We start from the raw sequence: 56,576 nt of genomic DNA on the forward strand, positions 1-56,576 counted from the left end.
ACGACGTCCGCAAGAACGGCGCGTCCGTGCCGAAGCTGGTGCACTACTGGTCCGCCCCGGTCGACGGCAAGTCGCGCGAGTTCACCCCGAACGACGAGGTCGACGAGCTCGACTGGCTCGGCGCCGACGAGGCCCGGGACCGACTCAGCTATCCCCGTGACGTCGACATCCTCGACCTGCTCGACTGCACCGCCGAGGTCACCTCCTCGCTGGTGGTGGTCCGCCATGCGGAGGCCGTGAAGCGCAAGGACTGGGACGGCAAGGACACCGACCGGCCGCTCACCGGGGACGGACAGGCGACGGCCGAGCGGCTGGTCGCAGTACTGGCTGCTCTTGGTGTCGACCGGGTGCTCAGTAGCGACGCGGAGCGGTGTGCGGCCACGGTCGCGCCGTACGCCGAGGCGATCGGTAAGAAGGTCAACCTGCATCCGGAGATCTCCGAGCGCGGCTACGAAGCCCATCCGAAGGCGATGCGCGGGCTGGGCGACAAGGCGTGGCGCAAGGGCAAGGTCACGGCGATCTGCTCGCATCGGCCGGTGCTGCCCGCGCTGGCCCGGGAGTTGGGACTTCCGGTCGGCAAGTACGCGCCGGGCGCTTTCGTGGTCGCCCACCGGCTGGCCGGCGGCGGGATCGTCCACGAACGGTTCGGCGCGCCCTGATCGGCTGCCGCCGGCAACAGCTGGTGACACCATGTTTACGTCAAGAGACTGTCTCCACGGGGCGGTGGCCGGAGTTACCCGAGAACCAGCGGGTATCTTCCTATCGAGGCTGCATTAGGGGCGCCCGACCGGCGCCGGCTCACGGAGAGGTTCGGGCGCACCATGACCAAGATGCGAGAACTCACCCTGATCGGGATCCGGATGGAATCGCCCAACCGGGCGCCTGTGATGATGCTGCGTGAGACCGAGGGCTACCGCTATCTACCGATCTCGATCGGTTCGGTCGAGGCGACCGCGATCGCGTACGAGGAGCAGGGCCTGCGCCCGTCCCGGCCGTTGACCCACGACCTGATGCGCGACCTGATCGAGGCCTTCGGCGTCCATATCGAGGCCGTCGAGATCGTCGAACTGCGCGACGCCGTCTTCTACGCCGAACTCGTGCTCGGCAACGGTGCCCGCGTCTCCGCTCGCCCCAGCGACTCCGTCGCCCTCGCCGTCAGACTCGGTACGCCGATCCGCTGCACCGAGCAGGTCCTGCTCGAAGCCGGCGTGGCCACCCCGGAAGAAGAGCAGGCCGAGCTGGAACGCTTCCGCCAGTTCCTCGACGGCGTCGCCCCGGAAGACTTCTCCAGCTGACCGCCGTACGCCGATCCGCCCCGCTCCCGTACGCCGGTACGCCGTACGCCGATGCGCGCGGGCCGGCCTCGGACCGTGACAAACGAGCGCTCGAAATCACTCAGAGTCACCGCTCTTAACTCAGTTCACCTGATGGCTGCCTGGTGGCATGCCGGACGTCGCGAAAGTTAGCTGAACCGTTCACCACTCGTTCATCCGCGACCGCCCGCCCGGTCACTTGGTCTCCCTACCTTTTGTGGAAGTTCACCAAGTCTGATTCCCGCAGAAGGGCAACACTCTCGTGTCCGTCAACCGCCTGCTCCGCGTCGGCACCGTCGCCGTGGCATCCCTCGGCGTCCTCGCTCTGAGCGCCTGTGGCAGTGACCCGGAGCCGTCCGGCTCCTCGAACCCGTCGAGCTCCGGCTCGACCTCCGCTTCCGGTGGCGACTGCCCCAAGGGCACGCTGAACGCCGAGGGCTCCACGGCGCAGAAGAACGCCATCGAGGAAGTCATCGCCAAGTACAACGAGAAGTGCGCCGACGTCACGGTGAACTACAACCCGACCGGTTCCGGTGCGGGCATCAAGCAGTTCAACGCGAGCCAGGTCGACTTCGCCGGTTCGGACTCCGCACTGAAGACCGTCGCCACCGACGGCGGTGAGACCGAGGCGGCCGCCGCGGCCAAGCGCTGCCAGGGCAGCCCGGCGCTGGACCTGCCGATGGTGATCGGCCCGATCACGATCGCCTACAACGTCGACGGCCTGGACAAGCTGGTCCTGGACGGCCCGACCGCCGCCAAGATCTTCCAGGGCACCATCAAGACCTGGAACGACCCGGCGATCGCGAAGCTGAACGCCGGCGCGAAGTTGCCGTCGGCACCGATCGCGGTCTTCTTCCGCTCGGACGAGTCCGGCACCACGGAGAACTTCGCCAAGTACCTGTCCGCCGCCGGCGCCGGCGCCTGGACCGGTAAGCCGGCCAAGAAGTGGACCGGCACGGGCGCCGGCAAGGAGAAGTCGGCCGGTGTGGCCGAGGGTGTCAAGAGCACCAAGAACTCCATCACGTACGTCGAGTGGTCCTACGCGATCGACAACAAGCTCGGCGTCGCGCAGATCGACACCGGCGCCGGACCGGTCGAGCTGACCGCCGACTCCGCCGGCAAGGCGCTGGCCGCCGCGAAGCCGGCCGGTACCGGTAGCGACCTCGCGCTGAAGCTGGACTACGCGACCAAGGCCCCGGGTGCCTACCCGATCATCCTGGTCACCTACGAGATCGCCTGCAGCAAGGGCCTGGCCGCCGAGAAGACCGCACTGGTGAAGAGCTTCCTGAGCTACTTCGCCAGCGCCGACGGCCAGGGCGCGCTGACCGACCTGCACTACGCGCCGCTCCCCGAGGAGCTGCGGACCAAGGTCGACGCGGCCATCCAGTCGATCAGCTGACCTGACTACCGCAGTACGTCGTGAGGCGAGCCTCGGCCGGTTTCCGCGGCCGGGGCTTCGCCTCGTAAGCCATCGACTCAGGCGCTTGGAGCAGCACCCATGAGTAGTACAGACGGCACGGCACCGCCCGACCGGCCGGCCGGCGAGCCACCCGCGACGAAACCCGACCTCGGGCCGGTCGGACACCTCGGCGACAGGCTGTTCGCCGGACTCGCCCGCGGATCCGGCGGGCTGGTGGTCCTGATCGTCGCCTTCGTCGGCATCTTCCTGCTGGCGCTGGCGATCCCGGCACTGGCCGACGACAAGAGCAGCTTCCTGTTCTCCCGGATCTGGGAGCCGGGCGGCGCGGACCCGAAGTTCGGTATCGCGGCCCTCTTCTACACGACGCTGATCAGTTCGGTGATCGCGATGGTGATCGCGGTCCCGATCGCGGTCGGCGTCGCCTTGTTCACCACGTACTACGCCCCGAAGCGGCTGGCCGCGCCTGTCGCCCACGCGGTCGACCTGCTGGCCGCTGTCCCCTCGATCATCTACGGCCTGTGGGGCATCCTCTTCTTCGCGCCGATCCTGCGCCCGGTGATCGACGGGCTCGCCGACGTGCTCGGCTGGATCCCGTTGTTCGAGAAGCCGGCCAGCGAGGACCTCGGCGTCGTGTTCACCGCGTCCGTCGTCCTGGCGATCATGATCCTGCCCGTCGTCACCGCGATCAGCCGGGAGATCTTCGCGCAGACCCCGGTCACGCATCGCGAGGGCGCGCTGGCTCTCGGCGCCACCCGCTGGGAGATGATCCGGATGGCGGTCCTGCCGTACGGGCGTTCCGGCGTGGTCAGCGCCTCGATGCTCGGTCTCGGCCGGGCGCTCGGCGAGACCATCGCCGTACTGATCATCCTGTCGGTGCCGAACGGCAACGACCCGTGGAACTCCTCGATCTTCGCCGGTGGAGAGACGTTCGCCTCGAAGATCGCCAACAACGCCGCCGAGTTCGACTCGCCGGAGAAGACCGGCGCGTACATCGCGGCCGGCCTGGTGCTGTTCGTGGTGACCTTCCTGGTCAACTCGGCCGCGCGGATCATCGTTGCCCGCAGTACGCCGGGAGGTAAGCGGCCACGCAAGGCGCGCCCGGCCAAGGCGCTTGAAGGAGCGACCCCGTGACCACGACCCTCGCGGCCAACCGGCCGGCGTACGACGGCAAGGCGCTCGACCTCACCGGGAAGTCCGGCGCGCGGGCGTTCCGGAACACCCTGGCGACGGTGCTGATCATCCTTTGTTTCCTGATCGCGCTGATCCCGCTGCTGTGGATCCTGTGGACCGTGGTGAGCAAGGGCTACCACCTGCTGCTGGACGCGAACTGGTGGAGCCAGTCCCAGCGCGGCATCACCGTACGACGAGTCGGCGGCGGCGCGTACCACGCGATCATGGGCACCCTGATCATGTCGCTGCTGTGCGCCCTGATCGCCGTACCGATCGCCGTGATGGGCGCTGTCTACCTGGTCGAGTACGGCAAGGGCACGAAGGCGGCCAAGGTCGTCAGCTTCATGATCGACATCCTCACCGGTGTGCCGTCGATCGTCGCCGCACTGTTCATCTACGCGGTCTGGATCACCGTGCTCGGCTTCAACCGGGTCGGGTTCGCGGTCTCGCTGGCCCTTGTCCTGCTGATGTTGCCGGTCGTACTGCGCTCCACCGAAGAGATGCTGAAGCTCGTCCCGGACGAGTTGCGCGAGGCGGCGTACGCGCTCGGCGTACCGAAGTGGAAGACGATCCTCAAGATCGTCGTACCGACGGCCTTCGGCGGCATCATCACCGGCGTGATGCTCGGCCTGGCCCGGGTGATGGGTGAGACCGCTCCGCTGCTGATCCTGGTCGGCTACTCCAAGAACATCAACACGAACCCGTTCGACGGCTTCATGGGCGCCCTGCCCACGATGATCAACCAGGACCGGACCGAACTGGCGTTGCAGCCGGCCGCGGACCGGGTCTGGGCGGCGGCACTCACGCTGATCCTGCTGGTCCTCCTGCTCAACATCCTGGCCCGCACCATCGCGCGGTTCAGCACCATCAAGTCCAAATAGTCGAGAGGCACTGAGTCGATATGGCGAAACGCATCGAGGTCAGCGGCCTCAACGTCTACTACGGCGACTTCAAGGCCGTCGAGGACGTGTCGATGACGATCGAACCCCGGTCCGTCACGGCCTTCATCGGCCCGTCCGGCTGCGGCAAGTCCACCTACCTGCGCACCCTGAACCGGATGCACGAAGTCATCCCCGGTGCCCGGGTCGAAGGCAAGGTCGTGCTCGACGACCAGGACCTGTACGCCCCGGGCATCGACCCGGTCGCCGTACGCCGGGTCGTCGGCATGGTCTTCCAGCGGCCGAACCCGTTCCCGACCATGTCGATCTTCGACAACGTCGCGTCCGGACTCCGGCTGAACGGGGTCAAGGACCGCAAGAAACTGGCTGAGGTGGTCGAGGCTTCGCTCAAGGGCGCGAACCTCTGGAACGAGGTCAAGGACCGGCTCGACAAGCCCGGTGCTGGTTTGTCCGGCGGTCAGCAGCAGCGGTTGTGCATCGCGCGAGCGATCGCGGTCGAGCCTGAGGTCATCTTGATGGACGAGCCCTGCTCGGCCCTCGACCCGATCTCCACCCTGGCGATCGAGGACCTGATCGAGAAGCTGAAGGACCGCTTCACCGTCGTCATCGTCACCCACAACATGCAGCAAGCAGCCCGCGTCTCCGACCAGACCGCCTTCTTCAACCTCGCCGCCACCGGCAAACCGGGCCGGCTGATCGAAATGGGCCCCACCAAACAAATCTTCTCCAACCCCAACGAAAAGGCCACCGAGGACTACATCACCGGCCGCTTCGGCTGAGTTCTTCGCTGGTACTACGGAGGAGCAGTCCCCACGCTGCTCCTCCGTCGTAGCTGTAAAACCGTCCGCTAGCCAGCGTCGCGCGTGGTGACCAAGGTGAGCAGTCTCCAGTGCTTCGATGCCTGCTCCCTCGGCTACTACGCGGCTCCGGGACAGCTGCCGCATTCGCCGTCAAACAAAGGATTGCTTGTCGAGTCGTTCAGAAGACGATGCCCACAGCAACACCAGGCTCCTGGCACCACACTGCCTTCGGTCTTCGTTGGCTGGTAACAAATCGTCCGTATGTACAAGTTTCTTTCCGGCGAACGAGACCACCGAGTCGGTGCAATCAGAAGACGTTGCGTAACACGCCGTACAGGGCCATGCCGGCCAGGAACGCCAGTGGTACGACGCGTTGTAGGCGTGCACCGAAGCGCGGGCGAGGGAGGTGGAACCGGGTGAGGCGTTCCAGCGTCCAGGTCAGCAGCATGTATCCGACCAGGGCCGCCACGACAGGGAGAACCACGAACATGGGTGGGTTGAACGACCAGGCTCGCCCGGGATCTCCTTGCAGGAAAGCCGCCGCCATCCGCGTAGTACCGCAGAACGGGCAGTTCAGGCCCGTCACAGCGTGGAAGGGGCACGGGAGGCCGATTCGGCCGCCGGAGAGGCTGTTGACTCCGGCAAGCACTGCGCCGCCGGCCAGGGTGCCTGCCAGTCCGAGGACGCGGCGATCCAGGGGCTCCGGTCCGGTTCGCCGTGCGCCTGGTTCCGGCGGGACGCCCGGACGCATAGGGTGTGCCGGATACATGGATCCCACGGTAACCCGCCTCGGTGCCCGTGATCCGGACTCCCCGGAGCGGTGCGTAGCCGGTGAGCCGCAATATCGCTAGCCTGCAGTGACTCCTCAACCATCAAGAAGGGACCGTCGTGAGCACTCCGACGCCACCACCGGGTTTCGACCCGCAGAACCCGAACCAGCCGGGCGAGCCCGACCAGACGCCCGAGCAGCCGGGTCAGTACGGTCAGCAGCCGGGGCAGTACGGACAGTCTCCCCAAGACGGGCAGCCGGGCCAGTACGGTCAGCCGGGTCAGTACGGTCAGCCGGGTCAGTACGGGCAGCAGCCCGGACAGTACGGCCAGACCCCCGAGCAGCCGGGCCAGTACGGTCAGCCTGGCCAGTACGGCCAGCCGGGCCAGCCGCAGTACGGGCAGCAGCCGGGGCAGTACGGCCAGCCGGGGCAGTACCCGGGCCAGCCGGCTCAGTACGGCCAGGGCGGCGCCGCACCGGGTCAGCCGGGTGGCTACGGGCAGCAGCCCTATGGCCAGCAGCCGGGCGCGTACGGCCAGCAGCCGTACGGCGCACAGCCCTACGGTGCTTACGGCTACGGCGGCCAGGTGGGCGGCAACCTCGCGACCTGGCCGGTCCGGGTCGGTGCGTTCCTGATCGACGCGATCATCTACGGCATCCCGATCGGTATCGGTAACGCCCTGAGCAGCAACGGCTCCTCGGTCATCAGCCTGCTGTTCACGCTGATCGGCGTCGGCGTCTGGATCTACAACCGGATCATCCAGCAGGGCCAGACCGGCCAGAGCTGGGGCAAGAAGGCGGTCGGCCTCAAGCTGATCACCGCCGACACCGGCCAGAACGTCGGCCCGGGCAAGGCGTTCCTGCGCGAGCTCACCCACATCCTGGACGGCCTGCCGTGTTACCTCGGCTACCTGTGGCCGCTGTGGGACGAGAAGAAGCAGACCTTCGCGGACAAGATCAACAACACGTACGTCATCAAGCTCTGACGTCGGTCCACACCCGGAACGCCGTGACCCTCCCGGTCACGGCGTTCCGGCGTTCCCGCCCGGTACGGAATACTCGGCGCGACAGAAAGGAGTCCCGTGAGCACCCCTCCCCTCGGCCCACAGGACAACGACCCGTACTACGGTCCGCCAGGCGACCCCGATCGCTCCGCCGCCCCTGGCCAACCTGGTCGCCCTGCCCAGCCGGAGCAACCCGGCTCCCCGACGCCACCCGGCCAACCGCCGTACGGCCAGCCGCAGCCCGGACAACCGCCCCACCAGCAACCGCAGTACGGGCAACCGCCGTACCAGCAACCGCAGCCCGGGCAACCGCCGTATGGGCAACCGCCGTACGGGCAGCCGCATCCGCAGCAGGTTTTCGGGCAACCGCAGGATCCCTACCTGTACGGCTACGGCTACGGTGCTCCTCGTGCCGAGCTCGCCAGTTGGGGCCCGCGCGTCGGCGCCGCCTTGCTGGACGGTCTGGTCAGCGGCATACCGGTCCTCGTCTGCTACACGATCTTCATCACCAACGTGCTCTCCCGCTCCGACAACCCCTATCCCGACGACCGACCGGAAGCCTGGGCTGTCCTCGTCTTCGCGCTCGGCGGACTCGCCAGCCTCGGTCTGTGGATCTGGAATCGCGTGATCCGGCAGGGCAAGACCGGTCAGAGCGTCGGCAAGAGCGCACTCCACCTGAAACTCGTCGACGCCCGCACCTACCAACCGATCGGGCCGGGCAAGGCGCTCGGACGTGACCTGCTGCGCGGTGTCTTCGACCAGGCGTGCTTCCTCAATTCGCTCTGGCCGTTGTGGGACGACCAGAAACAAACCTGGCACGACAAGGTGCTCAACACGTACGTGGTGAAGGTCTGATGTCATACCCAGGACAGCCAGCACACCCCGGGCAACCAGGCGGATACCCACCAGGGCAGCCGGGCCAGTTCCCGCCCGGGCAGCCCGGCGGCAACCAGGGACTGCAGCCTTACAGTCCGGTCCAGCCGGGCTACAACCCTTACCACCAAGGCGGTTACGGCTTTGCTCCGCTCGGCGGCGGCCAGCTGGCCGGCTGGGGTTCGCGGGTCGGCGCGTCGATCCTCGACAGCCTGATCGCGCTCGTCCCGATCCCGATCGGCGTCGTCACCGCGGTCGCGATCTCCGGCAGCATGGAGCAGATGACCGACTCGGGCCGGACCGCGATGGCCGTCGGCTACCTCGCGTACTTCGTCCTGGTCATCTGGAACCGGATCATCCGCCAGGGCCGGACCGGGCAGAGTCTCGGCAAGAAGATGCTCGGCCTGAAACTCGTTGCCAAGAGCACCGGACGGCCGCTGGGCGTCGGCCGGTGCCTGGGTCGCGAGGTGTGTGGGATCGTCCTGGCCAACCTCTGCTTCCTCGACCTGCTCTGGCCGCTGTGGGACCAGCAGCACCAGACGTGGCACGACAAGATCGTCGCCAGCATCGTCGTCAAGCAGTAGCGCCTGGCCGGTGGCACCCGAAGATGCCACCGGCAGGACAACCTTTCAGACCTTGGTCAGAGTCCAGCTCTGCAACGCCGTACCGGTGTTCGGCTGCTGGACGAGCAGCGCTCCACTGGTTGCCGACGCCGCCGTGATCGCCTGGCCGCTCGCGGCCGAGACGAGCGCGTTGCCGCCGGCAACGGCGGCGAGTTTCCACTTCTGATTGGTGTTTCCGCTACAGCCGTACTGGATGATCGCCGCGCCCGCGGCATTCGAGCTACCGTTGAGATCCACGCAGAGCCCACTGTTGACGTTCTTCAGCGTGAACGTGTTGTCACTGTTGACGGTGGCAACGAATCTCTGATTCGCTCCGGAATGCGGGCTGTACACCGTCAGTTGTGTGCCCGCCGTGGTGGAGGAAGCCGGCACGTCGATGGCCAGTCCACTGTTCTTGATCTGGTACGTCGCCCCCGACTGAATCGCCGGACCGTACACCTCGAACTCGTAGAGCGAGTAGCCGTACGTCGTACCGCGGGCAATCCCCTGCATCCGCACGTATCGGCCCGTGCCGGTCAAGCCGGTCAGGTCGTCGATTCCACCATCACCTGCCGTGGTCGTGTAGCTGGTCGTCCAAGTCGCGTTGTCGTTGGACACCTGGATTTGGTAACCCTTGCCGTAGGCACTTTCCCAGCGCAGCTTGACCCGCTCGATCGGCACCGCGGCGCCGAGGTCGACGGTGATCCACTGGTTGTCGCTGTAACCGCTGGACCAACGCGTGCTCAACTCGCTGTCGACCGCGTTGGCCGCCACCAGGCTCGGTGTCTCGATGCTCGAAGCCGTCACCGGGTTACCGGCGGCGAGGTTCCCTTCCTGCACGGTGGACGGCCACGCCGGGTTGCGCCCGATAGTGGCGATCACGGAGATGAAGTTGGACCACGGCGTGGTGAGCTTGGGCGAACCCCAGGTCTGCTGCGCCACCATGCGCAGTCCGTCGCGGATGTCGGAGGCGATCCGGTCCTGGGTCGCCGCATCCGGGTTGTCGCACCAGACGTGCAGCTTGGTGCCCAGGTTCTTGGCCTTCGACGCCTCGCTGATGGTCTGGCTGCCCTGGAACAGATCGGGAGTCCAGGTGTCGTAGCCCCATTGGCTGCCCGGGCCACCGGGCCCGCCCTGATAGAGCACGTAGTACGTCGGATCCCAGCTCTCGTTGGAGATCAGGTGCCCGCCGTCGATGAGCGCCTGCGGGGACTGGCCGTAGTTGTACCAGAATTCGAGGATGACGTTGGGGTTCACGGTGACGGCCGAGCCGCCGCCGATGCCGTCGTTCCACGCCCGGGTGGTCTTGCCTGCGGCGCGGACGATGTCGTTGGCCCAGTTGATGAAGCCGAGGTAGGCGTCCTTGCCGATCGCGTTGGCGCCGTAGGTGGCCTTGGCGTAGGTCTCGAGCTGCGGGAAGTCGCTGTAGTTGCCGATCTGGTACTCGTCGGCGCCGATGTGGAAGTACGGGCCGGGGAACAGCGCGAGGTACTCCTGGTAGAGATCGCGGAGCAGCGTGTAGGTACCTGGTTTGCTCAGGTCGATGTTGCCGTTCTGCACCGCGCCGGTCTTGCTGACCAGCCTGAGTTCGGGATGCGCGTTGAGCACCTGGGTCAGGTGACCGGGCGCGTCGATCTCCGGCACGACGATGATCTTGTACTTCGCCGCCAGCGCGATCAGGTCGCGTACTTCGGCCTTCGTCAGGTGATCGGCGGAGACGACCTCCGGGTGCGAGGTGCTCTCGATCCGGAAGCCCTGGTGATCGTTCAGGTGCAGGTGGAGGTAGTTCAGCTTGAGATAGGCCAGCTCCTTCACGTGGTCCTTCAGCCACTGTGCCGTGAAGTACTTGCGTCCGGCATCGATCATCAGGCCGCGCTCGGGTTTGAGCGGCCAGTCGCGGGCGGTGCCCTGCGGGATCGAGTTGCTCTGCTTGAGCAGTTGGAGGACGGTGCGAGTGCCGTAGAAGGCGCCCTTGTCGTCTCGGGCGGTGATGCTGATCCGGTCGGTGACCGACAACGCGTACCCCTCGGTGCCGAGAGCGGTGTCGGTCGACCCGAGGGCGAGGTAGATGTCGCCGGCGCGCAGATCGGCCGGCGTACCGGTCGTTTCCGCCGGGGCTCGACCTGTCAGGGCCCGGAGATCATCGGCGAAGACCTGGCTGGTCGTCGCGAGCGTCGTGGCCTGGGCGGTCGAGCGGACGATCCGGGTAGCGCTGGAGTAGCTGAACGAACCGGTACCACCGGTCCACTCCTGCAGCGCGGGAATCGTCTGGGGTCTGGGGTTGGACGTGGTCTGCGCGGTCGCCGGAACGACCGTCACCGAAACGGTGGCGGCCGAAGCGACGACGAGGGCGAGTGCACCGAGCAGCGGTTTCAGGGGCCTCATCGCGATCCTCACATGAGCGGGGCGGAGACAGGATCGTGCGCGGCAGGCGAGGTGAAGTCAAGAGCAAACTGCACATAGCTAGTCAAATACGCAGGTTATGCGCAGAAATTGTCAAAGTGCGCGCCGATAACGCTCAGCGGGAGAGCACCAGGCCGGCGCAGGCGACGGACCACAAGACGCTGGTGAAGGTGCCGATAATGAACCGCTCGGCTACCGCCTGCGGTGTCACCGACGCAGGCTGGTCCGGGCTCCGCAGTTCGGGATACCGGGCCAGCCCTTTGATCGCCAGCACGATCGCGAGCCCTTCCGGGAAGCCGGCCACCATCGAGGCGTAGATGGCGCCGCGCTCGAGCGCGCCGATCAGCGCGCCACCCCGCAGTACCTCACCGGCCTTCTGGGTCGACTGCGCCCGGGTGTTGCCGCGGTCGACCAAGGACAGCACAGAGGTCGTCAACGGGCCGCCGCCGGTCACCGCCAAGCCGCCGGCCAGCAGGAGCAGGACGTTCCACCAGCCCTCGCGCCAGCCCGTGACGCCGTCACCCGCGAGCAGGATGAGGCCGACCGCGGCTAGGCAGGCCAGCATCAGCCCGCTCACGACGATCTCCAGGACAGACCCGGCTTTGAGCACCAGGGCGAGGACAGCGAACACCAACCCGACGGCTGTCACCGACAGCACGACTGCCGTCATGCAGCAGCACCGGCGCCGAGCAGTTCCGCTGCGAGGGCCCGGCCGCGCTGCTCCTCGACGACACCCGCCGCCTGAGCCCGCTGGGTCACCGCCGACTGGCTGATGCCCAGCTTCACGCCAATCTCGCGACGGCTGAGGCCCTCGGCGAGCAGGTCGGCCACTGCCCAGCCACGCTCGCTGCGCCGCCGTAGTACCGAAGCCATCAGCCAGAGCACGCTCTCCACCTGTTCGGCGTGGTGCGCGTCGGTCCCGATCACGTTGATGTGGTGGGGACTCGCCTTGGCCCGGTTCACCGCTTCGCGCGCGTTCACGAACGCTGCCCCGCTGCCGGCCCTGGTACTGCGCGGCAACGGCTCGTCTACTTCGCCGATACCGAGTCCGACGTACCACCGGTCGGCCCGGATCAGCTGGACGATCACGTCGATGGTCGCCCGCGCCTCGGCCATCACGCCTTGCACCTCGTCGCCTGCCGTCCGCTCGAACTTCCGCAGCAGCCCGGTCCGCCGGGGCCGCCGGTTGAGCGTGTTCAGCAGGTCGGGAACCACATCCGATGTCGTCCGGCTGGCTCGCTGATCTACCGTGAGAACGAAGACCACCGCCCTGCACCTCCTTCCCAGCGCATGATTAAGGCTACAGTCTTATTCACGTAGAGTGAAGGAAAAAACCTGAATCGGTTCACCCGATCACTCCCCGTGATCGCCCCGCGGACCCGCCGATCCCCCCATTTTCCGCTCAATCCGGCCCATCCCGCGCCCCGACTCACCGCCCGCCTTCACTCCCAGTCAAGATCCGGTCGGGCCATTTCAACGCCGGACCGGCCGTTCTCGAAAACAAACGACTGACCGATCACCCGTTGATGCCGCTGCTTGCCTAGAAGGCCAACCGGCCGCTCCCGCCCTGGACGGACGGGAGCGGACCAGGGTCAGTCGACGAGGCGCAGGTAGACCTGGGAATCGTTGGACTTGAAGGTCTCGGACATCTCCGCGAAGCCGGCTTCGATGGCTTCGGTGGAGGTGAGGCCCTTCTCCTCGGCGTACTTGCGGATGTCGGCGGTGATCCGCATCGAGCAGAACTTGGGCCCGCACATCGAGCAGAAGTGGGCGGTCTTCGCGGGCTCGGCCGGCAGCGTCTCGTCGTGGTACGAGCGCGCCGTGTCGGGATCCAGCGACAGGTTGAACTGGTCCTCCCAGCGGAACTCGAACCTTGCCCTCGACAACGCGTCGTCCCAGTCCTGCGCACCCGGGTGCCCCTTCGCCAGATCGGCTGCGTGGGCAGCGATCTTGTAGGTGATCACCCCGGTCTTCACGTCATCGCGATCGGGCAGGCCGAGGTGTTCCTTGGGCGTGACGTAGCACAGCATCGCCGTACCGAGCCAGCCGATCTGCGCCGCGCCGATCGCACTGGTGATGTGGTCGTACGCCGGTGCGACATCTGTTGCCAACGGCCCCAATGTGTAGAACGGCGCCTCACCGCAGAGCTCTTCCTCGAGCCGCACGTTCTCCGCGATCTTGTTCATCGGCACGTGTCCCGGCCCCTCGATCATCACCTGGACGTCGTGCTCCCACGCGATCTTGGTCAGCTCGCCGAGGGTCCGCAGTTCGGCGAACTGGGCCGCGTCGTTGGCGTCCGCGATGCATCCCGGCCGAAGCCCGTCGCCGAGCGAGAACGTCACGTCGTACGCGCGCAGGATCTCGCAGAGTTCGGCGAAATGCGTGTACAGGAAGGATTCCTGGTGATGCGCCAGGCACCAGGCTGCCATGATCGAGCCGCCGCGCGAGACGATCCCGGTGATCCGCTGGGCGGTCAGTGGCACATACCGAAGCAGTACTCCGGCATGCACGGTCATGTAGTCGACGCCCTGCTCACACTGCTCGATCACCGTGTCGCGGTAGACCTCCCAGCTCAGCTCGGTCGGGTCGCCCTTCACCTTCTCCAAGGCCTGGTACAGCGGCACGGTCCCGATCGGCACCGGCGAATTCCGCACGATCCACTCGCGCGTCTCGTGGATGTTCTTGCCGGTGGACAGATCCATCACCGTGTCCGCGCCCCAGCGGGTCGCCCAGACCAGCTTCTCGACCTCTTCCTCGATCGAACTCGAAACGGCCGAGTTGCCGATGTTCGCATTGACCTTCACCAGGAACTTCTTCCCGATGATCATCGGCTCGGACTCGGGATGACGGTGGTTCGCCGGGATCACCGCCCGGCCGCGCGCCACCTCGTCCCGCACGAACGACGCCTCGACGCCTTCCCGTACGGCGATGTAGCGCATCTCCTCGGTGATCGTGCCGGCTCGCGCATGCGCCAACTGGGTCAGCGGCTCCCTCTTGCTGATCCAGTCGCTCCGCAGCGGCGGCAGCCCGGCCTGAACATCGATCTGGGCCTTGGCATCGGTGTACGGCCCGGACGTGTCGTACAGGTCGAAGTGCTCCCCGTTGGTGAGGTGCACCCGCCTGGCCGGTACGCCGAGCTCGCCGCGGTGGATCTTCTCGGAGCCCGAGATGGGCCCGGTGGTGACGGTCGGACGAACAGAATTGCCGATCGAGGTCACGTCTGTGCTCCCTACGCCGGAATTACCCGGACAGGTTCGGCGGTCGGCGGCGCCGGTTCGCCCCGCCTGCCCGGTGATCCCGGCGCAGCGGTGCGCAGTCCAGCCGCCCTCTCAGCCCACTACAGCGCGAGCTCCCGCGATATCAACTTGTCACCGGCAACCTTAGCCAACGCGGGCGTACGGCGTACCGGCTCCGTGTGGCGCATCACGCTCGTCCGCGCCGCGAACCGGTGTGGCGTCAGGGTGGAACCGGTAGCGTCAGGACATGCGCGACATCCTGTACCCGCCGGTGATCGGCTTCGCCAAGACTGCCTTCAAGGTGCTCGATCTGAAGTTCCGGATGACCGGCACCGAGAACGTGCCACGCACCGGCGGCGCGGTGCTCGCGCTGAACCACATCAGCTACGTGGACTTCGTGATCGGCGGGTTCGGCGCGCAGCCGAGCAAACGGCTGGTCCGGTTCATGGCCAAGGAAGTGCTGTTCCGGAACCGGTACTCCGGTCCGCTGATGCGCGGGATGCACCACATCCCGGTCGACCGCGACGCCGGCTCCGCGTCGTACCGGGAGGCACTGCGCTACCTCGGCGAGGGTGAGATCGTCGGTGTCTTCCCGGAGGCGACGATCAGCCGGTCGTTCGAGCTGAAGGAGTTCAAGACCGGGACGGTCCGGATGGCCGCCGCGGCCGGCGTACCGATCATCCCGATGGTGCTGTGGGGCACCCAGCGGATGCTCACCAAGGACCACCCGCGCGACTTCTCCCGGCACCAGCGGGTCTCCATCACGGTCGGCGAGCCGATCACGGTGACCCGCGCCGACAACGCGGCCGAGGCGACCGAGCACCTGCACAAGACGATGGCCGGCCTGCTCGACCGGACCATCCGGGAGTACCACGAGCAGCCACCGGGCGCCTGGTGGCTGCCCGCGTCGTACGGCGGTGGCGCGCCGACCCCCGAAGAGGCCGACCGGCTCGATGCCGAGGAACTCCGGCTGCGCGCGGAGCGCCGGAAGAACAAGTAGCGCCTGCCGCCGTACGCAACCACCCCATTGCCGCGAGTAAGCGATTTCCCTGGCTTTGTCATGCCTGCGGGAAGATTTCCGGACAGCACCTTGACCCGGTGGCGAGGCCGGAGTACGAAGGGCCTTTGTTGTCGAAGCAGGTACCTGGGGGGTCCCTCTCGACGCAGGCCGGTCGCTCGTGCGGTTGGCCGGCCGTCACGGGGTGGGGGAAGATTTTGTTCGAGTTTGACGAGGAGCTGCACCTCTTCGAGCCGGGGACGCTGACGATCCCGCCTCACGTCGAAGAGGAGATTCCGGACGTCGGTGGGTTCTTCATCGCCTGGGCGACCCAGGACCTCCGGCCGGACCAGGCGCGCGAGCTCGAGGCAGCCGTGAACGGCCGACGCTGCTCCAACGGCTGGTTCCCACTGGAGAGCCTGGACAACATCGGCAGCCGCGGCTTCTGGCGCGGGCCGTTGACCTACCTGGCCCGGATCACAGCCAAGGACCCGGTGCTGGTCCAGAACTGGGCGTCCAACGGCTTGCACGGCGAAGCCAAGAGCCGCATCGACGCCACCGCCAACCACCTCCTCTTCCAGCAAGGCCACGCCGCCGCGGCGACCTGGGCAATGGCAGTACGCCCGCAGGCCCTCCTCAATCCCACCCTCCTCGGCGAGGCCCTCTACCGCAGCTGGGAAGAGGGCATCAGCACCCTCCGCACCAAAGACATAGCCAAAGCCGTCCGCCGCTGGAACCGCTAGTACTACGAACGCGCAAACCCCGCCCACGCAGTCTCCTGCGTCGTCTGCTCCCCACCCCCCAGCTATGCAGCTCCTCCATCGCCGCTCCGCTGCCTCGCTCAGGGTCTGCTGAGTACCCGCGCAGCAAAGCCCAGCCGCTTCTACGCGCTACCCGAACACAGACAAGTCGCTGCCCCACGCCACGACCGGGCGAGCGGTCGCCAGCCGGCCTGGGCCCGCTCCGCTATCAGCCTCATAGCGTCCACCTCGCATTCTCACTCTCGGAGGGCAATCACCCTGTCCTGAATAGAAGTAACAGTGCTTATATAAGTGCTGTTATGGTTTTGGCATGGACGATCCTACCGAGCAGAGTCAGTGGCGGGCGTTGCATGAGTTGCTGGCTCGGATGGATGGGGAGATCGGGCGGATCTACAGCGACCGCCAGATCCAGGGCCTGAAGCCGACGTACGTACGCGAGCTGTTGCAGTTGCACCTGCGCGGGCCGATGACGATCACCGAGTTGGCCGAGGCGATCGGGCGGACGCATTCGGCGCTCAGTCAGAAGGTGGCCGGGATGCGCAGCGCCGGGCTGGTGCGGACCGTGCCGGGTGCTGACGCGCGGAGTAAGCGGGTCACGCTGACCGCCAAGTCCAAGAAGCTCGTCGAGTTGCTCGCCGCCGAGTGGCGGGCGACGGAGGCCGCGATCACCGAGCTCGAGGCCGAGTTGCCGTACCCGATGACCCAGGTGGTCCGCGACGTCGAGGCCGCTCTGGAGCGGAAGAGCTTCTACCAACGCGTCACCGAGCACCTCGAAGGGGAAGTGGAGTGAGGCGCGCGTTCATCGACCTCGGGCCGTTGCGTGTGCTGACCTACCGGCGGCTTTGGGTCGGGCAGGTGCTGTCCGGATTCGGCGGGCAGCTGACGTTCGTCGCCGTGATGTTCCAGGTCTGGGACCAAACCTCCAGCCCGGCCTGGACCGGCGCGGTCGGGCTGGCGCAGGCGTTGCCGTTGATCCTCCTCGGCCTGTTCGCCGGTACGCTCGTGGACCGGCTCGAACGGCGGAAGATCTATCTCGTCACCACCTGCGGACAGTTGCTCACCGCAACCGTCATGGCGAGCCAGTTGGTGCTCGGCCGGGTCCCGGTCGGGGTGCTGCTGGGCCTCATCGCCGTACAGGCGTCGTTCGGTGCGACCGCGGGCCCCGTGGCCAGGACGGTCCTGCCGCAGTTGCTGACTCGCGATCAACTGGCGGCCGGGATTGCCCTGAACCGGATCGGGTTCCAGGGCGCGATGCTGATCGGCCCGGCGCTCGGCGGTCTGATCATCGGCGCCTGGGGCGTCGGCGTCTGCTACCTGATCGATGCGCTGAGCTTCCTGGCCGCGCTGTACGGCGTACTCGGGCTTCCGCGGATGCGCATCGAGGGAACCGCCAAGCCGGGCCTGCGCGGGGTGTGGGACGGGTTGACCTTCGTCGTGTCGACGCCCGTGATCCGTGGCGCGCTGGTGACCGACCTGGCGGCGACGGTGCTGTCGATGCCGATCAGCCTGTTTCCGGTGATCAACGCGGAGCGGTTCGGCAACAACCCGCGGACGTTGGGATTGTTCCTGACCGCGATCGCCGTCGGCGGGGTGGCCGCGTCACTGTTCTCCGGATCGTTCACGCGGTTGCCGCGGCACGGTGTGGTCATGTTGTGCGGTTCGGCGGCCTGGGGTTTCGCGTTGCTGTTGTTCGCGTTCTCGCCGGTGCCGTGGCTGGCACTGGTCTGTCTCGCGGTCGCCGGCGCCGCGGACACCATCGCCGTGGTCTCCCGGAGCACGATCGTCCAGTTGCACACGCCGACCGAGCTTCTCGGCAGGGTCAGTGCCGCCGAGCAGATCGTCGGTCAGGCCGGCCCCGACCTCGGCAACCTCCGCGGCGGCGTCGTCGCGCAACTCACCTCACCCGTGGCATCCCTCGCCTCCGGCGCCCTCCTCTGCATCGCAGCGGTCGCCGCCGTCGCCGCAAGCACCCCCGGCCTTCGCACACCTGCTACCCCAATCGACAGCAGGTAGCACCGTTTGCGAACTGCTGGCCGGCTCTCACTCCGGCAGGGTGAGTGTCCAGGAAGAGACGACGCTGTCGACGACGATCAGCCCGGGGCCGGGGATCTCGACCTTGCCGCGGAAGGGGGCGTTGGCGAAGGTCAGGTCTGTGAAGTGGTTGCCGACGAACCTGTAGTGCTTCAGGTACGCATACGACTTCGGAACCGTGAGCTGGGCTGTGGTCCGCCGTCCGGTGTAACGGAACACGGCGGTGTGACCGCCGCTGACCGAGCCGTGGAGTTCGGGAAGGCTGCTGGCGGCCCGATAGCCGAGCTGCCACCTGGCGAATCCGGGCGACTTGATCGAGGGAACGATCTGGACGTGGGTGTACTTCCGCGGTACGACGCAACGGATCCGCTGCCGGCTGAACATTCCCATGCCCAGTTCCTCGCCGCCTTCCTGATGGTCAGGCGTGTCGACAAGCCCGAAGACCTTCAGGCTGCCGAGTGGGCAGCGAAGTTCCAGCACGGTCTGGTCGCCCTCGGGCGCGTGCATCACCGGCACGGTCCCCTTGAACCAGCCACGGAACGGCAACTCGATCTCGTCCACCCGGGAAGTATCGTGCATCAAACGGCCACTCTCAGGCCCAGCAATCCGCGCCCGGTAAAGGACCGCACAGAACTCGTGTCAGCTCTTCGTCAGGCGGCGGGAAAGCAAGCCGGCGGTGTCGTCGACCGGGTCGGCGTGGCGGTGAACGATCTTCCACTCGCCGTCCTCGCGCCGGAAGATCGTCGTACTGCGGAGCATGTACGACGTCGGCTCGGATCCGCCGATCGACGCGGTCGTCCGTTCGATCGCGAGCAGGTAGGCGAAGTCGTCGCCGACGTCTGCCGCCACCACTTCCCACTCGCACGAACTGCAGTCGGAGAAGCGGGTTGCGAGGTCGTCGAACATCGGAGCGACCTCAGCCCACCCGATCGGGCTGAAGGCCGCGCCGTAGACGGTGACCGGATCGGTGTGCGACCACATCGCGAACCGCGGGCCCGCGTCGCCGTTGTGCAGCGCCGTCTCGGCCTCGTGGATCCGCGGCATCATCTCGGCGAGGAACTGCTGGGTGTCGTTCATCGGATCTCCTCGGTGTTCGGGTGGCGGCCCAGCTGCTGGAGCAGCCGGTCTTGTGGTGACGCGTTCCGGGGTACGGCGTCCGTCGTCGCGAACGCGTGTTGCTGCGGGCCGAGGTCGAGCTCGGCGGAGTACGCGAGCAGGAAGGCGACGACCTCGTCGGGGAGGGTCTCGTCCGCGCCGATCGCCCGGGCGAGATCCCAGGCGTGAATCGCGGCATCGAGGATCCGCATCGACACCAACTCGCGCCCGGTCCGATCGCCCGTCACGTGATGGGCAACGCGTTCGAGTGCGCCGTCCTCGTGGAAGCACGCGACCATGCGATCCGCGGTCGCCACGTACGCCGCCAGCGCGTCGTCACCGAGGTGATCGACGGACCGCGTGGCCTCGACCTGGTCGGTCGGGGCGCCGTGGAGCAGCAACTGATAGCGCACGTTGGCCCCGACGACATGATCGACGAGGGCACGGACGTCCCACTCGGTGCACGGCGTCGCCCGTCGCCAGTCACCAGGCCCGACAAGCCGAAGTCTGCGCCCGAACTCTTCAACAGCGATCTCAAGCAGTGCAAGAGAATCCGCCCCGTCGCTCATACCTCTCACCCTGAGCCCGCGCCGATCCCGCCGGCAGGGTCCACCATCCCGCCCTCCCAGGAATCAGTCCCGAGCGCACAGGAGAAGCGCCTTCAGTAGCTGATGGAGCGAAGGTGGCGATGGAAACCAAGTGCGCGGTTGTCGACCGGAAGTCTGCGGCTCCGGGGCATCGAGGCTGGCAGCGCAGGCGGTGTCGCCGAGGAGCGGACCTTGGCGGGTGACCGGCATGCGGCTAAGCCCGCACCCGCCCACCGGGCAGTACCACGGACAAGCGAGGGTTGGATGGCGTCAGGTGTTAGTGGAATTGGGGGATGATCAGGTAGAGGCCGTAGAGGACGGCGGCTATGCAAGCGGCGAAGGAGAAGCTTGCCACTGCTGTGTCGACGGGCGACGCGGGCTTTCCGGAATCGGTGGCGGTTGCTCGGCGGGACCAGGCGGTGATGCCTAGGGCGAAGAGGACGACGAGGCCTACTCCGAAGAGGAGGCTGGCGAGGGCTACCTGGGCGAGGGCGGTCCAGTCGATGTGCATGTGCGTCTCCTCAGGCGGCCGTGGTGACCGGGGTCGGCGTACTGGGGTAGTCGTTGACGTTGTTCGACGTGACCGGCTTGCGCCTTGCGGCGGCGTACAGGGTGAGACCTGCTGCTGCGGCGGCGACCGCGATGATCGCGACTCCCGCGTTGCCCGAGTTGGCGACGCGGCCCGCCAGTGCGCCGACAAGGGCCGCGGCGGGCAGTGTGAAGAGCCAGGCCAGTGCCATGCGGCCCGCGACGGTCCAGCGCACCTCTGCGAGCCGTTTGCCGAGTCCTGCGCCGAGGATGCTGCCTGAGCAGACCTGGGTGGTCGACAGCGGGAAGCCGAGGTGTGACGACGCGAGCAGTACGGCGGTGGAACTGCTCTCCGCCGCGAAACCCTGCGGCGACTCGATCTCGGTGAGCCCCTTGCCCATCGTGCGGATGATCCGCCAGCCGCCCAGGTAGGTGCCGGCCGCGATCGCCAGCCCGGCCGCGAAGATCACCCACAGCGGCGGCCGCGAGCCGTGCGCCAGGCTGCCGGAGGTGATCAGCACCAGCGTGATGATGCCCATCGTCTTCTGCGCGTCCCCGGTGCCGTGCGCGAGCGAGACCAGCGACGCCGAGGCGATCTGGCCGACCCGGAACCCGTCGTCGACCGTCTTCTTCCGCGCCCGCGCGGTGATCGTGTAGACGAGGTAGGTTCCGATCGTCGCCACCACACCGGCCACGATCGGCGCGGCCACCGCCGGCACGATGATCTTCTGGACCACGGTGCCGAAGTGCACGGCGCCGCTGCCGGCAGCGATCCAGGTCGCCCCGATCAGCCCGCCGAAGAGCGCGTGCGACGAGGAGCTCGGCAATCCGACGTACCAGGTCAGCAGGTTCCACAGGATCGCGCCGACCAGACCGCCGAAGATGATCGGCACGGTGATCTTCGCGTCGTCGACGAGTCCGCTGGAGATGGTTCTGGCGACCTCGGTGGAGACGAACGCGCCGACCAGGTTCAGTACGGCGGACAGCGCGACGGCGACCTTGGGTCTGAGTGCTCCGGTGGCGATCGACGTCGCCATCGCGTTCGCGGTGTCGTGGAAGCCGTTGGTGAAGTCGAACACGAGCGCGGTGACGATCACCACGACGACGAGGAACGACAGATCCATCACGATCACATCCCGGAACTGGGCGGCGGTCAGGAGAACGCTCTCGACGCTAAGGCCCCGGGGTTAATTCGCCGTGAACTACTCAAAAGCTGAACTGCCCGTACTACGAACCGCCGGTGCCGCGGTACTGCGCGTTGCCCGCGGCAGCCGGCTACTCCAGGATCAGGTGCGCCAGTCCGTAGACGCCGGCCGCGACCAGGCCGGCCGCCGGGATGGTCAGGACCCACGCGGCGACGATGCCCTTCGCGACACCCCAGCGGACCGCGGACAGCCGCTTGGTGGCGCCGGCGCCCATCACAGCGGAGGTGATGGTGTGGGTGGTGGAGACGGGCGCGTGCAGCCCGATCGCCATCACGTACAGCACGGTCGCGGCGACCGCCTCGGACGCGAACCCGCGCGCCGGATCCAGGTGGATGATGCGCCGGCCGAGCGTGCGCATGATCCGCCAGCCGCCCGAGTAGGTGCCGAGCGAGATCGCGGTGGCGGCGGCGAACTTCACCCAGATCGGGATCCCGTCCTCCTTGCTCACGTGACCGGTGGTCAGCAGCGCGAGGAACATCACGCCCATCGTCTTCTGCGCGTCCTGCAGACCGTGTCCGAGCGACATCGCCGCGGCCGACACCGACTGGGCCAGCCGGAAGCCGCGGGTCGTCCGGCCGGGGTTGCTGCGCCGGAAGATCCACAGGATCGCCAGCATCAGCAGGAACGCGCCGAGGAACCCGATCGCGGGTGACAGGACCATCGGGATGACGACCTTGTCCACGATGCCGGCCCACAGCACGACGCTGGTCGAGGCGAGCCCGGCGCCGACCAGGCCGCCGATGAGGGCGTGCGAGGAGGAGGACGGCAGACCGAAGTACCAGGTGATCAGGTTCCAGCTGATGGCGCCGATCAGTGCGGCGATGACGACCACCAGCCCGTGCCGGCCCGACGGCAAGGTGATGACGCCCTTGCCGATCGTCTCGGCCACCTCGGTGCCCAGGAAGGCGCCGGCGAAGTTGAAGACCGCCGCCATCGCCAGCGCGACCCGCGGCGTCAGCGCGCGGGTCGAGACCGAGGTCGCGATCGCGTTGGCGGCGTCGTGGAAACCGTTCGTGTAGTCGAACGCCAGCGCGATGACGATGACGGCGACGACGAGCGCGAACTCCACGCTCAGCTCTCCTTGACGGCGATCTGTTCGACCGTGTTGGCGACGTGCTCGAAGGCGTCGATCGCGGCCTCCAGCAGGTCGACCACGGTCTTGTACTTCATCACCGTGAGCGCGTCGTACTCGCCGCTGAACAGCTTGGCGATGATCCGGCGGTGCACCGCGTCACCGGTGTTCTCCAGCCGGTTGACCTCGATCCAGTACTCCGCGAGGTCCTTCATCGTCCGCAGCCGCGGCATCGTCTCGGCGGTCAGCGCGCCCATTCGCTGCAGCACCTCGATCTGCTCGGCGACCTCGGCCGGCAGTTCACTGAGGTTGAAGAGGTGGACGGCGTCGACCGCCTCCTCCATGTAATCCATCACGTCGTCGAGGTCGGAGGCCAGCCGGTAGATGTCCTCGCGGTCGAACGGCGTGACGAAGGTCGAGTTGACGCGGCGGATGATCGAGTGTGTGGTCTCGTCCGCGGCGTGCTCGGCGTCCTTCATCTGGGCAGCGATCTGGTGGCTCGCGGACAGGCCGGATCCCGCCGTACTGCCGAGCAGTTCGGCAAGGATGCGGGATCCGTCCACCAGGTGGTTGGCGGACTCGGTGAAAAGGTCGTAGAACGTCGGGTCGTTCGGACGCAGACGTAACGGCACTTCAAGCTCCGGGTGAACGAGGGACAAACCGTGAACATGCTAGGGGCAACGGACCGCTGACGGAGCATCGGCGGTGTCAAGGTACCGCGAGATGATGAACACGTAGACTCAACACGACCAATCCGTGACCGATCAGTTTCAGCGAGTGATCACCGCGTAGAGGTCGAACAGGCCCACCAACAGCACCAGGCCGGCCGCGACCCGCAGTACGCGATCTGAGCCCAGGCCGCCTGGTTCGTGACGCAGATGGCGGTAGACGGCACTGACAGTGGCCCAGCAGGACAGGGCCAGCACAGTGACGACGATGCCGAGCCCGAGGCGTACGTCCGACGTACCGATACCGGAGGCCAGCAGCAGGATGCCGTTCGCGACCAGGCCGAGTGACGTTCGTTTCCAGGCGAGCAGGGTGCGTTCGGGCTGCAGCCCGGGCGGCTGGGTCATCGCAGCAGGCTGAACAACAGCCCGATCAGGCCGACCACGGCGATGGTTGCCCCCAGCACCAAAGGGATCCGGGTGACCGGCAGGCGCGCGCCGAGGCGCATCGCGTTCAGGTTGACCTGCCAGCGGCGGAAGGCGCCGACGGTCGTGACGATCCCGGCGGTCACCAGCACGATTCCGATCACCCGGCCCGGCCAGCGGGCACCGCCGAGGTTGAGGAACTGCGCGGCTGACAGTCCGCCCGCGTAGCAGGCCAAAGCGGTGCGCAGGTACGCCAGGTAGGTCCGCTCGTTGGCCAGGGTGAAGCGGTAGTCGGGTTCTTGTTCTTGCTGTTCTTCTTGGCTCAACTGCAGCTCACCAGGCCGTGGTTCTGTTTCAGGGTGAGGACCCGGCGGACGCTGGCCTGCAGCAGCGCCGAGAACGCCTTGTCCTGTTGGGCTTTCTGGACCAGCGCGTTGACCATCACCGAGGTCAGGGACGGCTTGGCGGTGATCACCATGTCGCCGCCCGCCGCCACGAACCGGGTGGCCCGCTCGCCGGCCGGCACCGAGGCAACCTCCGCGGCTGCGCCGACGTCATCGGTGATGACGACACCGGCGTACCGGAGATCGCCGCGGAGCATGCCGCGGATGATCGTGGCGGAGAACACCGCCCGGTTCGCCGGGTCGATCTTGGTGTACGTCGCGGTCGCGACCATCACCAATTCCGAGCCGGCCCGGATTCCGGCCGCGAAGCCGCCCAGGTTCGCGTCGCCGCGAACCGTGACGTCGTCGACCACGCCCGAGGAGAAATCCGTGTTCCCACGCACCCGGCCGAGCCCCGGGAAGTGCTTGACCGAGGTCGCGACGCCGGCAGCACCCATTCCGCGTACGAAAGCAGCGACGTGCGGCCCGACAGTGGCCGGCGTACTGCCGAACTCCCGGTCCAACTTGCCGATCGGCTCGTTCGTACTGCGCTGCGACGCCGGTACTACGTCTGCCACGGGCGCGAGGTCCACGTTGACCCCAGCCTGCTTGAGTTGCTTGCCCCAGTCCGTGGAGCGGCTGGTCAGCTTCGCCGTGGACCAGGTGCCTTGCACGGTGGCCGACGGGAACCTGTCGAAGCCCTCACCCTTGAGACGCTGGATCTGACCGCCTTCCTGGTCGGCTGCGATCAGCGGGCGGATGCCTTTCACTGTGGCGGTCTCCGTCGCTGCGTCAGTCGCGGTACGGGTATGGGAGAGGCTGCCGCCGCTACCCATCAGCAGGAGTCCGCCGGGCTTGCGGGCGTCGGCAACCGATCGCTCTGACGACGTCATACCAGCGGCGCTGATGCCGGTCATGATCAGCTGGGCTGCCTGCTCGTGCAGCGTGAGGGCTTGCAGCTTCTGGTCCAGACAACCCCGGGGTGTGGTCGGAGCTTGAGTCGGCGTCTGGCTGGGCGGCGTCTGGCTTGGCGTCTGGGTCGGTGTCTCAGTGGGCTCGGTCGTCGGCGTGACGGGTGCAGACTCCGACGGCGGCGTACTGGGACCGGCTGTGGGTGAACTGTCGCCGCAGCCACCGAGCAGGAGCGCCGCGACGGCCACTGCTGCCGTGACCTTGACCCGAGTCGCGACGGCCGGCCTGGTCAGCGTGTCTCCCAGGCAGCGCTGTCGTACGACCCGCCGGAGTGCCGGGCCAGGGCCGCGCAGATGTCGTGCAACTGGCCGACCTGCTCCTCGGTGAGCGCGTCGAACACCGCCTGCCGAACGGTCTCGACATGACCGGGTGCGGTCTCCTTGAGCTTCTGCCTGCCCTCCTCGGTGAGGATCGCCACCTGCCCGCGCCGGTCGGACTCGATCCCCTCGCGCCGGACCCAGCCGACCTTCTCCAGCCGGTTCACGGCGTGCGACAGGCGGCTCCGCGAGCCCAGCGTCGCCACCGCGAGCTCACTCATCCGCAGTCGGCCGTCGGCGGCGTCGGAGAGCCGGACCAGGATCTCGAAGTACGTGTGCGGCATGCCGGCGTCGCGCTGCAGCTGCTGCTCGATCCGGCCGTTGACCACGCGCTGGGCAGCGATGAACGCTCGCCAGGCATGCTGCTCTTTTTCGTCCAGCCACCGCGGTTCCGCCATGACCGCAGCGTAGCCAGGTCGACGGACATGCGCCGCCTGGGCAGGCCGTCAGGAGGTGCGGTGTTGGTCTCTCAGCCGAATGAGGACGACTGCTGCCGCACAGACGACCATGCCCAGCGTCGCCAGTACGCCGATGGTCTCGTGGAACAGGAGGAAGGCGAACAGCATGGTGGTCGGCGGTACGAGGTACAGGAGGCTGCTGATCCTGGTTGCGCCGGACAGCCTCAGATTGACCAGATACAGCCCCCAGCCGCCTCCGGTCGCGAGGACGACGAGCCACAGGACGGCACCGTAGAAGCCGGGGTCGCGGGGCACGGTCAGCTGCCATGTTGCTGCGGTCACGGAGACAAAGAGGACTGCCGACACGAGAGTTTGCAGGCAGAGGGCAGTCAGTAGCCCGACAGTGGGCTTGCGACGCCTTTCGAAGATGGTGCCGATGACCAATCCGAATAGGCCGCCCACAGGAATCAGGAACAGCGCTGCGTTGCCCGCGGTGAGGTCGTCCGCGACTACCAGGCCAACACCCGCGACGCCTAGGAACAGGCCGATCCACTGGCGGCCGGTCACCCGCTCGCCGAGGAGTGGGCCGGCCACTGTGGCGATCAGGATGGGCTGCAGGGAGCCGATGAGTGCAGTGACGCCTGCTGTGATGCCGTGGTCGATCCCTACGAAGACCAGGCCGAGGTATACGAACTGGCAAAGGAACGCCATCACCGCCTGAGTGACCAGGTCCTTGCTGCTCACCCGAGGTCTGCGCACCAGCAATACGGCTGCCGCGATGGTTCCCGCGACCAGGTAGCGCCAGGCGAGTAGATCGAAAGCCGAGCTGTACTCCGTTCCCCAGCGCGCACCGATGAAGCCGCTGCTCCAGAACACGACGAACCCGGCGCCGGCGAGGAACGGGAGCGCCCCGAGTCGGGCGGTTCGGCGTACGGCTGCCTTCTCCAGTGTTTGAGCGGTCATGATTCCGAGGTAACCACACCGGTCGGTATACTGTCAGTATGGTTGCTTCGTCCGTTCTGCTCACCGATCGCGGCTCGCGGGCGGCGAAACCGCTCACGCCAGCCGGCGAGCGGATCCTGAGCGCCGCGTCGTCGCTGTTCTACGAGCGGGGCATCCGTACTGTCGGTGTCGACGCGATCGCGGACGCGGCAGAGGTGACCAAGAAGACGCTCTACGACCGGTTCGGCTCCAAGGACAACTTGATCGCCGCCTATCTGGAGCAGCGGAACCGGGTCTGGCATCTGTTCCTGGACGAGCAACTGCGGATGCGAGCGCCGCAGACTCCCGAACAGGTGATTCTCGCGCTGTTCGCGGCGCTGACCGACTGGATGGCGGAGTCGCGGCGCGGGTGCGGATTCATCAACGCGAGTGTCGAACTGGCCGCGCCCGACCATCCGGCGATGCCGGTGATCGTGGCGCAGAAGCAGTGGATGCGTGCGGAGTTCCTGGCGCAGGCGGAGCGGGCGGGCTTCCGTAGTACGGAGGAATTGGCGGACCGCTTGCTACTGCTGCACGAGGGAGCGTTGGTGAGCTACCGGGTGGCCGCGATGGAGCACGCACCCGAGGTGGCGCACCGGGCGGCCGCTGACTTGTTGGCGGGCTGGCCGCGGGACTAGGCACTCGGCGCGCTAGGAACTGCGTCTGGCGACTGTGAGGCCGACAAGGCGGGAGACGACCATTGCCACGTAGCCGAGGCCTGCCAGCTGTTCGATCATCACTACGGATCGGGCCCACGACGTGATCGGGACGATGTCGCTCAGGCCGGTGCTGGACAACGTGGTGAAGCTCAGGAAGAGCAACTCCATCCAGGTGCGGTCAGCGTTCGGATTGACGGCCGCGGTGAAGCTGTGCGGCACCACTGCTTGCACGAAGACGAACAGGTAGGCGAAACCCCAAGCCACCAAGGTGAAAGTGGCTCCGGTCGCGTACAGCTCGTCGGTGCTCACGTCCGGGTCGGACAGCATGTAGCGCAGCAGGCTGTACGCAGCGTAGAAGTAGAACGCAGCGTGGATGATGCCCGAGACCGGCACGATGACGTCTGTCGGGCGGAACGCGTTCACCACGGACAGCACGACAGCCGGGATGCCGAGACAGATGCTGACCCAGGTCAGGCCCGGCGTCGAGCGCACGGAGAAGACCGCGAGAACCAGTACGACGATGCCCAGGATCTCGAACGCCACGCGGCCGCCGCGCGAACCCTCCATCGCCGGGTAGAGCAGGACGCCCAGAAGCTGGACGACTAGCAGAATCGCCGACGGGTGCCGTTTGGCGCTGGCCAGCAGGGTCATTCGGGAGCCTCCCGGGAGGCGATGATCGCCTGCCTGCGAGCCAGCCGGTGACTGCGGCGAATCTCGGCCTCCCTCAGCCGCCTGCGGTCCTCGTCGGTCTCCGGCACGACCTGCGGAACCTCGCGCGGCTTGCCTTCCTCGTCGACCGCCACGAACACCAGGTACGCCGTGGCGACGTGGACCTGCGGGCCGACCGAGTCCCAGCGGTCGGCGGTGATCCGGACGCCGACCTCCATCGAACTGCGGCCGGTCCAGTTGACCTGGGCGTTGAAGTGCACGACGTCGCCCACCCGGACGGGGACCAGGAACACCATCTCGTCCATCGACGCCGTCACGGCAGGACCACCCGAGTGCCTGGCGGCGACCACGCCCGCGACCGAGTCGACCAGCGTCATCACCACGCCACCGTGGACCGTGCCGAGCAGGTTGGTCTCGTTCTGCGCGGTGATGTGCGACACCGACAGCCGGGTCGCCGAAGTCGCTCTGGAAGCCGGCGTTCCGGTCATCGATCCACTCCTTGGCAAAGGCGTCCCTGCGGGTTGACGCAGGATATCCACAGGCTCGGAATTGCCGGCTCGTCGACGCCGTCCGCGCTCGTACTTTCTCTGTCGAGGAGGTGGACACGATGACCACCCAGCACAACCTTCCCGCCGAGCGGGCCGCAGGCAACCATCCCGGCCTTCTCCCGCTCACCGATCCCGAGGCCGACCACCTGATCCAGCTGTCCCGTGCGGCCCTGGCCGCTCGAGGCCTGACCACGAACTATGTCCACGAAACCGGCACTCTCAGCGCCGTCGCGTCGTCCGAGCTGCTCGGCGGCGCGCTGTTCGGACTGGGCAATCTGGCCAGAATCCTGGCGAGGGAGCCGCGACAACGATGGGCGCAACAGGTCGAGGAGCATTTCGACGGCCTGCTCGCCAACGTGCAGCGCCCAGCCGACACCGCTGACCTGGCGAGCCGGCTGTGCCTGCGGCTGGCAGCCACATCGGCAGTGCCGCCGGAGTGGACTGCCGATCTACCAGAGTTCCTGCCCGGGCTGGTTGCCGTGCCTGCGCTCAGCAACGACGGCGCTTTCACCCTCCACTTCGACACCGCGACTCTCGGCCTCACCCGATCCGAGGCACATCAGCTCGCGCTGGCCAACCTCACCCAGCTCACCGACAACGTCGCCTACATCGATCACGACGGAGCCCAGCTCGCGGTGCTCAGCGAGACCACCTGGGCAGCATCCCGGGCCCTGGTCCTGGACACGGTCCTGCGCGAATCCCTCCAGCTGGAGAATCCGGAGTACGGCGTACTGGTGGCTCTTCCCGCCCGCGATCTTCTGCTGATCCACGTCATCCGCGACCTGTCGGTGCTGCCGGCTCTCAGCGCGATGCTTCACCTCGCCCACACCGCCTTCGAGAGCTCGCCCGGTCCCCTCACCCCGACCGTCTACCTCGTCGATGCGACCGGCTGGCACCCGGCGACCATCGCGCTTCCCGGCCAGCCGCTCCCCTACCACCTGAGCGCCCACCTTCGAGTCCTCACCCAATCCCTGGCCGACCTCGAAGAACCGGATCGAGCATGACCACCCAGCGACCTGTCCCGTCGGCGGCCGGGGCGCCATCGGAGCCAACGAGGAGTCGCCGGTGCGCTCGCCGGCACGCGACGGGGCGGCGCCCCGGCAGAGGTGGCGCCGCCCAGTCAGTTCGGTTGGTGGCCGGTTCCGGGGTGACCCCGGCGGCTACCGATTTGTCGTCAGGCTGCCGGCGGCAGCAGGACGGTGTCGATCAGGTAGACCGTCGCGTTCGCGGTCTTCACGCCACCGCAGATGACCTTGGCGTTGTTCACCATCAGGTTGTCACCGGAACCGCTGACGGTGACGTCCTGCTTCTCCACCGTGGCGTGCTTGCCGACGACCGCCATCGCGTCGAGCTGCCCCGGCACGACGTGGTAGGTCAGGATCTTGCTCAGCAACGCGTCGTTGGTCTTCAGCGTGGCCATCGTCTTCGCGTCGATCTTGGCGAACGCCGAGTCGACCGGCGCGAACACGGTGAATTCACCACCGTTCAGCGTCGAGACCAGGTCGACCTTCGGGTTGACCTTGCCCGATACGGCCGCGACCAGTGTCTTCAGCAGCGGGTTACCCGAAGCAGCAGTGGCGACCGGTGCGGCAGCCATGCCATCGACCGAGCCGGCACCCGAGGGGTTGGCCTTGGCGTAGGCGACACAGCCGGGGCCGACCAGACCGGAGGTGTTGTCGGCGGGAGCGGAAGAGCTCATGGTGTCGCTCGGCGTCGGCGCCGAGGACGAGGTGGTGGTCGACGGGCTGCTGCTCGAGTTGTCGTCGCTGCCGCCACAAGCTGCGGTCGCGAAGAGCAGGGACAGAGCGGAGGCGGCCAGAGCGACTCGCTTGATGGTGTGGGACATGACGATCCTTCTCCTTCGATGGATTTTGCCTTGCGAGATGTGCCGCGCCCTCGTCGGAGGTGCGCGGTCCGGCTGCCTGAGCTGTGCTCTGCCGGCAGATGCGGGATGACGGCAGCCGGCTGTACTGCGAACGGACTACTCGACCATCACCACCGTGTTGTGCAGTCCGCTCGATCCGTTCGGTCGAGGTGCTGCACGGTCGGCGGTCTGCACCTGTCCGTCGGCGTCAGTCGCCCGGACGGTGAGTTTGTGGTTGCCCGGCGTCGCGTTCCAGCGGAACGTCCATTGCCGCCAGGTGTCGATGGTGTCCTCGGCCGCGAGCTGCGCGGGCTGCCAGGGACCGTCGTCGACCTGCACCTCGACCTTGGTGATCCCGCGGTGCTGAGCCCAGGCGACTCCGGCCGCCACCGCCGGGCCGGCCTTGAGTTGCGCGAAGCCCTTCGGTACGTCGATTCGCGAGGACGTCTTGATCGGCGCCTCGACGGCCCAGCCTCGGTCGGTCCAGTAGGCGCTGAAGTCCTCGAACCGGGTCACCTCGATGTCGACGACCCACTTCGTCGCGGACACGTAGCCGTACAAGCCGGGCACCACCATCCGGACCGGGAAGCCGTGCTCGAACGGGAGCGGCTCGCCGTTCATCGCGACCGCGAAGATCGCGTCCCGGCCGTCGGTCAGCGCCTTCAGCGGAGTGCCGATCGTCAGCCCGTCCACACTGGTCGACCGGACCGCGTCGGCGTCGGCGTGAACGCCTGCTTCCCGAAGGATCTCGGCGATCGGTACGCCGATCCAGCGAGCGTTGCCGACGTACGGGCCGCCGACCTCGTTGGAGACGCAGGTCAGGGTGATGTCGCGTTCGATCAGACGGCGGCCGAGCAGGTCCGCGAAGTTCAAGCGCAACTCGTGGTCGACCATCCCGTGCACCCGCAGTTCCCAGCTCCGCGGGTTGATCTTCGGAACGGTCAGCAGGGTGTCGACGCGGTAGAACTGCTTGTTCGGAGTGACGAACCGGATGACTCCCGCAACGTCGGCGGATACTCCCGCCGGCACTGCACCGGCCGGGCTCGCGGGCGTCGGAACCTTGATCCCCATCCGAGTCGCCTCACTGACACCGTCAGGCAGCACCCGCGAAACAACCAGCCCGCCAACCCCAGCCGCCCCAAGAGCCATCGCCGTAACCAGAAACCCCCGCCGATCGAACCCCGCCGGAGCAGTCGCGGGCCCCGGAGCCGAAGCAGTCGCCGAAGCAGGAGCGGTCGCGGTTGCGGGAGCAGGAGCGATCGCGGTTGCGGGAGCGGTCGCGGTTGCGGGAGCAGGAGCGGTTGCGGGAGCAGGAGCGGTTGCGGGAGCAGGAGCGGTTGCGGGCGCAGGAGCGGTCGCGATTGTGGGGGCTGGAGTTGTGGCGGGCTTGGGGTGGTGGTTGCTGTTGGCAATTGTTTTGGAACCTTCGGCGGCGGCGGCCTTCCGGTGTCCGCCGCCGTCGAAGGGGTGCAGGTTCAAGGTGCGGAGGACCAAGATGATGCCGGTTGTTGCTGTTAGCAACGTGATGATGCCGGGGAGGATCCGGATGAAGTGGTTGGGCGCCAGGGTTCGTCCGGTGGCTGCCGCGAGGATGGCGAGGAGGCCGAGCAGGACTGTCATCACTACCGCGATACGCGGTCGTGAGGCGCCGATCGCCCCGGCCAGCAAGGCGAAAACGGCCACACCGAGCAGGACGACGCCGATCAGGACTGGCTTGTCCGCCGTGCCGAGGTTCTTGACCGCCCAGTCCTTCGCCGGTCCTGGCGCCAGGTCGACCAGGTGGGTCGCGACACCGACGACCGGCGACGTGCCGCCGGCCAGCGCTGCGGTCAGCTCACCGAGGCCGAGTCCTGCACCTGCGGCGAGCGCACCTCCCAGCGCGGAAAGCATCCGGCGTCGCATCGTCGTGGTCATGCCGGTGCTTCGGACCGGCGGCGGCTCCGGATGGGTGGATCTCCAAGAAATCTTCGCCCAGCCGGCAACAGCCAGTCGGAACGCCTGGCAAAGAAGCCTTACCCCTCAAGCACTTTCCCTGTCAGCGGGAAGCTTCTCAGCGGGCGCGCGTCTCAGGTGGGGTGAAGTGTCCCGGCCAGTCGCTGTTCCTGATCCGGCTGATGGATCGGATCTCGCCGATCGTGGACCACTCGTCCTTCCCGAGGCGTGCCAGCGGGCGGAGCCGGGTGATCTCGGGATGGTCGCCGTCGAGCACGGAGGAATCGATGGCGATGTGGCGGACCTGGCCGATCACAACCGTGCAGTCGCCCAGTTCGAGGGTGGTGTGCAGGGTGCACTCGATCGCGACCGGGGACTCGGCGACCCGCGGTACGGCGACTGTCGCGGACGGCTCGGTGGTGAGGCCGACCGCGGCGAACTCGGAGACCTCCGGCGGAAAGTCCGTCGCCGACGCGTTCACCTGTTCGTACAGCGGCTCCGAGGCGAAGTTGACCACGAATTCGCCGGTCGCCTCGACGTTGTTCAAGCTGTCCTTGCGACCCACCGAGGTGAACTGCACCATCGGCGGCCGCACGCACGCGACGGTGAAGAACGAATGCGGCGCGAGGTTCAGGACGCCGTCCGCCGACCGCGACGACACCCAGGCGATCGGCCGCGGCACCACCACCGAGTTCAGCACCGCATAGAACGCACGACCACTGACAGCCCCCGGATCGAAGTCGACTCGCACAGCCTCAGTATTCCCCGGCCCCGAATTCGGTGGACCACGGCAACCGAACCGCACCACGATGGGCGCAATGACGACCATCCCAGCACTGGCCGCGCGGTACGGCGTACGCCCGGACCAGATCCACGAGGTCCCAGGCGGGGTCGCGAACCGGACGTACACACTCGGCGATCACCTGTTCCTGCGGATCCCCCGCAGCCAGGAGTTCGAAGCCGACCTGGTGAAGGAGGTCGCGATCATCCCGGTCGCCCGGGCCGCCGGCGTACGGACCCCGGCGATCGTGGACTTCGACGACACCCGGGCGCTCGTCGACGCGCCGTACCTGGTGATGGAGCGCATCCATGCGACAGACCTCGTCGACAGCCCAGCAGAGCACCCGTCGCTCTGGCTCGAACTAGGCGAGCAGGTGCACCGCCTGCACGACATCGAGGCCCAGCACCTCGACGGAGTGCCCACCGACGAGGACAGCGATCCACGCCCCACCGTGGACAGGCTGGCAGCCGACGGATTCATAGACGCCGGTACTGCGAAGTGGCTCCTCGCCTGGTTCGACCGTCTCGCCACCTGGTTCGACCGCGCAGCGCCCAAGGTGCTTCTGCACGGAGACCTGGCCGCACAGAACGTCATGGTCGACCAGGACGGCCGGTTCCACGCGCTGATCGACTGGGGCGACGCCGCCTGGGGACCGGCGGGCGCAGAGTTCGCCAAGCTGCGCCTGGAGCAGGTCGCTCGGCTGCTACCCGGTTACCGGCAGGCAGGTCACGGTGAGCTGGAAGCGGCAGCGCTCTGGTTCCATCTCAGCTGGGGCCTGTCCAACCTCACCGGGCCGCCGCGGCAGAACCAGCGGCACTGGACCGCGCCGCCCACCAGCCGCCTGCTCGGCGTACTGCGGTTCTTCGCCAGTGATCCTCCGTCGCCGTGGCCGGAGCTGGGCAGCCGGAGCATGGCGGCCAGCAGCCCATCTTCTGACTGTGATCGACGTGGTTTCTGCCCGTAAAACAAGGGTTCGCGGACTTGTGCGGACATGGTGCAGACTGCTGTTTCGTGACTGATTACGTAGCTGCCTCCGACCGGTACGACGACCAGATGACCTATCGGCGCAGTGGCCGCAGTGGGCTGCAGCTGCCGGCGATCTCGCTGGGCCTCTGGCACAACTTCGGCGGCGACAAGCCGCTCGACACCCAGCGCGACATCCTGCGCCGCGCCTTCGACCTCGGCGTCACCCACTTCGACCTGGCGAACAACTACGGCCCGCCGTACGGCTCGGCCGAGACCAACTTCGGCGGTCACTTCGCCCGCGACTTCAAGCCGTACCGCGACGAACTGCTGATCTCCACCAAGGCCGGGTACGACATGTGGCCGGGCCCGTACGGTCAGGGCGGCGGAAGCCGGAAGTACCTGCTGGCCTCGCTGGACCAGTCGCTGGACCGGATGGGTCTCGACTACGTCGACATCTTCTACTCGCACCGGTTCGACCCCGACACCCCGCTGGAGGAGACGATGGGCGCACTGGATGCCGCCGTCCGCTCCGGCAAGGCCCTCTACGCCGGGATCTCGTCGTACTCCGCGGAGAAGACCCGCGAGGCAGCCCGGATCCTCGACGAGCTCGGTACGCCGCTGCTCATCCACCAGCCGTCGTACTCGATGCTGAACCGCTGGATCGAGGAGGACCTGCTCGACGCGGTCGGTGAGCTCGGTGTCGGCGTGATCGCGTTCTCGCCGCTGGCCCAGGGTGTGCTCACCGACCGGTACCTGGACGGCGTACCGGAAGGTTCCCGGGCGACGCAGGGCAAGTCGCTGAGCACCGACATGCTGACCGAGGAGACCCTGAAGCACGTCCGCGCCCTGAACGAGATCGCCAAGCAGCGCGGCCAGTCCGTCGCCCAGTTGGCGCTCGCCTGGACGCTGCGCGACGAGCGCGTCACCAGCGCCCTGATCGGCGCCTCCAGCGTCGCTCAACTCGAGGACAACCTGGCCGCGGTGAACAACCTGAAGTTCACCCAGGAAGAGCTGGACGCGATCGACGCGGACGCCGTCGAGGCCGGCATCAACCTGTGGAAGAAGAGCTCCGACGCCTGAGGCGGACAAACAGCAGCGCCAGTAGGCCGACCGCAGCGGCCAGCACGGCAAGACCGGCTGTGCGCCAGTACGACGAACCGCCGGTCGTCGCCGCGCCGGCCGCGGGCGCAGCGTCCCCGCTGGACTGGTTCGGTACGACGGCAGGTGCACCGGCTTCGACGGGTTTCAGCGTGACGTCGTTGCCGGTGCCACCGGAGTAGGTGATGGCGTACTGCGTTCCGGCCACGGCGAGCCTGGCTCCCTCGGGGAGATCGCTGAAGGTGCCGGTGACCGGGCTCGGGCCGGTGTTGTCGATCAGGGTGATCTCTCGGCGGGCGCCGGGTCGAGCGGTCGCGCCTGGAATGTGCAGTGCGCCGGCCAGTTTCACCGCGCCGGTGACCTTCGGCGGTTTGGCGTTGAGCGGGACTGTCAGCGCGGCAGTGCGAGCTTGGGCGTAGTCGCCGGACACTGTGAAGGACCCGGTGAGCGCGCCGGTGCTCATCAGGGCGCCGGCTGAGATGGTTCCGGCGAGAGTGGAGCTGCCGCTCAAGCTCACGACGGCGCGACGGTTCGCCGTGAGCGTCGTACCGGCGGCCATGGTGAGGTTGCGGAGAGCTTGGTTGCCGGCAGCGGTCAGGTCCAGGCGAGCGCCGGAGTTGGTGATGGCGACGGCACTGCTGTTGCGGAGCGTGCCGGCAGTGAGAGCCAGGGTTCCCTTGGAGATCGTGGTTCTGCCGCTATAGGTGATGTCGCCGGTCAGGCGGGTCGTGGCCGGCCCGGCTTGGGTCACCGAGCCCGTGCCGCTGATCTTCGACAACGAGATGGCATTGCGCACGTTCTGCACCACGAGTGAGCCGTTGTCGACCACCTTGAAGAGCGCGGCCTTCGTCAGCAGGCTGCCGTCGCCACCCGGCCGCCCGCTGCCGAGCCGGAGGACAGCGCCCGAAGCGATGGTCGTCGAGCCGTCGTAGTACTGGTCCGCCGCGAACGTCACGTCGTTGCCGGGCACCGCCTTGATCACGACGTCCCCCGCGCCGGGCGATTTGAGCGTGTCGTGGAAGACGCCGCCGCCGATGGGCGCGCCCAGGGTGACCGGGCCGTTGTAGGCGAAGGTGAGCTTCGAGCGGGACCGCGCGGCCAGCAGGTTGATGTAGACGGTGTCCGCGGTGCCCGGCATGAAGATGTCGTGCGTGCTGCCGTCACCCCACTGGACGTCGGCGCCTTTGATGTTGGTGCCGCGCTTGTTGAGGTCGTGCGGAATCTTCCGCCAGTTGATCCGGGGATCGCTCAGCGACGGGTCGGTGTCGCCGCCTCGGTCGGAGTAGCTGTATTGCCCCGCCAGCACGACCTTGCCGCCTGGGCGGGACTGGACGTTGATGTCGCTGCCGTATTCGCGCTGGTAGAAGTTCTGCCGCAGTACGACGGTCTGGTCCAGCGGGGTGTCGACCGTCCACGTCCCCTGATTGAGGACCGCACGAACGTTGGGCAGCGCGACCGCGGACTCGGGCTTGCCGGCCGCCGTACCGGTGCCGTTGTCGATCACCCCGGAGAACGGTTGGGTACCGGCGAGATCGAGCGTGCCCCACAGGAACCGCGGCTGCGTGACCAGCCCGGAGCCGCTGATGGTGCCGAGGTTGATCGCCCGGGTGACCGACAGCCGCAGGGTGCCGTTGACTTCGATGTTGTCCTGGTTGAGCTGGAAGCCCGGCGTGTTGTACGGGAACCGCCCGATCACGCCGGTCGTGCCGCCGTTCCCGTACTGCAGGGTGGCGCCACGGTCGATGATTACCGCGGCCGGGTCGGGCGTGCCGACGACGACGTACGGATGATTGCCGCCGAGGATCTGGACACGCTGCCGCTGCCGCGCCTTCGGCAGCGTGAAGTCGCTGTCCTTGGTCAGAATCAGCGTGCCGCGTCCCCTGATCCGCAGAGTCCCTTCACCGCTGATCACGCCCGCGTACGTCGTAGTGCCGCCGGGCACCGTGATCGAGGCATCCCCGCTGAGCCTCACGTCCCGCCCAGCGAGGACGTCGCCGGTGATGTCCCGAGCGCCTGCCGCGACCGCCGCCCCCGGTTGGACTGCCGCGGCCGCTGGGCCGGCGAGCGCGACCACGGCGAGCAACAGTTGGATGACGCGCAGCATGCCGGGACGTCGTACCGTCACGCTCCGGGCCTCCCTGGGGTCGGGTTCCCGCCGCCGGGCGAGGAGCGACCACCTTAAAGGGACGTACGCCGCGGCGCGGAGCGATTCCGGCAAATCTTCACGGAGCGCTTCTCTCGCGAACCGGTTGATCACGCATAGCGGTCGATTGGTTGCACTCTCCAGGCGATGGGCACAGGCTGGAGAGAAGACCCTCCTGGAGGTGGTTGTCGTGACCGCTTCGACTCTCGAAATGGCCCTGGCCTTCGAACACATCAGGATCCGCGAGCTCGCCGACCCGGCGCAGCAGCCGGGCGCGGCCCGACCGGATCGCAGACACCAGACCGACTGGTTCTACGCCATCGCGGCGCAGCACCTCGCCGCCGCTGAGGACGTGCTGCTCCCGCACGTCCGCCGCCTGCCGGGCGGCCCCGAACTGGTCGCGCGGTACGTCGGCAACGCGAAAGAACTCGAGCGCTCGCTCAGGTTCCTCAAAGCCCGTCAGTACGGCGACAGCCGCGTGCAGCACCTGCAGCCCGGGCGCGTCTGGCAGGAGATCGGCCGGCTCCTCGCAGAACACGAGGACCTCGAGGCGGAGTACAGCCGGATGATCGGCGAGGAACTCGGCAGCGACGACGTGTCGGCACTGACGGAGAAACTGCTCAGCGCCGAAGAGGTAGCGCCGACCCGTGCACACCCGTACTCACCGCACACCGGTACGGCGGGTCGCCTGGCGCACCGGATGTGGCGGCTGGCCGACACAGCTTGGGACAGCGCCGAGGGACGCGTCGTACCGACGAAGTACCACGTGCACCCCAAGCGCGACTCGGCCCTGTCCCACTACCTGCGCGGCACCCCGATGCCGGACGAAGTGCCGGACGAGATGCCCGACCGGCCGTCCTGGGAGTAATAGCGGCCGGGCCCGTGGTCCGGGCGGATGCCTCCGCTCGGTACGGGCCCGGCCTGAAACCCTCCCCCACTGCGCCTGGTCGTGAGGGTGGGCCTTGTCCCGCCTCCGCTGCGCCTGGTGTGCGGAGGAGGGCTTTGGTTCCCGCCTCCGCTGCGCCTGGTTCGCGGAGGAGGGCTTTGGTTCCCGCCTCCGCTGCGCCTGGTTCGCGGAGGTGGGCTTTGGTTCCCGCATCCGCTGCGCCTGGTGTGCGGAGGTGGGATCTTGCGCCCTCCCCCGCTGCGCCTGGAATGCGGGGGAGGACGGGTCTGTGGGCTACTTCAGCGCTTCGATCGCCTTCTTCGCGCCGGGGTGCAGCGGCACCGGGTCGGTCTTCTCGGCGTTCTCGATCGTGATGCCCTTCGCGGCCGCGTTCACCTGGACCAGCGCGTCCTTGTTCTCGAAGATGGCCCTGGTGAGCTTCTCGGCGAGCTCGTCGGACATGTTCTTACGGACCAGCAGCACGTTCGGCACGATGATCGTCGCCACATCGGCCGGCTGCTTGTAGGTCGCGGCCGGAATGGTGCCCTGGGCATAGATCGTGCCGTAGGTCTTCTGCAGCGCGGGCAGCAGATCCGTGATCGGGATCAGTTTCACGTCCTTGCCGAGGCTGGTGGTCAGGTCGGTGATACCACCGGTCGGCAGCCCGCCGGACCAGACGAGCGCGTCGATCGAGCCGCTCTTCATCGCATCCACCGACTCCGGCAGGCCGAGCCGCTGCGCGGTGACGTCGCGGGTCGAGTCCAGCCCGGCCGCCTCGAGCAGCCGCCGCGCGATCACCTCGGTGCCGGAGTTGGGAGAACCCGTGGAGACCCGCTTGCCCTTCAGATCGGCGATCTTGGTGATCCCCGAGGAGGCCCGGACCGCGACCTGGGTGTAGTTCGGGTAGAGGCGCGTCAGCGCGACCACGTCCTGCGGTGCCTTGAAACTGTGCTCGCCCTTGATCGCGTCGGCTGCCGTGTCGCCGAGCGAGAACGCGATGTCGTAGTTGCCCGCCACCAGGCCCTGGACGTTCTGCACCGAGGCGCCGGTCTCGCTGGCGGTCGCCCGGTAGCCCTCGACCTTCGACGAGATCACCGAGGCGAGCGCGCCGCCGAGCTGGTAGTACACGCCGGTGGTGTTGCCGGTGGCAATCGTCAGCCGGCCGCCATCGGTACCGGCCTTGCCGCCCTCGGGTTCGCGCTGCCCTCCGCAGGCGACCAGCGAGACGGCAGCGGCCACGGCGACCACGGCGAGGGGAAGACGACGGGTTCTCATGAAGTGGCGGATCCTTCCGTAGCTCCGATCAGGCGCTGCCGCCTGAGGAGATTGATGACGACGGCAACGAAAAGCAAACCGATTCCAACCGCGATGGTTACGGGCGCGAGGTAAAGCAGCAACAGGGCAGCCGGAACACAGAGCAGCCGCTCGACCCAGCCGGTGGCGATCGCGATCCAGCCGCCGGTCACCACCGCGAGCGCGGCGACCGCGAGCATCGAGACACCCAGCGTCCACGCCATGCCGATCCAGCTGCCCTGTCCCAGCAGGTGCGCGCCGTTGTCGGTCAACACGAACGCGAACGGCACCAGGAAGGCCGGCAGCGTGTACTTCCACGCTTGCCACATCGTCGCCATCGTCTTGCCGCCCGTGATCGCGGACGTCGCCACCGCGGCCAGCGCGGTCGGCGGCGACACCTCGGACAGCACCGCGTAGTAGAAGATGAACATGTACGCCTCGGGCTGGGTCACGCCGAGCTGCACGAGCGCGGGCGCGATGATCACCGCCGCGATGATGAACGACGCCGTCACCGGCACGGCCAGTCCCAGGATCAGTACTGCGAACGCGGACAGCACGACGGTCAGGATCAACACGACCGTCGGGTTGTCCGTCAGGCCTTTCGCCGCGTCCACGATGATCTCCGCCAGATTCAGCCCCAGCCCGGTCTGGGTGGTGACGGCAACAATCACCCCTGCCGTCGCACAGGTGGCCGCGACCGGCAGCACCGATCGGGTGCCCTGGGCAAGCGCTTTGAACAGCGGCCCGGCGGTCAGCCGGTGCTCGCGGTCGAGGAACGACAACCCGAACTGGATGATCACCGCGTAGACGACGGCCTTGAACGGCGGGACGTCCACCGCCATGAAGCCGATGATCACGAACAGCGAAAGGAAGTGGTAGCTGAACCGCAGCAGCAGGTGCCGCGCGGATCGGGTGGACGTCTCCGCGTTGGTCGTCCCGTGCTTGCGGGCATCGATCTCAATCGCGAGCAGGATGCCCAAGTAGTAAAGGATCGTGGGGATCGTCGCGTAGCCGAGCACGGTCAGGTACGACACCTGCAGGAACTCCGCGATGATGAACGCGGCCGCTCCCAGCGTCGGAGGCGACAGGATGGCGCCGATACCGGCAGCCGCGAGCATCCCGCCGGCGGGCTCAGGCGGGTAGCCCGCGCGGCGGAGGATCGGCCACGACACGGTGCCGAGCGACACGGCCGTCGCAGTACCGGAGCCGGAGACGCTGCCCAGCAGGAAGCCGGCGAGAGTGACAGTACGGCCGGGCGCAGTACGGCTTCGTTTGAAGGCTGCGAAGGACAGGTCGATGAAGAACTTGCCTGCGCCCGAGTAGTCCAGCACTGCGCCGTAGATCGTGAACAGCACGATGTAGCTGGCCGCGACGCCGAGTGGGGTGCCGTAGAAGCCGGCCGTGCCCATCGTGAACTGGGCAATGATGGCGTCGAAGTTGAAGCCCTGGTGGGCCAGCGACCAGGTGTAGGGGAGGTAGCCGCCGTAGTACGCGTAGGCGATGAACAGCAGGCTGAACGCGGGCAGCACCCAACCCGTAGTACGACGGCATGCTTCGAGGAGCAGTACGAGTAGTACTGCGCCGGCGAGGACGTCGAGGGTGGTCGGGGTCTGGCGTCGTTCGAGGTAGCTGTCGAAGTCGAGCAGCGGGTAGAGGCAGACCGCCAGAGCGACCGCGGCCAGCACCCAGTCGACGATGCCGGGGTTGTCGCTCTCCCTGGTCCGGGCCTTGAAGGGATTCAGGAACGGCGGCACGTGCCAGCCCCGATAGCACAACAAGGTGATCGGGAGGACGGCTGCGAGAAAGATCACTAAATAAAACTGCGTTCCGGCGGAGAGCGGGAAGAAGACCTGCAGCAGTACGCCGATGCTAACCACCGCGCACCACGCCGAGATCACTTGGTCGAGGGCAGGATGCAGCCGCCGGGCAGGCTTTTCCTGCTCGTACTCGGCTAGCTCGGACTCGGAGAGCGCGGCGGCGCCGCCCCCCGTACCAACACCCACAGTCATTGACCGGTTCCCTCCTGTGCTCGAAGGCTAGTGTCGGCGACCACGCCATGGAGTCGCGTGATTACGTCTTTACCAAGATCTGACACACATGTTGCTCTCCTGCCCTACGATCACGGCATGAGTGGCGCCGTCAGGATTCTGCTGGTCGAAGACGATCTCGATATCGCCAACGCACTGATACCCGCGCTGCGGCGTTACGGCCTGATGGTGACCCACGTCCGGACCGCCGCCGACGCGCTCGCAGCCGACCCCGGCGACCTCGTGCTGCTCGACCTCGGCCTGCCCGACGGCGACGGCATCAACGTGTGCCGGCAGATCCGCACGGTGTCCGACGTACCGGTGATCGCGGTGACCGCGCGCGGCGAGGCGGCCGACCGGGTCCGTGGCCTGCGCAGTGGCGCCGACGACTATGTGGTGAAGCCGTTCGCCATCTCCGAGCTCTTGGCCCGCATTGATGCTGTACTACGGCGTACCGGTCTGCTCCAGCCTCGCCCCAGGGTGACGGTCGGCGACCTGACAGTGGACATCGAGGCACGGACCGTGCAGGTCGCGGACAAGCCCATCAGCCTGACCCGCAAGGAGTTCGACGTGCTAGCAGTGCTGGCCGCCCATCACGGCCGGGTGGTACCGCGCGAGCAGGTCGCGCTGTACGCCTGGCAGTCGGTCTTCGAGGCCTCCTCGCGGACGATGGACGTGCACGTCGCCAGTCTGCGGGCCAAGCTCGGCCGGCCGGAACTCGTCCAGACCATCCGCGGCGTCGGCTACCGCTTGGGTTCGGACTGACCGTTGCGTCGTCGCCTGCTGCAGTCCCTCGTCCCGATGGTGATCGTCCTCGCCATCGTCGCTGCTGTGCCGCTGGCCAACTACATCGCGACCAGTGCGTCGCGCACGCTCTTCCTGTCCCGTAGCAACGACGCCGACTGGTTCGCGACGATGGCCGAGTCGCCGCTGCAGACCGGCGACATCGCCAGCCTGCGCGAACTCGCCGTCCGGTACCACGAGCTCTACAACACCCCGGTCTTCGTCGTGGACGTCGACCGCCGGGTCATCGCGACCTCGCGCTCCGGCGTCGACGTGCAGGAATCCGACCTGGACGCCGCTCTGGACAGCACGCTGGCCGGCCGGCTCCCCGCCGAACCGCCGGCGCTGTGGCCGTGGCGATCGGGTGAGATGGTCGTTGCGCGGCCGGTCGTGAACAACGGTCGCGTGCTCGGCGCCGCAGTACTGCGGGTGCCCACCGAGAAAGGCCGCGACCAGGTCGAGCGTGGTCTCCTGCTGCTGCTCGGTGGTCTGCTGATCAGCATCGGCGCCGTTGTCATCGGCATCGTCCGCCCGGTCACCCGCTGGGTACTGCGGCCGCTCAACGACCTCGACAACGCGACCCACCAGGTCACCCGCGGTGCTCTCGACACCCGCGTCTCCACCGACGGCCGCGCCCCCGAGCTGCGCCGCCTCGGCGACAGCTTCAACTCGATGGCACTCAGCCTCCACCAGGCGCGACAGCGCGAACGCGAGTTCGTCGCCGACGCGTCCCACCAGCTTCGTACGCCGCTCACCTCGGCCCGGATCCACATCGAAGGTCTCTCCCGGCTGTCCCCGACGGCTCGCTTCGCCCTCAGCGACATCGACCGGCTGGGCCGCATCGTCCAGCGACTCTCCCGGTTGGCAGGCTCCGACCGCCCGGGCGACATCGAGGGCAGCGACGACGCGCTCGACCTGGCCCAGGCGGTGAAGGAACGGCTCGTCGGCTGGAAGGCCGTGTACGCCGCCGACGACCTCGAACTGATCATCGGCGAGATGGTCCCCGGTGGTGTCGCCCCCGAACTCGAGGTCGACGACATCCTCGACGTACTGCTGGACAACGCCTCCAAGTACGGCGCACCTCCGGTCGAGGTGTCTGTCACCCGCGACGGCACCGAGGTCGTTCTCTCCGTTCGCGACCACGGCCTCGGCCTCGGCTCCCGCGACCTCAAGAAGGTCGGCGAACGCTTCTGGCGCAGCGCCCACCACCGCGAGATGCCCGGCACCGGCCTCGGCCTCGCCATCGTCCGCTCCGAAGCAGCCCGAGTCGGCGGCCGCGTAGTCGCCCGCCCCCCAGTCGGCGGCGGCCTGGTCATCGAAGTCCGCGTCCCCCTCATCGAGGACTACGACATCTAGTACTACGAACAGCCCCCCACGCAAGCTCCTACGTCGCTCGCTCCCACCCACCCGAAGACGCGGCTCCTCCGTCGCCGCTGGATGAAAGCGGCGTGATGCCCGGCAGCACCTGTCGCCCGACTGCACCACCGTCGCCCATCCCACCTACCCGAGCACGCGGCTCCTCCGTCGCCGCTCGGCTGAAGCCGGCGCGATGCCCGACGACACCTCTCGCTCGGCTACTCCGACACACCTACCGAGCGCGCGGCTCCTCCGTCGCCGCTCGGCTCAAGGCGGCGTGATGCCTGGCAGCAGCGCTCGCTCGGCCATCCCCGACATCGCTTGCCACACCTGCCGACTACGCGACTTCTCCGCCGCCGCTCAGGGCTCGAGGGGGATCAGGTCTGTTGCCACCCTTTAGTGGTCGGATCCGTGGATTCCGTTGACGGGCTGGTTGAAGATCTGTTCGGCGAAGGCAATTCGCAGCGTCGGTCCTCGTTCGTCGCAACGGACCATCACGTACTCGATGCGTCTCGGTGGGATTCGGGACCAATCGGCGTATTTCACGATCATGGGATTCTCCGACGTGAAAGTGTGACCCGGTTCGCCCGGACGGCACATTTCCCATACGTCCTGATAATGCACGCTCAGGTCACCGAGCGGCTGTCTTCCGGTCAGGAACCGGATGCTGCTCGTTTCTGGCCGCGCATCGAAATCACCAGCAAGCACGACGTGAACTCCGGGACGGTCCGCCACCCGTTCCTCGATCCGGCGAGCGTGGCGCGGCCGACTCCCTCCCGGGCGCGCGCCGCCCCTGGTGAAGGACGTGACAGCTGTCCCCGAACAACTCCCTCACCTGATCCGCCCCATCCCCCACGACTGTCCTGAAGGACGACCAGATCGGGATCGAGCTCATCGAATCCAGCACGCAGGACCTCCCGCCGAGCCGGGCCAATCGCCGTACGGGCCCCAGATATTCAACGTCGCGACTCTGATCCGGTCGCTCATCTCAAGACTCCCTTCGACGTGAAGAGCAGTTAGTCCGCCGTGAAGAGGGCTGCGTTGAGGAAGTCGGGGCCGAAGGTGCCGTCTCGGTCGTCGCGGACCCGGCGTAGTTCGACGGGCTTCAGTGGTTGGAAGATCGTCCGGAGGTCGTCGAGGGTGAACGCCATGCCGCCGGCGGTGTCGCCGCTCAGAACGATCTGCTGGTCGGTGGGGGTCTCCATCTGTTCGCCGGCGAAGGCGACGATGCCGAAGCGGCCGCCGGGGCGTACTGCGGGCAGGATCCGTTCGAGGTAGGTGATCCGGCGGTGCGGCGCGATGTGGTGGAAGCAACCGGAGTCGTAGACCACGTCGTACTGGCCTGCCGGGAGTGGGTCGTGCAGAAGGTTCAGCGCGGTGAGGGTGACGGCGTCGGGCATCGTCGGCTGGACGTGTGCCAGCAGAGGCGCGGCGAGGTCGATGCCGTCGACCGTCGCGCCTTGCTCGGCGAACCACCGGCTGTTGCGCCCCGCACCACAGCCAATGTCCAGCACCCGGGCGCCGGAGAGATCTCCGAGCAGCCCACGGTCGTGCCAATCGACCAGCGGTTCGTCCGGCAGCGGCGTGGCCAGCGGATGTCCGGGCGTGGTCAGCAGTTCGGTCCAGTACTCGGCAGCGGATTGATCGGATCGGTCTCCACGGTCACTCGCTGCCACTGAATGGTCGAGAATTTCCAGCAGCTGGTCGACCGTATAAATGCGCGCGTTGTCTACGGGATTCACTGTCGAATTCTACCTTTTGAAACGCCCGGCCGAGCGTGCAATCCGGCTCTCAGATGTGATTGTTGCGATACCAGCGTTCGGCTGCGGGGTGCAGGGGAATCGGCATCGTGGCGATCGCCGAACGGGCGTCCAGGGACCCTGCTTCTTCATGGAACTGCATCAGGTCGGCCTGACGGCGGAACAGGGTGTTGAGGGTCCACCAGGCCCAGGAGTCGGACAGGCCGCGCCTGGCCAGCAGGTAGTTCGGTACCGCGAGGGTCGGTACCGAACTCGACAGTTGGTAGATCGAGGGCGGGATGGAGGACAGGATGTACCCGCCGAAGCGCCGCAGGGCGATCTGCTCGGCGATCTTGCCGATGTCCACGAGCCGGAAGCCGATCGTCGACTGCAGGTCCTTGATCGGGTCGGTCGGCAGGCCGCCGCTCCAGATCAGCGCGTCGATGCCGCCCGGTTTGGTCGGCTCCTTGGCCCGCAGGGTCAGCCTGGCGACCGCTGTCTCGAGGTCGAACTTCCGCGCCTTCACTTTGACGTTGGCGGCCTCGAGGATGCGCTCGGCGATCACCCTGGTGCCGGAGTTGTCCGGGCCGATGTTGACTTCCTTGCCGGCCAGTTGCTCGATCTTGAAGATGTCCGAGGCGGTCGGTACGACGATGTGCACGTAGTTGTCGTACGTCCGGGCCAGCGCGGTGAACCGCAGTACGCCGGAGATGAAGGCGCCCTCGCCCTCCCAGGCGTCCAGCGCCGAGTCCGACAGGCTGAACCCGAGGTCGGCGGTCCCGCTGTGCAGCATTCTCAGGTTCTGGATGGAGCCGGCTGTCGGGAAGGTGGTCATCGACACCCCGGTGACCTCGGTGACGAGCTTGGCCAGCCCGTCGCCGTACTTCTGGTAGACGCCGCCGGGGTTCCCGGTGGCCAGTCTGGCCGGGCCGGCCGGGGCGGGTTCGTCGGAGCGGCCGCGCGAACAACCGGGTGTCACCAGGGCGGCCGCGGTGGCTGCCCCCAGTCCGAGCACACTCCGGCGATTCAGCAGGCGGGGACGATCCATGGGAACAACCTAGAGGGCAGCCGGTCCCCACCGGTAGTCGCTCCGCTGCGACCCGCGCCACCGTCACCGGGCCGCCTGCGGACGAGCCACTACCGCGCGTACGCGAGCGAACAGGTCTGGACGGGCCCCCACCTGGTGTGACAGCGTTGTCAACACACTCGGCCGTGAAGGCCGCGCCTACCCACTGAGCACCACCCCGTCATCGGAGGATGATTTCGTGCACGACGACCGTCAACTCATCGAGGAGCGGCTCCAGCGCGCCCTGCGGGAGCGGATCCGCCCCGCGATCTACGGCGCGGCCGTCCCGCTGGACATCAAGGTGTGGCATGCGCCCGGTGAGCCGGTGTCCCCAGCCGAAGCGCTGGCGGCCAGCTACGAGCCCGCCGAGATCGGCCTGCCCTGGGGTGCTCCGTGGGGCACTGCCTGGTTCCACTTCAGCGGCCAGGTGCCGGCCGAGTGGGCCGGCAGCGAGATCGAGGCCGTCATCGACCTCGGCTTCAGCGGCGGCCCCGGCTTCTCCGCGGAGGGCCTGGTGCACACGATCAAGGGCGTCCCGCTGAAGGGACTGCACCCGCGCCAGACCTACGCGCCGCTGTCGATCCTCGGCCCGGACGGTACGGCGGCGTCGCCCGGCGACTCGATCGAGTTCTACGTCGAGGCGGCCGCCAACCCCGAAGTACTGGGCTGGAACGCGTTCGCGCCGATCTCCGCCGACCTCGGCGCCAAGCCCGAGCCGGGTGGCAAGCCGATCTATCAGCTCACCCGGGCCGACCTGGCCGTCTTCAACGCCGAGGTGTGGGACCTGATCCTCGATCTGGAGGCGCTCAACGGTCTGCAGCAGGAACTGGCACCGCAGGAGCCGCGCAGCCGCGAGATCCTCCGCGCGCTGAGCCGCGCCCTCGACGTACTGGACTACGAAGACGTCGCCGGTACTGCGGCTGACGCGCGCGCCGAGCTCACCGACGTACTGAGTCGCCCCGCACACGCCAGCGCTCACCAGATCTCCGCGGTCGGCCACGCGCACATCGACTCGGCGTGGCTGTGGCCGCTGCGCGAGACCCGCCGCAAGGTGGCCCGCACGGTCTCCAACGTCGCGACGCTGGCCGAGGAGTACCCCGAACTCGTCTTCGCGTTCTCGCAGGCGCAGCAGCACGCGTGGGTGAAGGAGAACTACCCCGAGATCTGGGAGCGGCTGAAGAAGGCCGTTGCCGAGGGCACCATTGTTCCGGTCGGCGGGATGTGGGTCGAGTCCGACACGAACCTGCCCGGCGGCGAGGCGCTGGCCCGGCAGTTCGTGCACGGTAAGCGGTTCTTCCTGGACGAGTACGGGATCGACACGCAGGAAGTGTGGTTGCCGGACTCGTTCGGCTACACCGCGGCGCTGCCGCAGCTGGTGAAGCTGTCCGGTTCGAAGTGGTTCCTGACCCAGAAGATCTCCTGGAACCAGAAGAACAAGTTCCCGCACCACACCTTCTGGTGGGAGGGCCTCGACGGCACCCAGGTGTTCACCCACTTCCCGCCGATCGACACCTACAACTCCGACCTGTCCGGCCGCGAACTGGCCCGCGCGCAGCGCAACTTCGCCGAGAACGGCGCGGCGACCCGTTCGCTGGCTCCGTTCGGGTACGGCGACGGCGGTGGCGGCCCCACCCGTGAGTTCATCGCGACCGCCCGTCGGGTGGCGAACCTGGAGTCCTCGCCGCGGGTGACGATCGAGTCGCCGACCGAGTTCTTCAGTGCCGCGCAGGAGGAGTACCCGGAAGCGCCGGTCTGGTCGGGCGAGCTCTACCTGGAGATCCACCGCGCGACGTACACCTCGCAGGCCAAGACCAAGCAGGGCAACCGTCGCAGCGAGCACCTGCTGCGCGAGGCCGAGCTGTGGTCCACGGCGGCCGTGGTGGCCGGCAAGCTGGACAGCTACCCGTACGAGGAGCTGGACCGGATCTGGAAGGCCGTGCTGCTGAACCAGTTCCACGACATCCTGCCCGGCAGCTCGATCGCCTGGGTGCACCGCGAGGCCGAGGCGACGTACGCGAAACTGGCCGAGGAGCTCGAGGCGATCATCGCCAAGGCCCAGCAGGCGCTGGCCGGCGAAGGCTCGAACCAGGTCGTCTTCAACGCAGCGCCGCACACCCGCGAGGGCGTCCCCGGCCTCGGCGCCGGCATCACCACCGGTGCGGGCCAGGCCGCCACGATCGACGGCCAGGTCCTCGACAACGGCCTGATCCGGGTCACCGTCGACGACCGCGGCCTGATCACCAGCCTGTACGACGTGGCCGCCGACCGCGAGGTGATCGCACCGGGCACCGCCGCAAACCTGCTGCAGCTGCACGTCGACACCCCGAACCAGTGGGATGCCTGGGACGTCGACTCGTTCTACAAGAACACCGTCCGCGACATCACCGAGGTCGACACCGTCGACTACTCCGTCGAGGACGGTGTCGCCACCGTCGTGGTGAAGCGGTCCTTCAACCGGTCCAGCGTCACCCAGACGCTGCGGCTGCGGCCCGGCGCCAAGCGGGTCGACATCGAGACCGCGATGGACTGGCACGAGTCGGAGAAGTTCCTCAAGGCGGCGTACCCGGTGGACGTGCACGCCGATCGGTCCGCCTCGGAGACCCAGTTCGGGCACATCTTCCGGCCGACCCACCAGAACACCTCCTGGGACGCGGCGAAGTTCGAGATCGCGGCGCACCGCTGGGTCCACGTCGGCGAGCCCGGCTACGGCGTCGCGGTGGTGAACGACTCGACGTACGGGCACGACGTCAACCGCACCGCCCGCGAGGACGGCGGCACGACGACCACGATCCGTACGTCGCTGATCCGGGCACCACGCTTCCCCGATCCGCAGACCGACCAGGGTCTGCACGTCGTCAACCACGCGCTCGTGGTCGGCGCCGGGATCCCGGAGGCGATCGAAGAGGGCTACCGGATCAACCTGCCGGAACGCGTCGTCACCGGTGCCACCGGCGCCGACCCGATCGTTGCCATCGACAACGGCAACGTGATCGTCGAGGCGGTCAAACTGGCCGACGACCAGTCCGGCGACGTCGTAGTCCGCCTCTACGAGTCCTCCGGCGGCCGCTCCCGCGCCACCATCACCCCCGGCTTCAAGGCCAGTGCGGTCACCGAGGTCGACCTCCTCGAACGCACCCTGTCCGAGCACAACCTCGCGAACGGCGCAGTCGCCCTCGAACTCCGCCCGTTCCAAATCCTCACCCTGCGCTTCACCCGCGCCTGACCCCAACAGCAGGGCCGCCCCGTCCCGGGCGGCCCTGCTGTCATTAACCCCGTCCAGCCCACGCCTCCAAACGAACTACGCCGTGAGGCGATCTGCTTCCGTCAGAAGGAGATCGCCGAAGGGCTGGAAGCCGATGGTGCAGGCGTAGACGCCGCTGACGACTCGGTGGATGGTTCCCCATTCCCAGATGGCGGTGGCGTCCACGCCGGTGCGAGAAGCCAGTTGCTCGGTCCGCGTCCAGAGGTCATCGCCGAGGTCCGGGTTGCACCGCACGATGGTGCCGAGATCGCACGCCGGCTCGGCCCGTAACCCGGCTGGATCGATGAGCTTGTAGCTGCCGTCAGCCGCCTGCAGCGCGTTCATCTCGTGGATATCACCATGGACCAGAACCGCGGACCGATCGTCGTGGGCAAGGCGCCGACTGTTCATGCAATTCAGCGCGTCCGCCACAGTGGCCGGCGAACACGGTCGCCCCGCCTGCTCCCAGAGCTTTGGTAGCCGATCGGCGTACTGCTCAGCCAGGTTCGCGCCGGTTGGAAGGTCGATGTCGGGACCCACCGGACGCCACAGGCGAACCGCCACTTCGCACAGCAAGGCGTGGCGACTTGCAGGGTCGGCGACGACGTCGTACATCGGAGCCCCAAGCCGCTCCAGCAAAAGGGCTTGCCGACTCAAGTCTTCGCCCAACAGCTTGGCGCATCCCCCTCCGTTGGCCAGGCGCAACGCCATGGCCTCCGGCCCCACGTCCCGACCTGGCACCCCGATCTTGAGGACCGCCGGAGTTCCGTCGACCAGCGTCACCTCGACGACCAGGGCGGCGTGACCACCAGCGAAGCTGGACCCGATCATCAGAGACCATTCCTGAGCCAGCGAGTCGACCACACCAGGCAGCTCGTCCAGCCAGGATTCATTCCCGTCGGCGATGACCGTCTTGCGGACCTGGTCAGGGATGTCGAGGCTCACACCGCCAACCTAGTATTCCGGCCGCGGTTGCTGATCAGCCGAGTTGGGCTCTCCGACGGTGGCGGTGGTGGTGTGGACGCCACCTGACGTTCACCGAGCTGACGTAGCGTGGAAGGGACGCCGGAGGTGGGAGGTGGCATGACGACGCCCTTGCTGGGATCGCGCACGCTCGATCGGGAGACGGCCAGGTCCCTGCCACCCGGGTCGCGGTTGCCGACGCTGGTTCAGACTTTTCTGTTCGCCGGGCATCGCAAGACCTTCTTCCCGCGGCTGAGAGCCCGGTACGGCGATGTCTTCACGATCCGTCTCGTCCCGGGCAGCCGGGTGGTCGTGGTGCTCAGCCGGCCCGAGCACATCCGGGAGGTGTTCGGCTCCTCGCCGAAGGTGATGCACGCGGGCGAGGGCAACACCGTGCTCGCTCCGATCATGGGGCAACATTCGCTGCTGCTGATCGACGACGACGATCACGCCCGGATGCGCCGCCAGCTGATGCCTGCCTTCAACGGCAGCGCCTTGCGCGGCTACAGCGAGATGATCGCCCGCCTGGCGCGTGCCGAGGTCGGCAACTGGCCGACCGGCGAACCGTTCAAGCTGCACGAGCGAACGCGCACCCTGACACTCGAGGTCATCCTGCAGGTCGTCTTCGGCGTCACCGACCAGGACCGGCTGGCCCAGCTCCGGCCGCTGCTCGAGCGGATCGTCGCGGTCCGTCCGATCATCATGCTCGGCGGCTTCTATCCCCGGTTGCTGCGGATGCGACCCTGGCGTACCTACCTGGAGATCCAGCGCGAGGTCGACGCGATCCTGTACGACGAGATCGCGACCCGCCGCGCTCAGGAGAACCTTGCCGAGCGCAACGACGTACTCTCTCGTTTGCTTGCCGCTGGCATCTTGTCCGACGTCGAACTCAGAGATCAGTTGGTCACCCTGCTACTGGCCGGCCACGAGACCACGGCGACAGCGCTGGCCTGGGCGTTCCACGAACTGGCGAGGGATCCGGAGTTGTTGCAAGCCGGGCAGCGAGCCGCCGACGAGGGCGACGACGACTACCTGGAAGCGATCACGAAGGAGTCGATGCGGCTGCACCCCGTCGTGTACCAGGTAGGCCGCCGCATCACCGAGACCGTAGAGATCGCCGGCTACCGCCTACCGCGCGGGACGACGCTGATGGCCGCAATCGGCCTCGTACAGAGCAACGAGCAGCACTTCCCCGGTGTCTCCGAATTCAACCCCGACCGCTTCCTAGGCGCGAACCCGCCCGCACCAGGCACCTGGATCCCCTTCGGCGGCGGCGCCCGCCGCTGCATCGGCGCCGGCTTCTCGTTGCTGGAGGCCACCGAAATCCTCCGCGCCGCCCTGACCCGGTACGACGTCCACGCACCCCGCCCCGAACCAGAAAAAGCCCAGCCACGCAACGTAACCCTGGTCCCGTCCCGCGGCTGCGAAATCACCATCACCCCGCGCTAACCAGCCGAGGTTGTCGAACCCACGCCGGCACCTACGAGCGCTCCTGCCTCGCGTCCTTCGTCGCCTGGCTCCCACCCGCCCCGGGTCGCCGAACCCTGTAGCCGCTGGCTTGCAGCCGACCTAGACGATGGTTGCCAATGGCGCATCGAAGACTCCTGCTATACCTAGGGCGTGACAGCTGCCGAAACGACTGCGATCGCCGGGAAGGTCGGATCGCTGCTCGGCAAGACTGCGGCGGCCTGGCATACACCTGCGTTCGGGCTGTCGGCTGCGGACCGGGTCGTCGTCACGTTCAGCGATGACAGCGCCGCGTTTGTCAAAGGGGCGACGACCGAAGAGACCGCGGGCTGGCTGCGCAACGAGCACAGGATCCTCGATCACCTGCGAGGCACCGGCCTCGCTCCCGAGGTTCTCGGCTGGCAGGACGACGGCACCGGACAGCCATTGCTGGTGACGGAGGACCTGTCCGCCGCCTACTGGCCGGCGGCCGGCGCCGAGGATCCGGGCGGCGGCACGTCGACGGTCTGGCGACCCGGCGACATCGACGTTCTCCGCCGCACGCTCGACCGTTTGAGCCGAGCGTCGCTGCCTGCCGAGCTGCCGCGGACGACCAGCTGGCCGGGACCACAGTGGCCGCGCGTTGTCGAGCTGGCCGACCGGCTTGTCGATGTCGGTGTCGTCGTCCCCGGCTGGCTCGAGGCGAATGCCGAGACCCTAACCGCCATCGACGCGGAGGCGGACACCACTCTCGAACTCGGTGCGTACCTGGTGCACGGCGACGTCCGCAGCGACAACGTGTGCATCCTCAGCAAAGCCGGCGAGCGCGAAGGTCGCCTCGTCGACTGGTCGCACGCCGGCGCCGGCCACCAGTTGCACGACCTCGTGCAACTGCTCCCCACGCTGCACCTAGAGGGTGGTCCGCCGCCGTGGCAGGTGTGCATCGAACCCGCACCCCTCATCGCGAGGCTTGCAGGGCCATCGCTGCAGCGCGCCTGCGTGAGCGAGCAGCCAGATTGGCTCCGTCAAGTGTTCATCGACCTCGCGTCGATCAACCTGAAGTGGCTGGCAGCGGCCCTCGGGCTGCCACTGCCCGTGCCGGATCAACCCACGCCCGGTTGACCGCTCTGGTTCCTGCCTCGCTTGGACGCACTCCGATCCCGGTTCGTACCCCTGGCGGCGAGCACCAGCCATGAGGTGCTCGCCGGGAGGAGTCATTTCCGATCAGAGGTCACGATGCGCCGCCTACCTGCGACCTCAGCCAGGCAGCAGCTGAGCGAGCGACGAAAGAGCCCGCGACGCCGGGCGGGTGGGAGCCGGCCGACGGAGGAGCGCCCGTAGGCGGCGGCGTGGGCCAGACGACCTCAGCTCGACAGATTCAGTCCTCCAGGTCGCCGATGTCGCCCAGGTCGACGTCGCGGACGTCTTCGATGTCGGTTTCGTCCTCGTCGTCGAGCACGAAGGGTTCGTCGTCGTTGACGACGTGGACGGCTGCCTCCTCGGCGCTCGCGCCCGCGCCGTCGAAGCCGACGTCCTCGGCTACCAGATCCTTCTCGAGATCGGAGTGGGCGCCTTCGTCCGGTGCGACGAGCCGGCCGGAGCGGGCCTCGCCGACCTCGGGTCCGCCGACGTTCTCGTCCTCTTCCGCGTACGGGTCGATGTCCGGCTCCTCCTGGGCGATCCGCTGGTCCAGCGTCTCGCCCTCCAGCGCCTCCTCGGCGGTGGTGCCGAAGCCTTCTCCCGCGGACCACTTCTCCGGTGGCGAGTAGCCCTCGTCCAGCAGGTCGTCCACGCCGCGGTCGTTCAGCGTGTCCTCGGGCTGCAGCTGGTCCTCGTCGTCGACGCTGTAGCTGCCGTAGTCCTCACGGTTGTTCTCGGTCATGCCCCCACCCTGACCGTCCGCGGGGGTTGAATCAAGGCAGAGCGCGGCCGTGTCCCCTGGACGGCGCACGGCGTACTCCATGATGGTGGGATGGATCCGGTCAGGCTGACCCTGGAACAGCTGCGTGAGCTGCGTGACGACGTCGCACCGCAGGCTGCTCGCCGGTCCAGGGCCTCGGTACGCCGGCGCGTCGACCGCTGGCGCAACCGGGCGTTCTTCATCGCCCAGTGCGCGCTCGCCGCCGGTGTCGCGTGGGGATTGGCCCGTTATGTGGTCGGTCACAAGATGCCGTTCTTCGCGCCGGTCGCGGCGATGGTCTGCCTCGGGTTCAGTTTCGGGCAGCGGTTGCGCCGGGTGGCCGAGGTGATGGTCGGCGTGGCCGTCGGAGTCGGGGTCGGCGACCTTTTCGTGAAGATGTTCGGCACCGGGATCCCGCAGATCGTCTTCGTCGTCGCGCTGGCGATGAGCGTCGCCGTACTGCTCGGCGCGGGCAACCTGATGGTCACCCAGGCCGGCGTCCAGGCGGCGATGGTGACCACCTTGCTGCCCGATCCCGGGGCCGGATTCAGCCGCTGGCTGGACGCGGCGCTGGGCGGCGTGGTGGCGTTGGCGGCGGCAACGATCGCGCCCGCCGCGGCGATTCGTCGCCCCCGGCAACAAGCCACCGCCGTACTGAACGAGCTCGCCTCCCTCCTGGTCGAGACGGCCGACGGACTGCGCAACCACGACGAGAGCGACCTGACCGACGCCTTACGTCGGGCCCGGGAAAGCGAATCCCTGCTCGACGATCTCCGGAGTGCCGCGTCCGAAGGGGTCGCGGTGGTCCGGATGTCCCCGTTCCGGCGGCGGCATCGCGGCCGGGTCCAGGAGGTCGCCGACCTGGTCGTTCCACTGGACCGGGCGATCCGCAACATCCGGGTCCTGGTACGCCGGGCGGCGGTCGCTGTCTGGCGAGGCGAGCAGATCCCCGCCGAATACCCGCAACTGCTCGAACGCCTCGCCGACGGCACCCGGCTGATCGCGGAGTCCCTGTTCGAACCGGCCGCGGACGTCGCCGCCCACCGGGTCCTCGGCGAGCTCGCCCGCCGTACCGCGGACCTGCCCACGCCCGCCGGTCTGTCCGCCGTGGTGGTGCTCGGCCAGATCCGCTCGACCATCGTCGACCTCCTGGAACTGACCGGCGCGACCTACGAGGAAGCCCGCGAATTGGTCCCGCTGAGACCAGACGGCCTGGATGAGAAGTAGGTCACACCAAAAAGTTTTCCCGAATCTCCGTCATAGCCCGGGTCCGCGTGCGTCTCACTGGCATGACGATCCACCGATTGATGAGCGTTCTCGCCGCCGAGCAGACCGGTGAGACCCCCGCGGCCGACGCCGCCCCCGACGACCAGTTCGACGCCGCCGCCGAGCAGTAAGGCGCGAACCGGACGGACGGGCAGGCGACGCACCCGGACGGTCTCCCCCACCGAGGTAGACCGCACGGAGGTCGCACGACGCAAGAGGCGCCCTTGTGCGCAGCGTCGCCTGCACCGTCACCGGTGCTCTCACCACAGAGGGAGCACCCCAAACCACCCGCCGGGTCAGTCCTGACGCCGCTTGCGCGAGGCTCAGGGCCGACCGGCGGGTGGTTTTTTGGTGCCCGTACTACGCGACGGTGATCTCGGTAGTCACCGAGTTCGCGATGAAGCACTCCTCGTGCGAGAGGTGATGGATCCGCTCCAGGGTCTCCGCGTCCGGCGTCGGCCCGGCGAAGGTGATCTTCGGATGCAGCGTCACGTGCGTGATCGCCAGCTTGCCGGCCGCGTTCTTGGCCATCACGCCGACCGCGTGGTCGTCGTACGAGTCGACCACCAGCCGCTTCTTCGCGGCGATCGACAGGAACGTCAGCATGTGGCACGACGACAGGGCCGCCACGAACGCCTCTTCGGGGTCGACCGGCCCAGGACTGCCCAGGTACGCCGGATTGGCCGACCCGGGCACCGTGATCCCGCCGTCGAAGCGCCACTCGTGGTCCCGGCTGTAGGTGTCGTAGGTGAACTCGTGCTCACCGCGGCTCCAGCTCACATCGACCACGTGCTCCGACATATCGCGCTCATCCCTCCGAAATTGCTGCCAGCACCTTGGCCGGTGCCGTCACCGGATTGCATCGTACGGCGGCGCGCCCGGGCAGCTGAGCGACGAAGTCACTGTCGTACCGCGCGGCCATCCCCGCCACCGGGAAGTCGGTGGTCACGTACTGCGCACCGCTCGCCAGGGCGACTCCGACTCGGCTGGTCTCGTTCGCGCGGATCGTCGACAGGGGCTCGTCGGACCGGGTCCGGACCAGG

General features: G+C 67.7%; 56 protein-coding genes (2 of these 56 cut by a window edge). 24 read left to right on the forward strand and 32 right to left on the reverse strand.

Annotated features, from left to right (window positions below; all coding sequences use genetic code 11):
* The 6 genes from EV138_RS12440 to pstB all read left to right on the forward strand — a co-directional run.
* A protein-coding gene (locus EV138_RS12440; protein ID WP_238158087.1) for an NUDIX hydrolase crosses the window boundary here: on the forward strand, positions 1-659 show its 3' portion. 220 nt of this gene lie to the left of the window's left edge; the window shows 659 of its 879 coding nt (coding positions 221-879); the start codon falls outside the window, past its left edge; the stop codon is at positions 657-659.
* 162 nt (positions 660-821) lie between these two features.
* Entirely contained in the window at positions 822-1,295 is a 474-nt protein-coding gene (locus EV138_RS12445; RefSeq protein ID WP_112247778.1) for a bifunctional nuclease family protein, read from the forward strand.
* 280 nt (positions 1,296-1,575) lie between these two features.
* Entirely contained in the window at positions 1,576-2,712 is a 1,137-nt protein-coding gene (pstS, locus tag EV138_RS12450) for a phosphate ABC transporter substrate-binding protein PstS (RefSeq protein ID WP_133978847.1), read from the forward strand.
* A 99-nt stretch (positions 2,713-2,811) separates the two neighbouring features.
* Entirely contained in the window at positions 2,812-3,864 is a 1,053-nt protein-coding gene (gene pstC / locus EV138_RS12455) for a phosphate ABC transporter permease subunit PstC (RefSeq protein WP_133978849.1), read from the forward strand.
* Positions 3,861-4,784 (forward strand): phosphate ABC transporter permease PstA, encoded by a 924-nt coding sequence (pstA, locus tag EV138_RS12460; RefSeq protein ID WP_133978851.1) that lies wholly within the window; start codon positions 3,861-3,863, stop codon positions 4,782-4,784. The genes pstC and pstA overlap by 4 nt, the downstream gene beginning before the upstream one ends.
* Before the next feature lie 20 nt (positions 4,785-4,804).
* On the forward strand, positions 4,805-5,581 hold the full coding sequence (gene pstB / locus EV138_RS12465; RefSeq protein WP_112247786.1) for a phosphate ABC transporter ATP-binding protein PstB: 777 nt from the start codon (positions 4,805-4,807) through the stop codon (positions 5,579-5,581).
* A 328-nt stretch (positions 5,582-5,909) separates the two neighbouring features.
* Here the strand turns inward: pstB and EV138_RS38385 are convergent, their stop codons facing one another.
* The gene (locus EV138_RS38385; RefSeq protein ID WP_369410776.1) at positions 5,910-6,371 is read right to left on the reverse strand and encodes a DUF2752 domain-containing protein; all 462 of its coding nucleotides are present in this window, start codon (positions 6,369-6,371) and stop codon (positions 5,910-5,912) included.
* A 119-nt stretch (positions 6,372-6,490) separates the two neighbouring features.
* On the opposite strand from EV138_RS38385, the gene EV138_RS12475 reads away from it, so the two are divergent.
* From EV138_RS12475 to EV138_RS12485, 3 genes are all read left to right on the forward strand, one after another.
* On the forward strand, positions 6,491-7,357 hold the full coding sequence (locus EV138_RS12475; protein ID WP_202866700.1) for an RDD family protein: 867 nt from the start codon (positions 6,491-6,493) through the stop codon (positions 7,355-7,357).
* A 96-nt stretch (positions 7,358-7,453) separates the two neighbouring features.
* A complete protein-coding gene (locus EV138_RS12480) occupies positions 7,454-8,230 on the forward strand; it encodes an RDD family protein (protein ID WP_133978853.1) in 777 nt (258 codons plus the stop codon).
* Positions 8,230-8,832, forward strand: coding sequence for an RDD family protein (locus EV138_RS12485; protein ID WP_133978855.1), 603 nt, complete (start codon positions 8,230-8,232; stop codon positions 8,830-8,832). Before EV138_RS12480 ends, EV138_RS12485 begins: the two co-directional genes overlap by 1 nt.
* 45 nt (positions 8,833-8,877) lie before the next feature.
* On the opposite strand, the gene EV138_RS12490 is transcribed toward EV138_RS12485, so the two are convergent.
* The 4 genes from EV138_RS12490 to thiC form a co-directional block, all read right to left on the reverse strand.
* On the reverse strand, positions 8,878-11,235 hold the full coding sequence (locus tag EV138_RS12490) for a family 20 glycosylhydrolase (RefSeq protein ID WP_133978857.1): 2,358 nt from the start codon (positions 11,233-11,235) through the stop codon (positions 8,878-8,880).
* A 133-nt stretch (positions 11,236-11,368) separates the two neighbouring features.
* Positions 11,369-11,923: a hypothetical protein gene (locus tag EV138_RS12495; RefSeq protein WP_112247799.1), complete on the reverse strand. Its 555-nt coding sequence runs from the start codon at positions 11,921-11,923 to the stop codon at positions 11,369-11,371.
* Complete coding sequence (locus EV138_RS12500) at positions 11,920-12,519, reverse strand: transposase (protein ID WP_133978859.1); 600 nt, start codon at positions 12,517-12,519, stop codon at positions 11,920-11,922. The genes EV138_RS12495 and EV138_RS12500 overlap by 4 nt, the downstream gene beginning before the upstream one ends.
* Before the next feature lie 326 nt (positions 12,520-12,845).
* The gene (gene thiC / locus EV138_RS12505) at positions 12,846-14,471 is read right to left on the reverse strand and encodes a phosphomethylpyrimidine synthase ThiC (protein ID WP_133978861.1); all 1,626 of its coding nucleotides are present in this window, start codon (positions 14,469-14,471) and stop codon (positions 12,846-12,848) included.
* Positions 14,472-14,736: 265 nt separating this feature from the next.
* Here thiC and EV138_RS12510 point away from each other — a divergent pair, with 265 nt between their 5' ends.
* The 4 genes from EV138_RS12510 to EV138_RS12525 all read left to right on the forward strand — a co-directional run bounded on the left by EV138_RS12510 (position 14,737) and on the right by EV138_RS12525 (position 18,260).
* On the forward strand, positions 14,737-15,489 hold the full coding sequence (locus tag EV138_RS12510) for a lysophospholipid acyltransferase family protein (RefSeq protein ID WP_133978863.1): 753 nt from the start codon (positions 14,737-14,739) through the stop codon (positions 15,487-15,489).
* A gap of 215 nt (positions 15,490-15,704) precedes the next feature.
* Positions 15,705-16,229, forward strand: a complete 525-nt coding sequence (locus tag EV138_RS12515; protein ID WP_112247807.1) for a hypothetical protein — start codon at positions 15,705-15,707, stop codon at positions 16,227-16,229.
* 328 nt (positions 16,230-16,557) lie between these two features.
* Entirely contained in the window at positions 16,558-17,037 is a 480-nt protein-coding gene (locus EV138_RS12520) for a MarR family winged helix-turn-helix transcriptional regulator (protein WP_202866701.1), read from the forward strand.
* Positions 17,034-18,260 carry an MFS transporter gene (locus EV138_RS12525; protein WP_133978865.1) on the forward strand — a complete coding sequence of 409 codons (1,227 nt, stop codon included), beginning with the start codon at positions 17,034-17,036 and terminating at the stop codon, positions 18,258-18,260. The genes EV138_RS12520 and EV138_RS12525 overlap by 4 nt, the downstream gene beginning before the upstream one ends.
* Positions 18,261-18,287: 27 nt before the next feature.
* Here the strand turns inward: EV138_RS12525 and EV138_RS12530 are convergent, their stop codons facing one another.
* From EV138_RS12530 to EV138_RS12585, 12 genes are all read right to left on the reverse strand, one after another.
* Positions 18,288-18,857: a hypothetical protein gene (locus EV138_RS12530; protein WP_166678567.1), complete on the reverse strand. Its 570-nt coding sequence runs from the start codon at positions 18,855-18,857 to the stop codon at positions 18,288-18,290.
* A gap of 60 nt (positions 18,858-18,917) precedes the next feature.
* Positions 18,918-19,355 (reverse strand): YybH family protein, encoded by a 438-nt coding sequence (locus EV138_RS12535; RefSeq protein ID WP_133978869.1) that lies wholly within the window; start codon positions 19,353-19,355, stop codon positions 18,918-18,920.
* A complete protein-coding gene (locus EV138_RS12540; RefSeq protein ID WP_133978871.1) occupies positions 19,352-19,942 on the reverse strand; it encodes a TIGR03086 family metal-binding protein in 591 nt (196 codons plus the stop codon). The genes EV138_RS12535 and EV138_RS12540 overlap by 4 nt, the downstream gene beginning before the upstream one ends.
* A gap of 295 nt (positions 19,943-20,237) precedes the next feature.
* A complete protein-coding gene (locus tag EV138_RS12545) occupies positions 20,238-20,471 on the reverse strand; it encodes a hypothetical protein (protein ID WP_133978874.1) in 234 nt (77 codons plus the stop codon).
* Positions 20,472-20,481: 10 nt separating this feature from the next.
* The gene (locus EV138_RS12550) at positions 20,482-21,615 is read right to left on the reverse strand and encodes an inorganic phosphate transporter (protein ID WP_439648980.1); all 1,134 of its coding nucleotides are present in this window, start codon (positions 21,613-21,615) and stop codon (positions 20,482-20,484) included.
* Between the two features lie 148 nt (positions 21,616-21,763).
* Positions 21,764-22,762, reverse strand: a complete 999-nt coding sequence (locus tag EV138_RS12555; RefSeq protein WP_133978879.1) for an inorganic phosphate transporter — start codon at positions 22,760-22,762, stop codon at positions 21,764-21,766.
* Between the two features lie 2 nt (positions 22,763-22,764).
* Positions 22,765-23,397 (reverse strand): DUF47 domain-containing protein, encoded by a 633-nt coding sequence (locus EV138_RS12560; protein ID WP_112247823.1) that lies wholly within the window; start codon positions 23,395-23,397, stop codon positions 22,765-22,767.
* 138 nt (positions 23,398-23,535) lie between these two features.
* Positions 23,536-23,838 carry a DUF202 domain-containing protein gene (locus EV138_RS12565; RefSeq protein ID WP_133978880.1) on the reverse strand — a complete coding sequence of 101 codons (303 nt, stop codon included), beginning with the start codon at positions 23,836-23,838 and terminating at the stop codon, positions 23,536-23,538.
* Positions 23,835-24,182 carry a YidH family protein gene (locus EV138_RS12570; protein ID WP_133978882.1) on the reverse strand — a complete coding sequence of 116 codons (348 nt, stop codon included), beginning with the start codon at positions 24,180-24,182 and terminating at the stop codon, positions 23,835-23,837. Before EV138_RS12570 ends, EV138_RS12565 begins: the two co-directional genes overlap by 4 nt.
* A complete protein-coding gene (locus EV138_RS12575; RefSeq protein ID WP_238158089.1) occupies positions 24,179-25,399 on the reverse strand; it encodes a glycoside hydrolase family 3 N-terminal domain-containing protein in 1,221 nt (406 codons plus the stop codon). Before EV138_RS12575 ends, EV138_RS12570 begins: the two co-directional genes overlap by 4 nt.
* Positions 25,400-25,440: 41 nt before the next feature.
* A complete protein-coding gene (locus EV138_RS12580; protein ID WP_133978884.1) occupies positions 25,441-25,926 on the reverse strand; it encodes a MarR family winged helix-turn-helix transcriptional regulator in 486 nt (161 codons plus the stop codon).
* 48 nt (positions 25,927-25,974) lie between these two features.
* A complete protein-coding gene (locus EV138_RS12585; RefSeq protein WP_133978886.1) occupies positions 25,975-26,889 on the reverse strand; it encodes a DMT family transporter in 915 nt (304 codons plus the stop codon).
* A 38-nt stretch (positions 26,890-26,927) separates the two neighbouring features.
* On the opposite strand from EV138_RS12585, the gene EV138_RS12590 reads away from it, so the two are divergent.
* Positions 26,928-27,545: a TetR/AcrR family transcriptional regulator gene (locus EV138_RS12590; protein WP_133978888.1), complete on the forward strand. Its 618-nt coding sequence runs from the start codon at positions 26,928-26,930 to the stop codon at positions 27,543-27,545.
* A gap of 12 nt (positions 27,546-27,557) precedes the next feature.
* On the opposite strand, the gene EV138_RS12595 is transcribed toward EV138_RS12590, so the two are convergent.
* A complete protein-coding gene (locus EV138_RS12595; protein WP_133978890.1) occupies positions 27,558-28,217 on the reverse strand; it encodes a potassium channel family protein in 660 nt (219 codons plus the stop codon).
* Entirely contained in the window at positions 28,214-28,723 is a 510-nt protein-coding gene (locus EV138_RS12600; RefSeq protein WP_133978892.1) for an acyl-CoA thioesterase, read from the reverse strand. The genes EV138_RS12595 and EV138_RS12600 overlap by 4 nt, the downstream gene beginning before the upstream one ends.
* A 119-nt stretch (positions 28,724-28,842) precedes the next feature.
* Here EV138_RS12600 and EV138_RS12605 point away from each other — a divergent pair, with 119 nt between their 5' ends.
* The gene (locus tag EV138_RS12605) at positions 28,843-29,787 is read left to right on the forward strand and encodes a DUF1444 domain-containing protein (RefSeq protein ID WP_133978894.1); all 945 of its coding nucleotides are present in this window, start codon (positions 28,843-28,845) and stop codon (positions 29,785-29,787) included.
* A gap of 170 nt (positions 29,788-29,957) precedes the next feature.
* On the opposite strand, the gene EV138_RS12610 is transcribed toward EV138_RS12605, so the two are convergent.
* The 3 genes from EV138_RS12610 to EV138_RS12620 form a co-directional block, all read right to left on the reverse strand.
* Entirely contained in the window at positions 29,958-30,629 is a 672-nt protein-coding gene (locus EV138_RS12610; protein WP_133978896.1) for a fasciclin domain-containing protein, read from the reverse strand.
* Between the two features lie 135 nt (positions 30,630-30,764).
* The gene (locus EV138_RS12615) at positions 30,765-32,561 is read right to left on the reverse strand and encodes a molybdopterin-dependent oxidoreductase (protein WP_238158090.1); all 1,797 of its coding nucleotides are present in this window, start codon (positions 32,559-32,561) and stop codon (positions 30,765-30,767) included.
* A 136-nt stretch (positions 32,562-32,697) separates the two neighbouring features.
* On the reverse strand, positions 32,698-33,330 hold the full coding sequence (locus EV138_RS12620) for a flavin reductase family protein (protein ID WP_133978898.1): 633 nt from the start codon (positions 33,328-33,330) through the stop codon (positions 32,698-32,700).
* Positions 33,331-33,397: 67 nt separating this feature from the next.
* Between EV138_RS12620 and EV138_RS12625 the strand changes: the two genes are divergently transcribed.
* Both EV138_RS12625 and mgrA read left to right on the forward strand, forming a co-directional pair.
* Positions 33,398-34,324, forward strand: a complete 927-nt coding sequence (locus EV138_RS12625) for a phosphotransferase family protein (protein ID WP_166678568.1) — start codon at positions 33,398-33,400, stop codon at positions 34,322-34,324.
* Positions 34,325-34,371: 47 nt separating this feature from the next.
* Entirely contained in the window at positions 34,372-35,406 is a 1,035-nt protein-coding gene (gene mgrA, locus EV138_RS12630; protein ID WP_133978902.1) for an L-glyceraldehyde 3-phosphate reductase, read from the forward strand.
* Here the strand turns inward: mgrA and EV138_RS12635 are convergent.
* Positions 35,375-37,549 (reverse strand): hypothetical protein, encoded by a 2,175-nt coding sequence (locus tag EV138_RS12635; protein WP_202866703.1) that lies wholly within the window; start codon positions 37,547-37,549, stop codon positions 35,375-35,377. The two genes, mgrA and EV138_RS12635, sit on opposite strands and share 32 nt — an antisense overlap.
* 208 nt (positions 37,550-37,757) lie before the next feature.
* Between EV138_RS12635 and EV138_RS12640 the strand changes: the two genes are divergently transcribed.
* Positions 37,758-38,435, forward strand: coding sequence for a hypothetical protein (locus EV138_RS12640; protein WP_133978904.1), 678 nt, complete (start codon positions 37,758-37,760; stop codon positions 38,433-38,435).
* Positions 38,436-38,747: 312 nt separating this feature from the next.
* Here EV138_RS12640 and EV138_RS12645 read toward each other — a convergent pair whose 3' ends face one another.
* Together EV138_RS12645 and EV138_RS12650 are read right to left on the reverse strand one after the other, a co-directional pair.
* Positions 38,748-39,728 carry a TAXI family TRAP transporter solute-binding subunit gene (locus tag EV138_RS12645; protein ID WP_133978906.1) on the reverse strand — a complete coding sequence of 327 codons (981 nt, stop codon included), beginning with the start codon at positions 39,726-39,728 and terminating at the stop codon, positions 38,748-38,750.
* Positions 39,725-41,755, reverse strand: coding sequence for a TRAP transporter permease (locus EV138_RS12650; protein WP_133978908.1), 2,031 nt, complete (start codon positions 41,753-41,755; stop codon positions 39,725-39,727). The genes EV138_RS12645 and EV138_RS12650 overlap by 4 nt, the downstream gene beginning before the upstream one ends.
* Positions 41,756-41,872: 117 nt before the next feature.
* On the opposite strand from EV138_RS12650, the gene EV138_RS12655 reads away from it, so the two are divergent.
* Positions 41,873-42,538 (forward strand): response regulator transcription factor, encoded by a 666-nt coding sequence (locus EV138_RS12655; RefSeq protein WP_012918592.1) that lies wholly within the window; start codon positions 41,873-41,875, stop codon positions 42,536-42,538.
* Between the two features lie 3 nt (positions 42,539-42,541).
* A complete protein-coding gene (locus EV138_RS12660; protein ID WP_238158091.1) occupies positions 42,542-43,912 on the forward strand; it encodes a sensor histidine kinase in 1,371 nt (456 codons plus the stop codon).
* 396 nt (positions 43,913-44,308) lie between these two features.
* Here the strand turns inward: EV138_RS12660 and EV138_RS12665 are convergent, their stop codons facing one another.
* From EV138_RS12665 to EV138_RS12675, 3 genes are all read right to left on the reverse strand, one after another.
* Positions 44,309-44,647 (reverse strand): exonuclease/endonuclease/phosphatase family protein, encoded by a 339-nt coding sequence (locus EV138_RS12665; protein WP_133978910.1) that lies wholly within the window; start codon positions 44,645-44,647, stop codon positions 44,309-44,311.
* Positions 44,648-44,928: 281 nt separating this feature from the next.
* Entirely contained in the window at positions 44,929-45,654 is a 726-nt protein-coding gene (locus EV138_RS12670; protein WP_133978912.1) for a class I SAM-dependent methyltransferase, read from the reverse strand.
* A 49-nt stretch (positions 45,655-45,703) separates the two neighbouring features.
* Positions 45,704-46,699, reverse strand: coding sequence for a TAXI family TRAP transporter solute-binding subunit (locus EV138_RS12675; RefSeq protein WP_133978914.1), 996 nt, complete (start codon positions 46,697-46,699; stop codon positions 45,704-45,706).
* A gap of 217 nt (positions 46,700-46,916) precedes the next feature.
* Here EV138_RS12675 and EV138_RS12680 point away from each other — a divergent pair, with 217 nt between their 5' ends.
* Entirely contained in the window at positions 46,917-49,940 is a 3,024-nt protein-coding gene (locus tag EV138_RS12680; protein ID WP_133978916.1) for an alpha-mannosidase, read from the forward strand.
* 75 nt (positions 49,941-50,015) lie between these two features.
* On the opposite strand, the gene EV138_RS12685 is transcribed toward EV138_RS12680, so the two are convergent.
* Positions 50,016-50,903 carry an aminoglycoside phosphotransferase family protein gene (locus tag EV138_RS12685; RefSeq protein WP_133978918.1) on the reverse strand — a complete coding sequence of 296 codons (888 nt, stop codon included), beginning with the start codon at positions 50,901-50,903 and terminating at the stop codon, positions 50,016-50,018.
* A 138-nt stretch (positions 50,904-51,041) separates the two neighbouring features.
* On the opposite strand from EV138_RS12685, the gene EV138_RS12690 reads away from it, so the two are divergent.
* Together EV138_RS12690 and EV138_RS12695 are read left to right on the forward strand one after the other, a co-directional pair.
* Complete coding sequence (locus EV138_RS12690) at positions 51,042-52,370, forward strand: cytochrome P450 (RefSeq protein WP_133978921.1); 1,329 nt, start codon at positions 51,042-51,044, stop codon at positions 52,368-52,370.
* Between the two features lie 171 nt (positions 52,371-52,541).
* On the forward strand, positions 52,542-53,489 hold the full coding sequence (locus tag EV138_RS12695) for an aminoglycoside phosphotransferase family protein (RefSeq protein ID WP_133978923.1): 948 nt from the start codon (positions 52,542-52,544) through the stop codon (positions 53,487-53,489).
* A 256-nt stretch (positions 53,490-53,745) separates the two neighbouring features.
* Here EV138_RS12695 and EV138_RS12700 read toward each other — a convergent pair whose 3' ends face one another.
* On the reverse strand, positions 53,746-54,249 hold the full coding sequence (locus EV138_RS12700) for a DUF5709 domain-containing protein (RefSeq protein WP_133978925.1): 504 nt from the start codon (positions 54,247-54,249) through the stop codon (positions 53,746-53,748).
* Positions 54,250-54,339: 90 nt separating this feature from the next.
* Between EV138_RS12700 and EV138_RS12705 the strand changes: the two genes are divergently transcribed.
* Positions 54,340-55,494: an FUSC family protein gene (locus tag EV138_RS12705; RefSeq protein WP_133978927.1), complete on the forward strand. Its 1,155-nt coding sequence runs from the start codon at positions 54,340-54,342 to the stop codon at positions 55,492-55,494.
* A 399-nt stretch (positions 55,495-55,893) separates the two neighbouring features.
* Here the strand turns inward: EV138_RS12705 and EV138_RS12710 are convergent, their stop codons facing one another.
* Entirely contained in the window at positions 55,894-56,334 is a 441-nt protein-coding gene (locus EV138_RS12710; protein ID WP_133978929.1) for an OsmC family protein, read from the reverse strand.
* A gap of 7 nt (positions 56,335-56,341) precedes the next feature.
* Positions 56,342-56,576, reverse strand: the final stretch of a protein-coding gene (locus EV138_RS12715; protein ID WP_133978931.1) for a phosphatidylinositol-specific phospholipase C1-like protein. The gene runs 938 nt beyond the window's last position; the window shows 235 of its 1,173 coding nt (coding positions 939-1,173); the start codon falls outside the window, past its right edge; the stop codon is at positions 56,342-56,344.

Origin of the sequence: Kribbella voronezhensis, from assembly GCF_004365175.1 — a bacterium.
In the GTDB taxonomy this organism is placed as follows: domain Bacteria; phylum Actinomycetota; class Actinomycetes; order Propionibacteriales; family Kribbellaceae; genus Kribbella; species Kribbella voronezhensis.

What these genes read in the sequence shown, in the direction of transcription:
- EV138_RS12445 (WP_112247778.1), top strand. Translation starts at nt 822, where the DNA reads ATGACCAAGATGCGAGAACTCACCCTGATCGGGATCCGGATGGAATCG.
- pstC (WP_133978849.1), top strand. Translation starts at nt 2,812, where the DNA reads ATGAGTAGTACAGACGGCACGGCACCGCCCGACCGGCCGGCCGGCGAG.
- pstB (WP_112247786.1), top strand. Translation starts at nt 4,805, where the DNA reads ATGGCGAAACGCATCGAGGTCAGCGGCCTCAACGTCTACTACGGCGAC.
- EV138_RS38385 (WP_369410776.1), bottom strand. Translation starts at nt 6,371, where the DNA reads ATGTATCCGGCACACCCTATGCGTCCGGGCGTCCCGCCGGAACCAGGC.
- EV138_RS12485 (WP_133978855.1), top strand. Translation starts at nt 8,230, where the DNA reads ATGTCATACCCAGGACAGCCAGCACACCCCGGGCAACCAGGCGGATAC.
- EV138_RS12490 (WP_133978857.1), bottom strand. Translation starts at nt 11,235, where the DNA reads ATGAGGCCCCTGAAACCGCTGCTCGGTGCACTCGCCCTCGTCGTCGCT.
- EV138_RS12495 (WP_112247799.1), bottom strand. Translation starts at nt 11,923, where the DNA reads ATGACGGCAGTCGTGCTGTCGGTGACAGCCGTCGGGTTGGTGTTCGCT.
- EV138_RS12510 (WP_133978863.1), top strand. Translation starts at nt 14,737, where the DNA reads ATGCGCGACATCCTGTACCCGCCGGTGATCGGCTTCGCCAAGACTGCC.
- EV138_RS12520 (WP_202866701.1), top strand. Translation starts at nt 16,558, where the DNA reads ATGGACGATCCTACCGAGCAGAGTCAGTGGCGGGCGTTGCATGAGTTG.
- EV138_RS12530 (WP_166678567.1), bottom strand. Translation starts at nt 18,857, where the DNA reads ATGCACGATACTTCCCGGGTGGACGAGATCGAGTTGCCGTTCCGTGGC.
- EV138_RS12535 (WP_133978869.1), bottom strand. Translation starts at nt 19,355, where the DNA reads ATGAACGACACCCAGCAGTTCCTCGCCGAGATGATGCCGCGGATCCAC.
- EV138_RS12540 (WP_133978871.1), bottom strand. Translation starts at nt 19,942, where the DNA reads ATGAGCGACGGGGCGGATTCTCTTGCACTGCTTGAGATCGCTGTTGAA.
- EV138_RS12545 (WP_133978874.1), bottom strand. Translation starts at nt 20,471, where the DNA reads ATGCACATCGACTGGACCGCCCTCGCCCAGGTAGCCCTCGCCAGCCTC.
- EV138_RS12565 (WP_133978880.1), bottom strand. Translation starts at nt 23,838, where the DNA reads ATGACCCAGCCGCCCGGGCTGCAGCCCGAACGCACCCTGCTCGCCTGG.
- EV138_RS12580 (WP_133978884.1), bottom strand. Translation starts at nt 25,926, where the DNA reads ATGGCGGAACCGCGGTGGCTGGACGAAAAAGAGCAGCATGCCTGGCGA.
- EV138_RS12585 (WP_133978886.1), bottom strand. Translation starts at nt 26,889, where the DNA reads ATGACCGCTCAAACACTGGAGAAGGCAGCCGTACGCCGAACCGCCCGA.
- EV138_RS12590 (WP_133978888.1), top strand. Translation starts at nt 26,928, where the DNA reads ATGGTTGCTTCGTCCGTTCTGCTCACCGATCGCGGCTCGCGGGCGGCG.
- EV138_RS12595 (WP_133978890.1), bottom strand. Translation starts at nt 28,217, where the DNA reads ATGACCCTGCTGGCCAGCGCCAAACGGCACCCGTCGGCGATTCTGCTA.
- EV138_RS12600 (WP_133978892.1), bottom strand. Translation starts at nt 28,723, where the DNA reads ATGACCGGAACGCCGGCTTCCAGAGCGACTTCGGCGACCCGGCTGTCG.
- EV138_RS12605 (WP_133978894.1), top strand. Translation starts at nt 28,843, where the DNA reads ATGACCACCCAGCACAACCTTCCCGCCGAGCGGGCCGCAGGCAACCAT.
- EV138_RS12610 (WP_133978896.1), bottom strand. Translation starts at nt 30,629, where the DNA reads ATGTCCCACACCATCAAGCGAGTCGCTCTGGCCGCCTCCGCTCTGTCC.
- EV138_RS12615 (WP_238158090.1), bottom strand. Translation starts at nt 32,561, where the DNA reads ATGACCACGACGATGCGACGCCGGATGCTTTCCGCGCTGGGAGGTGCG.
- EV138_RS12625 (WP_166678568.1), top strand. Translation starts at nt 33,398, where the DNA reads ATGACGACCATCCCAGCACTGGCCGCGCGGTACGGCGTACGCCCGGAC.
- EV138_RS12645 (WP_133978906.1), bottom strand. Translation starts at nt 39,728, where the DNA reads ATGAGAACCCGTCGTCTTCCCCTCGCCGTGGTCGCCGTGGCCGCTGCC.
- EV138_RS12650 (WP_133978908.1), bottom strand. Translation starts at nt 41,755, where the DNA reads ATGACTGTGGGTGTTGGTACGGGGGGCGGCGCCGCCGCGCTCTCCGAG.
- EV138_RS12655 (WP_012918592.1), top strand. Translation starts at nt 41,873, where the DNA reads ATGAGTGGCGCCGTCAGGATTCTGCTGGTCGAAGACGATCTCGATATC.
- EV138_RS12675 (WP_133978914.1), bottom strand. Translation starts at nt 46,699, where the DNA reads ATGGATCGTCCCCGCCTGCTGAATCGCCGGAGTGTGCTCGGACTGGGG.
- EV138_RS12690 (WP_133978921.1), top strand. Translation starts at nt 51,042, where the DNA reads ATGACGACGCCCTTGCTGGGATCGCGCACGCTCGATCGGGAGACGGCC.
- EV138_RS12700 (WP_133978925.1), bottom strand. Translation starts at nt 54,249, where the DNA reads ATGACCGAGAACAACCGTGAGGACTACGGCAGCTACAGCGTCGACGAC.
- EV138_RS12705 (WP_133978927.1), top strand. Translation starts at nt 54,340, where the DNA reads ATGGATCCGGTCAGGCTGACCCTGGAACAGCTGCGTGAGCTGCGTGAC.
- EV138_RS12710 (WP_133978929.1), bottom strand. Translation starts at nt 56,334, where the DNA reads ATGTCGGAGCACGTGGTCGATGTGAGCTGGAGCCGCGGTGAGCACGAG.